The organism is Vibrio sp. VP6 (genome assembly GCF_028823755.1).
GTDB classification, from domain to species: Bacteria; Pseudomonadota; Gammaproteobacteria; order Enterobacterales; family Vibrionaceae; genus Vibrio; species Vibrio parahaemolyticus.
In genome coordinates this window covers 57,672-115,342 of record NZ_JAPEID010000004.1, presented here as the reverse complement: position 1 = coordinate 115,342, position 57,671 = coordinate 57,672, and the positions used below count along the sequence as shown (strand labels likewise).

General features: G+C 45.1%; 55 protein-coding genes (1 of these 55 only partly in view). 27 read left to right on the top strand and 28 right to left on the bottom strand.

The window, feature by feature from the left end:
- The first annotated feature begins 108 nt into the window (after nucleotides 1–108).
- Nucleotides 109–573, top strand: a complete 465-nt coding sequence (locus OU793_RS04245) for a hypothetical protein (RefSeq protein WP_005459035.1) — start codon at nucleotides 109–111, stop codon at nucleotides 571–573.
- A 135-nt stretch (nucleotides 574–708) separates the two neighbouring features.
- On the opposite strand, the gene OU793_RS04240 is transcribed toward OU793_RS04245, so the two are convergent.
- A complete protein-coding gene (locus tag OU793_RS04240; RefSeq protein ID WP_159404211.1) occupies nucleotides 709–3,030 on the bottom strand; it encodes a Tex family protein in 2,322 nt (773 codons plus the stop codon).
- Between the two features lie 212 nt (nucleotides 3,031–3,242).
- Between OU793_RS04240 and OU793_RS04235 the strand changes: the two genes are divergently transcribed.
- The 5 genes from OU793_RS04235 to envZ all read left to right on the top strand — a co-directional run bounded on the left by OU793_RS04235 (nucleotide 3,243) and on the right by envZ (nucleotide 8,610).
- Nucleotides 3,243–5,123 carry a RimK/LysX family protein gene (locus OU793_RS04235; protein WP_015296086.1) on the top strand — a complete coding sequence of 627 codons (1,881 nt, stop codon included), beginning with the start codon at nucleotides 3,243–3,245 and terminating at the stop codon, nucleotides 5,121–5,123.
- 154 nt (nucleotides 5,124–5,277) lie between these two features.
- The gene (greB, locus tag OU793_RS04230; RefSeq protein ID WP_005458979.1) at nucleotides 5,278–5,769 is read left to right on the top strand and encodes a transcription elongation factor GreB; all 492 of its coding nucleotides are present in this window, start codon (nucleotides 5,278–5,280) and stop codon (nucleotides 5,767–5,769) included.
- A gap of 112 nt (nucleotides 5,770–5,881) precedes the next feature.
- The gene (locus OU793_RS04225) at nucleotides 5,882–6,274 is read left to right on the top strand and encodes a DUF1090 domain-containing protein (protein ID WP_159404210.1); all 393 of its coding nucleotides are present in this window, start codon (nucleotides 5,882–5,884) and stop codon (nucleotides 6,272–6,274) included.
- Nucleotides 6,275–6,492: 218 nt separating this feature from the next.
- A complete protein-coding gene (gene ompR / locus OU793_RS04220) occupies nucleotides 6,493–7,212 on the top strand; it encodes a two-component system response regulator OmpR (RefSeq protein ID WP_005459027.1) in 720 nt (239 codons plus the stop codon).
- A 105-nt stretch (nucleotides 7,213–7,317) separates the two neighbouring features.
- Nucleotides 7,318–8,610: a two-component system sensor histidine kinase EnvZ gene (gene envZ, locus OU793_RS04215; protein ID WP_005459014.1), complete on the top strand. Its 1,293-nt coding sequence runs from the start codon at nucleotides 7,318–7,320 to the stop codon at nucleotides 8,608–8,610.
- 64 nt (nucleotides 8,611–8,674) lie between these two features.
- On the opposite strand, the gene OU793_RS04210 is transcribed toward envZ, so the two are convergent.
- From OU793_RS04210 to OU793_RS04150, 13 genes are all read right to left on the bottom strand, one after another.
- Nucleotides 8,675–10,066, bottom strand: a complete 1,392-nt coding sequence (locus tag OU793_RS04210; RefSeq protein WP_005459007.1) for a uracil-xanthine permease family protein — start codon at nucleotides 10,064–10,066, stop codon at nucleotides 8,675–8,677.
- A gap of 232 nt (nucleotides 10,067–10,298) precedes the next feature.
- Entirely contained in the window at nucleotides 10,299–12,380 is a 2,082-nt protein-coding gene (recG, locus tag OU793_RS04205; RefSeq protein ID WP_159404209.1) for an ATP-dependent DNA helicase RecG, read from the bottom strand.
- A gap of 118 nt (nucleotides 12,381–12,498) precedes the next feature.
- Nucleotides 12,499–13,182: a tRNA (guanosine(18)-2'-O)-methyltransferase TrmH gene (trmH, locus tag OU793_RS04200; protein WP_005478720.1), complete on the bottom strand. Its 684-nt coding sequence runs from the start codon at nucleotides 13,180–13,182 to the stop codon at nucleotides 12,499–12,501.
- A 57-nt stretch (nucleotides 13,183–13,239) separates the two neighbouring features.
- Nucleotides 13,240–15,360: a bifunctional GTP diphosphokinase/guanosine-3',5'-bis pyrophosphate 3'-pyrophosphohydrolase gene (gene spoT / locus OU793_RS04195; RefSeq protein ID WP_159404208.1), complete on the bottom strand. Its 2,121-nt coding sequence runs from the start codon at nucleotides 15,358–15,360 to the stop codon at nucleotides 13,240–13,242.
- 39 nt (nucleotides 15,361–15,399) lie between these two features.
- The gene (rpoZ, locus tag OU793_RS04190) at nucleotides 15,400–15,672 is read right to left on the bottom strand and encodes a DNA-directed RNA polymerase subunit omega (RefSeq protein WP_005379346.1); all 273 of its coding nucleotides are present in this window, start codon (nucleotides 15,670–15,672) and stop codon (nucleotides 15,400–15,402) included.
- Between the two features lie 181 nt (nucleotides 15,673–15,853).
- Complete coding sequence (gene gmk / locus OU793_RS04185; protein ID WP_005496750.1) at nucleotides 15,854–16,477, bottom strand: guanylate kinase; 624 nt, start codon at nucleotides 16,475–16,477, stop codon at nucleotides 15,854–15,856.
- A gap of 305 nt (nucleotides 16,478–16,782) precedes the next feature.
- A complete protein-coding gene (locus tag OU793_RS04180) occupies nucleotides 16,783–17,997 on the bottom strand; it encodes a lipopolysaccharide assembly protein LapB (protein WP_140103065.1) in 1,215 nt (404 codons plus the stop codon).
- Between the two features lie 12 nt (nucleotides 17,998–18,009).
- The gene (locus tag OU793_RS04175; protein ID WP_005458947.1) at nucleotides 18,010–18,642 is read right to left on the bottom strand and encodes an energy transducer TonB; all 633 of its coding nucleotides are present in this window, start codon (nucleotides 18,640–18,642) and stop codon (nucleotides 18,010–18,012) included.
- 4 nt (nucleotides 18,643–18,646) lie between these two features.
- Nucleotides 18,647–19,054 carry a biopolymer transporter ExbD gene (locus OU793_RS04170; RefSeq protein ID WP_005458951.1) on the bottom strand — a complete coding sequence of 136 codons (408 nt, stop codon included), beginning with the start codon at nucleotides 19,052–19,054 and terminating at the stop codon, nucleotides 18,647–18,649.
- 25 nt (nucleotides 19,055–19,079) lie between these two features.
- Nucleotides 19,080–19,607 carry a MotA/TolQ/ExbB proton channel family protein gene (locus tag OU793_RS04165; protein WP_005458945.1) on the bottom strand — a complete coding sequence of 176 codons (528 nt, stop codon included), beginning with the start codon at nucleotides 19,605–19,607 and terminating at the stop codon, nucleotides 19,080–19,082.
- A gap of 9 nt (nucleotides 19,608–19,616) precedes the next feature.
- Nucleotides 19,617–20,978: a MotA/TolQ/ExbB proton channel family protein gene (locus OU793_RS04160; protein WP_021449002.1), complete on the bottom strand. Its 1,362-nt coding sequence runs from the start codon at nucleotides 20,976–20,978 to the stop codon at nucleotides 19,617–19,619.
- A 3-nt stretch (nucleotides 20,979–20,981) separates the two neighbouring features.
- Complete coding sequence (locus tag OU793_RS04155) at nucleotides 20,982–21,701, bottom strand: DUF3450 domain-containing protein (RefSeq protein WP_274647728.1); 720 nt, start codon at nucleotides 21,699–21,701, stop codon at nucleotides 20,982–20,984.
- A gap of 72 nt (nucleotides 21,702–21,773) precedes the next feature.
- On the bottom strand, nucleotides 21,774–24,374 hold the full coding sequence (locus OU793_RS04150; RefSeq protein WP_159404207.1) for a TonB-dependent siderophore receptor: 2,601 nt from the start codon (nucleotides 24,372–24,374) through the stop codon (nucleotides 21,774–21,776).
- An 820-nt stretch (nucleotides 24,375–25,194) separates the two neighbouring features.
- On the opposite strand from OU793_RS04150, the gene OU793_RS04145 reads away from it, so the two are divergent.
- From OU793_RS04145 to OU793_RS04120, 6 genes are all read left to right on the top strand, one after another.
- A complete protein-coding gene (locus tag OU793_RS04145) occupies nucleotides 25,195–26,220 on the top strand; it encodes an ABC transporter permease subunit (RefSeq protein WP_005458995.1) in 1,026 nt (341 codons plus the stop codon).
- A 1-nt stretch (nucleotide 26,221) separates the two neighbouring features.
- Nucleotides 26,222–27,265 carry an ABC transporter permease gene (locus OU793_RS04140; protein ID WP_015296095.1) on the top strand — a complete coding sequence of 348 codons (1,044 nt, stop codon included), beginning with the start codon at nucleotides 26,222–26,224 and terminating at the stop codon, nucleotides 27,263–27,265.
- Nucleotides 27,266–27,303: 38 nt separating this feature from the next.
- On the top strand, nucleotides 27,304–29,130 hold the full coding sequence (locus tag OU793_RS04135; RefSeq protein ID WP_140103066.1) for an extracellular solute-binding protein: 1,827 nt from the start codon (nucleotides 27,304–27,306) through the stop codon (nucleotides 29,128–29,130).
- A gap of 9 nt (nucleotides 29,131–29,139) precedes the next feature.
- Nucleotides 29,140–29,997: an ABC transporter ATP-binding protein gene (locus tag OU793_RS04130; RefSeq protein WP_005496771.1), complete on the top strand. Its 858-nt coding sequence runs from the start codon at nucleotides 29,140–29,142 to the stop codon at nucleotides 29,995–29,997.
- Between the two features lie 36 nt (nucleotides 29,998–30,033).
- Complete coding sequence (locus tag OU793_RS04125) at nucleotides 30,034–30,873, top strand: ABC transporter ATP-binding protein (protein ID WP_005458953.1); 840 nt, start codon at nucleotides 30,034–30,036, stop codon at nucleotides 30,871–30,873.
- A gap of 129 nt (nucleotides 30,874–31,002) precedes the next feature.
- Nucleotides 31,003–31,428: a phosphate-starvation-inducible protein PsiE gene (locus OU793_RS04120; protein WP_031856022.1), complete on the top strand. Its 426-nt coding sequence runs from the start codon at nucleotides 31,003–31,005 to the stop codon at nucleotides 31,426–31,428.
- 459 nt (nucleotides 31,429–31,887) lie between these two features.
- Here the strand turns inward: OU793_RS04120 and OU793_RS04115 are convergent, their stop codons facing one another.
- Nucleotides 31,888–32,775, bottom strand: coding sequence for a hypothetical protein (locus tag OU793_RS04115; RefSeq protein ID WP_140184815.1), 888 nt, complete (start codon nucleotides 32,773–32,775; stop codon nucleotides 31,888–31,890).
- 411 nt (nucleotides 32,776–33,186) lie between these two features.
- Here OU793_RS04115 and OU793_RS04110 point away from each other — a divergent pair, with 411 nt between their 5' ends.
- The 7 genes from OU793_RS04110 (at nucleotide 33,187) to OU793_RS04080 (ending at nucleotide 38,995) form a co-directional block, all read left to right on the top strand.
- Entirely contained in the window at nucleotides 33,187–33,831 is a 645-nt protein-coding gene (locus tag OU793_RS04110) for an inovirus Gp2 family protein (protein WP_000042050.1), read from the top strand.
- Nucleotides 33,832–33,892: 61 nt separating this feature from the next.
- Nucleotides 33,893–34,645, top strand: coding sequence for an inovirus Gp2 family protein (locus tag OU793_RS04105; RefSeq protein WP_140151402.1), 753 nt, complete (start codon nucleotides 33,893–33,895; stop codon nucleotides 34,643–34,645).
- Nucleotides 34,635–35,234: an inovirus Gp2 family protein gene (locus OU793_RS04100; RefSeq protein WP_069537414.1), complete on the top strand. Its 600-nt coding sequence runs from the start codon at nucleotides 34,635–34,637 to the stop codon at nucleotides 35,232–35,234. The genes OU793_RS04105 and OU793_RS04100 overlap by 11 nt, the downstream gene beginning before the upstream one ends.
- Nucleotides 35,235–35,307: 73 nt before the next feature.
- Nucleotides 35,308–35,508, top strand: coding sequence for an AlpA family transcriptional regulator (locus tag OU793_RS04095; RefSeq protein WP_010440638.1), 201 nt, complete (start codon nucleotides 35,308–35,310; stop codon nucleotides 35,506–35,508).
- A gap of 82 nt (nucleotides 35,509–35,590) precedes the next feature.
- Nucleotides 35,591–36,031, top strand: a complete 441-nt coding sequence (locus OU793_RS04090; protein WP_005496785.1) for a ribonuclease HI — start codon at nucleotides 35,591–35,593, stop codon at nucleotides 36,029–36,031.
- A gap of 209 nt (nucleotides 36,032–36,240) precedes the next feature.
- Nucleotides 36,241–38,754, top strand: coding sequence for an S-type pyocin domain-containing protein (locus OU793_RS04085; RefSeq protein ID WP_140151401.1), 2,514 nt, complete (start codon nucleotides 36,241–36,243; stop codon nucleotides 38,752–38,754).
- Nucleotides 38,744–38,995 (top strand): bacteriocin immunity protein, encoded by a 252-nt coding sequence (locus OU793_RS04080; protein ID WP_024700454.1) that lies wholly within the window; start codon nucleotides 38,744–38,746, stop codon nucleotides 38,993–38,995. Before OU793_RS04085 ends, OU793_RS04080 begins: the two co-directional genes overlap by 11 nt.
- 107 nt (nucleotides 38,996–39,102) lie before the next feature.
- Here the strand turns inward: OU793_RS04080 and OU793_RS04075 are convergent, their stop codons facing one another.
- The 7 genes from OU793_RS04075 to radC form a co-directional block, all read right to left on the bottom strand.
- Entirely contained in the window at nucleotides 39,103–39,330 is a 228-nt protein-coding gene (locus tag OU793_RS04075; RefSeq protein ID WP_140151400.1) for a hypothetical protein, read from the bottom strand.
- Nucleotides 39,331–39,377: 47 nt separating this feature from the next.
- Nucleotides 39,378–39,746, bottom strand: a complete 369-nt coding sequence (locus OU793_RS04070; RefSeq protein WP_025792482.1) for a hypothetical protein — start codon at nucleotides 39,744–39,746, stop codon at nucleotides 39,378–39,380.
- 30 nt (nucleotides 39,747–39,776) lie between these two features.
- On the bottom strand, nucleotides 39,777–40,511 hold the full coding sequence (locus OU793_RS04065) for a WYL domain-containing protein (protein ID WP_025792483.1): 735 nt from the start codon (nucleotides 40,509–40,511) through the stop codon (nucleotides 39,777–39,779).
- Between the two features lie 138 nt (nucleotides 40,512–40,649).
- Entirely contained in the window at nucleotides 40,650–40,826 is a 177-nt protein-coding gene (locus OU793_RS04060) for a hypothetical protein (RefSeq protein ID WP_033904945.1), read from the bottom strand.
- Nucleotides 40,827–40,829: 3 nt separating this feature from the next.
- Nucleotides 40,830–41,273 carry a DUF2787 domain-containing protein gene (locus OU793_RS04055; RefSeq protein ID WP_025792484.1) on the bottom strand — a complete coding sequence of 148 codons (444 nt, stop codon included), beginning with the start codon at nucleotides 41,271–41,273 and terminating at the stop codon, nucleotides 40,830–40,832.
- A gap of 50 nt (nucleotides 41,274–41,323) precedes the next feature.
- Nucleotides 41,324–41,761 carry a DUF2787 domain-containing protein gene (locus OU793_RS04050; protein WP_168192488.1) on the bottom strand — a complete coding sequence of 146 codons (438 nt, stop codon included), beginning with the start codon at nucleotides 41,759–41,761 and terminating at the stop codon, nucleotides 41,324–41,326.
- Entirely contained in the window at nucleotides 41,758–42,231 is a 474-nt protein-coding gene (gene radC, locus OU793_RS04045) for a DNA repair protein RadC (RefSeq protein WP_108744590.1), read from the bottom strand. Before radC ends, OU793_RS04050 begins: the two co-directional genes overlap by 4 nt.
- Before the next feature lie 319 nt (nucleotides 42,232–42,550).
- Here radC and OU793_RS04040 point away from each other — a divergent pair, with 319 nt between their 5' ends.
- From OU793_RS04040 to OU793_RS04020, 5 genes are read left to right on the top strand one after another with little or no spacing between them, the layout of a single operon-like run.
- Nucleotides 42,551–42,925 (top strand): hypothetical protein, encoded by a 375-nt coding sequence (locus OU793_RS04040; protein ID WP_025792488.1) that lies wholly within the window; start codon nucleotides 42,551–42,553, stop codon nucleotides 42,923–42,925.
- A 3-nt stretch (nucleotides 42,926–42,928) separates the two neighbouring features.
- On the top strand, nucleotides 42,929–43,348 hold the full coding sequence (locus OU793_RS04035; RefSeq protein ID WP_025792490.1) for a hypothetical protein: 420 nt from the start codon (nucleotides 42,929–42,931) through the stop codon (nucleotides 43,346–43,348).
- Between the two features lie 10 nt (nucleotides 43,349–43,358).
- Nucleotides 43,359–45,833, top strand: coding sequence for an ATP-binding protein (locus tag OU793_RS04030; RefSeq protein ID WP_274647727.1), 2,475 nt, complete (start codon nucleotides 43,359–43,361; stop codon nucleotides 45,831–45,833).
- Nucleotide 45,834: 1 nt separating this feature from the next.
- A complete protein-coding gene (locus OU793_RS04025; RefSeq protein WP_025792494.1) occupies nucleotides 45,835–46,848 on the top strand; it encodes a response regulator transcription factor in 1,014 nt (337 codons plus the stop codon).
- A 7-nt stretch (nucleotides 46,849–46,855) separates the two neighbouring features.
- Entirely contained in the window at nucleotides 46,856–47,611 is a 756-nt protein-coding gene (locus OU793_RS04020; protein ID WP_025792496.1) for a hypothetical protein, read from the top strand.
- Between the two features lie 34 nt (nucleotides 47,612–47,645).
- Here OU793_RS04020 and OU793_RS04015 read toward each other — a convergent pair whose 3' ends face one another.
- The 3 genes from OU793_RS04015 to OU793_RS04005 all read right to left on the bottom strand — a co-directional run bounded on the left by OU793_RS04015 (nucleotide 47,646) and on the right by OU793_RS04005 (nucleotide 52,066).
- Nucleotides 47,646–49,337, bottom strand: coding sequence for an N-6 DNA methylase (locus tag OU793_RS04015; protein WP_025792498.1), 1,692 nt, complete (start codon nucleotides 49,335–49,337; stop codon nucleotides 47,646–47,648).
- 406 nt (nucleotides 49,338–49,743) lie between these two features.
- A complete protein-coding gene (locus OU793_RS04010; RefSeq protein ID WP_025792500.1) occupies nucleotides 49,744–50,964 on the bottom strand; it encodes a site-specific integrase in 1,221 nt (406 codons plus the stop codon).
- Nucleotides 50,965–51,199: 235 nt separating this feature from the next.
- On the bottom strand, nucleotides 51,200–52,066 hold the full coding sequence (locus tag OU793_RS04005) for a YicC/YloC family endoribonuclease (RefSeq protein ID WP_015296114.1): 867 nt from the start codon (nucleotides 52,064–52,066) through the stop codon (nucleotides 51,200–51,202).
- A gap of 214 nt (nucleotides 52,067–52,280) precedes the next feature.
- Between OU793_RS04005 and rph the strand changes: the two genes are divergently transcribed.
- Nucleotides 52,281–52,997 carry a ribonuclease PH gene (gene rph / locus OU793_RS04000; RefSeq protein WP_005459025.1) on the top strand — a complete coding sequence of 239 codons (717 nt, stop codon included), beginning with the start codon at nucleotides 52,281–52,283 and terminating at the stop codon, nucleotides 52,995–52,997.
- A 104-nt stretch (nucleotides 52,998–53,101) separates the two neighbouring features.
- Nucleotides 53,102–53,743, top strand: a complete 642-nt coding sequence (gene pyrE, locus OU793_RS03995; RefSeq protein WP_005458955.1) for an orotate phosphoribosyltransferase — start codon at nucleotides 53,102–53,104, stop codon at nucleotides 53,741–53,743.
- Between the two features lie 60 nt (nucleotides 53,744–53,803).
- Here pyrE and OU793_RS03990 read toward each other — a convergent pair whose 3' ends face one another.
- From OU793_RS03990 to coaBC, 3 genes are all read right to left on the bottom strand, one after another.
- On the bottom strand, nucleotides 53,804–54,754 hold the full coding sequence (locus OU793_RS03990) for a Kdo(2)-lipid IV(A) acyltransferase (RefSeq protein ID WP_005496814.1): 951 nt from the start codon (nucleotides 54,752–54,754) through the stop codon (nucleotides 53,804–53,806).
- A gap of 5 nt (nucleotides 54,755–54,759) precedes the next feature.
- A complete protein-coding gene (gene slmA / locus OU793_RS03985) occupies nucleotides 54,760–55,350 on the bottom strand; it encodes a nucleoid occlusion factor SlmA (RefSeq protein WP_005478760.1) in 591 nt (196 codons plus the stop codon).
- A 160-nt stretch (nucleotides 55,351–55,510) separates the two neighbouring features.
- Nucleotides 55,511–56,710, bottom strand: a complete 1,200-nt coding sequence (gene coaBC / locus OU793_RS03980) for a bifunctional phosphopantothenoylcysteine decarboxylase/phosphopantothenate--cysteine ligase CoaBC (protein ID WP_025609695.1) — start codon at nucleotides 56,708–56,710, stop codon at nucleotides 55,511–55,513.
- Nucleotides 56,711–56,894: 184 nt separating this feature from the next.
- Between coaBC and OU793_RS03975 the strand changes: the two genes are divergently transcribed.
- Nucleotides 56,895–57,671, top strand: partial view of a methyl-accepting chemotaxis protein gene (locus OU793_RS03975; RefSeq protein WP_029809586.1) — the beginning only. It continues 897 nt past the right edge of the window; only the first 777 of its 1,674 coding nucleotides appear in the window; the start codon lies at nucleotides 56,895–56,897; its stop codon lies off the right edge, out of view.

The following is a 57,671-nucleotide window of genomic DNA, read 5'->3' as shown; positions in this document are numbered from 1 at the left end:
AAGGCTAAAGTTGATTAAAATTTGGCCGATATAATTGTCGGTAAGGTTTTATTAGTAAATAAGGCCAAGCCATATTGACGAGTTGGGCGACTCTGAGGAGGGTTCGCAATGATTGTGTCACCGACCAACGTAAGTGTGCCACTGATCGCCCCATCCGTTAATGTGCAGACGGAACAAGCTGCTCGTGACAACAGAGTCCGAGAACCTGTGACGCCGACGGTCGCATTGGCAAAAACCAATGCCGAGCGCAAAGTAAAAAGTGATGAAAAGCGACGACGTCAGTCCTCTTGGGATCCCTCTGAGCATCCCGATTATGAAGTGGACCATGAAGTTGATGCGCGTTATCACGAGGAGCCGGAAGATACGCTTGAAAGGCTTTTCGATTTACTGGCACTGAAATCGTACAGTGAAGATCAGGGAAAGGGCTATGCGATACGCTTTCGTTTACCGAAGCGCATTTTGGATGCTGCGATCAACCAAGGATTGATGGAAAAGCGCAGGAAGGTGATCAAATTTCATTATGGTCATTCGGTCGTGCCCCATACCCCGTCAGAAGTGATAGCAGTATTATGACGAATCAATATCCTATCCAATAAAAACGCTCCAATCAGCATGACTGACTGGAGCGTTTTCTTTTTTCTTCTGGATGCTTGAAGCCGTCGCCCAGCTGCAACGTTAATATCTCAAGTGCAGCCGTTAAAACCTAGACTACTTCTTTGCTTTGGCGAAAGCAGCCGCAAATGCGCCACCCATCGCATTGTTCGATGAGGAATCATCACGGCGAGGTTGACGACGTTGTGATTGGTCATTACGACGCGGCGCTGCTGATGAGCGTTGGCTGCGGTTGTCTTGACCCGGCTCGTCGTTTAAACGCATCGATAGACCGATACGCTTGCGCTGTACATCCACTTCCATCACTTTCACTTTAACGATGTCACCTGCTTTCACCACTTCACGCGGATCAGAAACGAAACGATCCGTCAGGGCTGAGATGTGCACTAAACCATCTTGGTGAACACCAATATCGACGAAAGCACCAAAGTTGGCCACGTTCGATACGACGCCTTCGAGAATCATGCCCGGTTCTAGATCTGCAACCGAGTTAACGCCTTCAGCGAAGGTTGCGGTTTTGAACTCCGGACGAGGGTCTCGGCCTGGTTTGTCCAGCTCTTTGATGATATCGGTTACCGTTGGGACACCGAAGTGCTCATCGGTGTAATCCACCGCGTGCAGACCTTTAAGGAACGTTGAATCGCCAATCAGTGCTTTGATGTCTTTACGGTTCTTCTCGGCAATCGCTTTGACTACAGGGTAGGCTTCTGGGTGCACTGCAGAGGCATCCAGTGGGTTTTTACCATCCATAATACGAAGGAAACCCGCACACTGCTCGAACGCTTTAGGACCTAAACGAGGTACTTTCTTCAAGGTTGTACGTGCTTCGAAACGACCGTTTTCATCACGGAAGTCGACAATGTTCTGTGCGATGGTGCTCGACAAGCCCGCTACGCGCGTCAGTAGCGCTGCAGAGGCAGTGTTCACATCAACACCCACCGCGTTTACACAGTCTTCGACAATCGCATCAAGACGTTTTGCCAGCATAGATTGGCTAACATCGTGCTGATATTGGCCCACACCGATCGATTTAGGATCGATTTTAACGAGCTCCGCTAGCGGGTCTTGCAGACGACGAGCAATCGACACCGCACCACGCAGAGATACGTCCATATTTGGGAACTCTTTCGCTGCAAGCTCAGATGCTGAGTAAACCGATGCCCCCGCTTCACTTACGATGATCTTCTGAACTTTCAGGTTGCCGCGTTTGATCACGTCTGCGACAAAGCTGTCGGTTTCACGCGAAGCCGTGCCGTTACCTATCGCAATCAAATCCACGTTGTATTTGCGCACCAACTGATCAACGATTTGCGCTGATTTGTCGTATTGCTTTTGTGGTGGGTGAGGGTAGATGGTTTCTGTTGCAAGCACTTTACCAGTAGGGTCGACAATAGCGATTTTAGAGCCTGTACGCAGACCCGGATCGAGACCCAGCGTCGCACGAGGGCCTGCCGGTGCTGCCATCAACAAATCTTTTAGGTTGGTGGCAAACACTTCAATCGCTTCGATTTCAGCGCGTTCTTTCATTGCGCCCATCAGCTCGGTTTCCATGTGCATCGATACTTTGATGCGCCATGCCCAACTGATCACTTGTTTACGCCATGCGTCCGCCGGTGCGCTGCTTAGCGTCACGCCATAATGGTCGGCAATGATGGTTTCACAGTGCGATTGGCGTGCACCTTCTTCTTGTTCAGGGTCGGCGTTCATCGCCAACGTTAAAAAGCCTTCATTACGACCTCGTAACATCGCCAGTGCACGGTGTGATGGCACTTTGCTCAGTGGCTCGTTATGGTTGAAGTAATCTTTAAACTTCTCGCCTTCTTGCTCTTTACCTTCAACGACACGAGAAACCAGTTCCGCATTGCGGTTTAGATGAGCACGAATTTTTTCAAGCAGGTTCGCATCCTCAGCAATGCGCTCCATGATGATTGCGCGAGCGCCATCCAGTGCCGCTTTGGTATCTGTGATGCCTTTGTCCGCATCAAGATATTTCGTCGCTTCGCTTTCTGGTTCAGTTTGTGGCTGGTTCCAAAGTGTATCCGCGAGAGGTTCTAAGCCAGCTTCAATCGCGATTTGACCTTTGGTGCGGCGCTTTGGTTTGTATGGCAGGTAAAGGTCTTCCAGGCGAGTCTTGCTGTCGGCTTGCGTGATCTCTCGTTCTAGTTCTGGCGTCAGTTTGCCTTGTTCTTGGATCGACTTCAGAATGGTTTGACGGCGATCGTCGAGCTCGCGAAGGTATGACAGACGGCTGTCCAGAGTACGCAGTTGGGTATCATCAAGGCCACCTGTCACCTCTTTACGGTAACGTGCAATAAATGGGACCGTGTTACCATCATCAATCAGGGTGACAGCGGCGTTGACTTGCTCTGGGCGAACATTCAGTTCTTGAGCAATCATGCGACAGATAGCTTGGCTCATCCGTGTATTCTCTTTTAATTCGGTTTGGATATTGGTTGTGTATAGAACATTGGGGTCATTCATAGAATTTGCAATGTTTTAAATTAGCTTCGCAAAAATTTACCGGGCGCTGGTGGACATCGGTCAGATTTATGTCAAAACTGTAATTAAATTGAGAACTTATAAGTTCTGTTGGCGACTAATTTTATATACCTTGGCTCACACGGATAATCATGATGAAAAAAATGTCTTTGGCTCTGGCACTCTCTAGTGCTCTCCTGATAGCCCCGTTTGGTTGGGCGCAATCCATCTCTGCAACCACGCAAGATCCCATCTATCAACTTGATGATAAGTTAGTTTTAGGGCGGGTCGAAAGTGTGTATTACAGCGAAATTCCTGAGCTAAGTGACGTCCCTTTCATCGGTAAAATTGATACCGGCGCTGACACCACCTCCATGCATGCAGAAAATATTCACGTAAGCAGCAGCAATCCCAAATACAAAAATCTTAAAGATGACAAACTGTTGTGGGCAATTGTCGACGATTTAGGTGGCACGCAAGCCAAATGGGAAGCCAACAGTTTTGAACCTTATCAAGTTACCGTCAGTTTCACGATTCAGCATCCTTATACTGGCAAAGAGATCACGGTAACCGACGATCTTGAGCGCATCAGTGCTATCCGCAGTCGCACCAGCAAAAAACCGATTTTGCGTCCAACCGTAAAAATGCCGATGACGATTGCTGGGCATACGGTAGATACCGTGGTGAACCTTACCTCGCGTAAACAGTTCTCTGCGCCAATCCTGATTGGCAAAACTTACCTAGATGATAACGCGTGGGTGTTTGCTGGGTATGACTACCTGCAAGAACAACCCAACGCGAAAATGATTGGCAAGAAAGAGACGGTAGAAATCGAAGGCATTCCCTACAAAACCAGCGTTTCGACAAGCAGCCGGTACACCAACGTTCACGCGCTCGACATCAAAGTTGATAAAAAAGCCAAGCAAGTGTCGTTTACTTTAGAGGGTGAGAACGGTAAGCGCCATCCTATGACACTGCCATTGGTGCGCATGTTGAAAACCACCAAGAGCGAGCGACCTTTGGTGTATCTGCCTGTCAAGATTGATGAAAACGAAACTCAGCAATGGTTGGTGTACTTACGAGACCGCAGCAAGTTCAGTTCGCAAATCCGTCTGGGTCGAGACGTAGTGAGCCAACATTTCGTGATAGATACCGACAAAGAGAATTTGCTCGGTGGTGTGGAAAAAACCTTTAAGAGTGCACTGAAGTCCAAGCCATTGGTGATTTCACCGGAAGAGGAAGTGAACATTGATGGCTACGTGGTTCCCGCTTATCCAACCTTTACCGTGAAAACGCCATTATTACGCGTGAATGGATTTGAACTGAGTGAAAAGGGCAAAGACGAAGTCGCGACGTTCTATTTGAGCAATGAAAAAGGCAAAGAAGAAAAAATCACCAAACCCGTGCTGAAGAAACTCAAAGTCGGCGACATGGTGCGTCCTGTGGTGGAAGGTGACTTCTTGTTCGGTAACAAGGAAAAGTCGATGGAGTTTGCTATCGACGTGCTAGATAAAGATGAAGAGCAGCCGTTTTTCGTTTTCGGCCACAACATGGCTAAAGGTGGCGTGCTACTGAATACGCGCGCAGACCACTTGCTCGATGCAAAACCTTTGTTCCGAGCCGGCCACATCGAAGTGGCCGAAGTGGAAGGCATGTCTTTCCCGGTCAAACTGGACACCGGTGCGGATGTCAGTTCTATCAATGCTAAGGACATCAAACTGTTCCAAAAAGATGGCAAAGACATGGTGAGCTTTACCTACGAAAATGACCTCGGTATGCAAAAAGCCTTTACTCGCGAAGTGGTAGATGTAATGAAAATTACTGCGAAAAAAGGTGAGAAAGCAAACGTACGTCCGGTGGTGGAAATGCACGTCAAACTGGGTGACTTAGAGAAGAAAATTCGCGTGAATTTGCAAGATCGCGGACGCTTTCATTACAGCATGATTTTGGGTAAAAACTTCTTAAAGCACGGTGCGTTAGTGGCGAGTGAAACCAATTACATCGTGACGAAAAAACCAGATTACGAAAAATAGTCGAACCGTCGCCTAACCTAATTGCCAATACCCAAAGTCCGCTCTGAGAATCTTGTGGCTTTGGGTATAATTCTAGGTTTAGGATGAAGATCGCATAAGCGTCGATGCTGCTGAATGTGCGGCATTTTTTATGCCGAAATGAATAGGAGCCAAATTGAAAACTAAGCTGATTACCCGTGAAGGTTATAACAAACTCAAGCAAGAGCACGATTACCTCTGGAATGAAAAGCGTCCAGAAATCACCAAGATCGTGACGTGGGCGGCCAGCCTTGGCGATCGTTCGGAAAATGCTGACTACACCTTCAATAAACGACTGCTGCGTCAAATCGATCGACGCGTTCGTTTTCTCAGAAAGTTTTTACCTGAAGTCACCATCGTAGATTACTCACCTCAACAAGAAGGCAAAGTCTTTTTTGGTGCTTGGGTCGAGATTGAAAACGAAGCTGGTGATGTGAAGAAGTTCCGCATTGTGGGGCCAGAAGAAATATATGGCGATGCCAAAGATTACATCTCCATTGATTCCCCTATGGCCAGAGCCATGTTGAAAAAGCAAGTGGATGAAGAATTTACCGTTCGAACGCCGGAAGGTGACAAAGAGTGGTTCATCAATTCGATTGAATACAACAAGCAAAGCGCAGAATCTTAACTTCCTCGACCCTGAAACATTCGGCGAGCGAAGTGCGTTTGCCAATGATGTTGACCTATTTTTATGCGCCCTCATTTGAGGGCGCGAGCTGTATTTACTGGAGAGGTTTAAAATGAAAGCCGTGATTTGTGGTGCTGCGTTAACGATGGCTATTTCGCTTCCTACTGTCGCTCAAGAAGAGCTAAAAGGGTGTGATGCCAAAGCGTTTGCTCTTGAGCAGCAAATTGAATACGCCACAGTACAAGGTAATCAAAAGCGCATTGATGGATTAAAACGAGCCCTTGCTGCGATTGAGGATGAATGCTCGGAAGAAGATTTACGCGAAAAACTGCAAGCAGAAATCGAACAAAAAGCGCAAAAAGTAAAAGCCCGCGAGCTAGAATTGGTAGAGGCACAAATGTCGGGTTCGAGCGACAAAATCGAGAAAAAGCGCCGAAAGTTAGATGAAGCGCAAAAAGAATTGTTAGACGCTAAACGTGAGTTGGAATGGAATTACGGCCAGTAGGCACACAAGCTTGAGCTGCGGTTAATACCACCTCTCATCGCGTTTTTGTGGCGTTGTTCACATCTCGAAACAAAGTCAATATCGCTAAATACTTAGGGCGGCGCGCAAATAATTTCCCAAAACCGCGTCTAAGATAAAAAGAGTAACAATTTGCACAAGCACGTTTGAAAAAACAGTGATACATTTTCGTCAATAGATGCTTCTGAAAGGATGTTTCAATGCAGGAAAATCATAAAATTTTAGTGGTTGATGACGATGCTCGTTTGCGTGCTCTGTTGGAGCGTTACCTTTCTGAGCAAGGTTTTCAAGTCCGTAGTGTAGCAAACGGCGAACAAATGGATCGCCTACTAACACGCGAAAACTTTCACTTAATGGTATTGGATTTGATGTTGCCAGGCGAAGATGGCTTGTCGATTTGTCGCCGTTTACGCCACGCCAATAACATGTTGCCAATTCTGATGCTGACAGCAAAAGGTGACGAGGTTGACCGTATTGTTGGTTTGGAAGTTGGTGCGGACGATTACCTACCTAAACCGTTCAACCCGCGCGAACTACTCGCTCGAATTAAAGCGGTTTTACGTCGCCAAACGGTTGAGCTACCGGGTGCGCCAAGTACAGAAGAAAAAGTGGTCGAGTTTGGTGAGTTTCGTTTGAATCTAGGCACGCGTGAAATGTTCCGTGGTGATGAGGCGATGCCATTAACATCGGGTGAATTTGCGGTGTTGAAATCACTGGTAACCAACGCGCGTGAGCCAATGTCGCGTGATAAGCTGATGAACATGGCGCGTGGTCGTGAATACTCGGCAATGGAGCGTTCTATCGACGTACAAATTTCTCGTCTACGCCGCATGTTGGAAGACGATCCGAGCAAACCTCGCTACATCCAGACCGTATGGGGTTTAGGTTACGTATTTGTCCCAGACGGTAAAGAGTCGTAACTCTTACTCGCTTAACCGGCAATCGGTTTTTAAAACTTCGGCCATCAAATTTCCTTCTTATTTGGTGGCCGAGGTTTTCGCAATTAGGATCATCAGGAAATTTCCATGCGAATCCGAAGTTCACTGACACAATCTATTCTACTGTTCATCTCCTTGCTTCTCGCTAGCCAAGTCTTTTCTTATTACGCCGTTTTTAACTACGCGTTGATGCCAAGCCTGCAACAGTTCAACAAAATTCTCGCTCACGAACTGAATCTGGTTCTCGATGAAGATGGCCCGCTCAAATCGGATGCACCATTGCGTCGCCAGTTATTAGAAAGGTTGGGTGTGACAGTTCACAGCATCAACAGCGAGAAGGCGGTTGAGTTTAACCATGCGATGTCGATTGATTTGATGTCGGAGGAAATGACTCAAGAGCTTGGCTCACCAACCGAAGTACGCCTGTTGCTGGGTAGTGAAAGCTACATTTTGTGGATGCACATCGAGAAGTTGCCCAATTCCATTATTCGCATCCCGCTGTCTGAGCTGCAAGAAGAGGACTTTGCGCCGCTATTTCGTAACAGCCTGATCATGGCGCTATTAATTATCGCAGGTGGTTGGTTGTTTATTCGCTTGCAAAACCGGCCATTATTGGCGTTGCAACGAGCGGCAGAAGGCGTTGGGAGAGGGGAAATTCCCCCACCGCTACCAGAAAAAGGCGCATCGGAAATTCGTTCGGTAACTCGTGCGTTTAACCAGATGTCGAAAGGGATTCAAGAGCTCGAAGAAGACCGCGCTCTGTTAATGGCAGGCATCAGTCATGATTTACGTACGCCGCTGACGCGAATTCGTCTCGCTACTGAAATGATGTCGCCAGAAGACAGCTATTTGGCGGAAGGGATCATCAGTGACACGGAAGAGTGCAATGAGATCATCAGTCAATTTATGGATTATCTAAAGCCTGTAAACAAAGAATCGTTTGAGTCGGTTGATGTCAGCACCATCGCTAGTGACGTGGCGAGCTCTGAAGGGGGGTATGAAGTTGAGATTGAAACGGACTTGAACATGCACCTTCCTCCAGCGAAAGGCAGCCCGATTGCTATTAAGCGAGCGGTGAGTAACTTAGTTGTCAACGCACTGCGTTACGGCAACGGTTGGGTGAAAATCAGCACAGGCGTGACGGCAGACAAACAGTTGGTTTGGATATGCGTAGAAGACAACGGGCCGGGGATTGAGCAGTCGCAAATCGCGAAGTTGTTCGAACCGTTTACCCGTGGTGATACGGCGCGTGGCAGCGAAGGTACTGGTCTGGGTTTAGCGATTGTAAAACGTATTGTTATCCAACATTCAGGTTCGGTGGTGATGCGTAATCGCAGTGAAGGCGGCTTGATCGCCCAAATCAGTTTCCCGACCAAATAATCCTCTAAAACCAAAAAGCCCAACCAAAAATGTGGTTGGGCTTTTTAATTTCTAAGTACAAGTATTAAGATTCTTTCACTTCTTGAGCGACAAGTTCATCTTCTTCTGTCAGTTTTTCTGGAAGCAGCAAGTTCAGCAGTATCGCGGTGATACCGCCAGCAGCCACACCGGTTGAGAAGATGCTTTTAATAAACTCAGGCATAAACTGCAGAATCTCAGGTTTCTGAGCGATACCTAACCCCATCGAGAATGACAACGCCATAATCAGAATCGCGCGGCGGTCGAGATCAACACGCGAGATAATGCGCACGCCTGCAGCGGCAATGGTGCCGAACATCACGATGGTAGCGCCACCAAGTACAGGCTCTGGGATCAGCTGAACAAAACTGGCCACGCCCGGGAATAGACCAAGAATCACTAACATGCCCGAGATAAAGTAACCCACGTACCGGCTTGCGACGCCCGTTAGCATGATAATGCCGTTGTTTTGACTGAAAGTAGAGTTTGGAAAGCTGTTGAATACCGCAGCGATGGCCGAGTTCAGACCATCCGCTAATACCCCACCTTTGATGCGCTTCATGTAAATAGGGCCTTTAACCGGCTCGCCAGATACTTCAGACGTTGCGGTAATGTCGCCGATCGCTTCCAACGCCGTGATAAAGAAAATCAGCACGAGAGGGATAAACAGTGACCAGTCAAATGACAAACCGTACTGCATCGGAATCGGTAGCGCAACGAGGTTGGTTTCCCCCAATTTTGAGGTGTCGACCATACCCATGAAGTATGCCATTACATAGCCAACCAGCATGGCAATCACGATCGAAGCCACGCGAATGTATGGGTTTTTAGAACGATTCAAAATCACAATTAACCCAAGTACGGTACCAGCGAGCGCCAGTTTGTCTAAGCTACCAAAAGTACCGTCGCCCATTGCAGCATAGCCACCACCCATAGAAACCAAGCCGACTTGGATCAGCGTCAGGCCAATCAGAGTTACGACAATGCCAGAGACGAGAGGCGTGATGATGCGACGTGCATGCTCAAGCACACGAGACAGTAAGATCTCGGCAAAGGAGGCAACTAAAATCGTCCCGAAAATCGCCGCCATCATGGTGCTGATGTCCGCGCCACCTGCTTTGAGTGATAAACCCGCACCGATGATTGGACCCAAAAAGTTAAAGCTGGTGCCTTGCACCGATAGCAAGCCGGAGCCGACAGGGCCAAAGGTACGGATTTGGATAAAGGAAGAAACACCAGATGCAAACAGCGACATGCTGATAATGGTGTTGGTTTGATCGGCCGGAACGCCCAAAGATTGGCAAATGATTAATGAAGGTGTAATCACCGCAACGAACATCGCCAATAAATGCTGAAGTGCAGCAAAAATCGTTTGTGGCAGTGGTGGACGATCATTTAATTGATAGACCAGTTCCGAAGATCGGTTTGAAGTTGTCATGATTTGTCTCGCTAGTCGCAATGTGTTCCCAGATCTCGCTGAATGGGAGGGCTGGGTGGAGTTGACGTCGTTACCTGTGATTGCTGTTAATCAGTGTCAACTCAGGTTGGTGAAGTGTGATGAGGCACACTCTAGAAATTTTGAGCGCGATTATAGAGAGATTTACCCAAAAAGCAATCGTTTGCTATTGGTGGCGGCACTAAAAAACGAGCCATTTGGCTCGCTTTAAGATTTACGCTTTGGAGTAGATATCACGCTCGCCTAGCCAGCGATCGATAATGGCGGCTGCATTGGTTGGGTAATTGTCGTGAATATGACGTGCAATACGTTGAACTTCGGGAATTAAGCGTTGATCTCGAACTAAATCGGCAATTTTGAAATCAGCCAAGCCTGTTTGTTTGGTGCCCAACAATTCGCCGGGCCCGCGGATCTCGAGGTCTTTCTGCGCAATAACAAAGCCATCGTTACTTTCACGCAGCACACCGAGTCGTTTTTGTGCGGTTTTCGACAGGGGGGCGTGGTACAGCAGGACACAGTGACTGGCAACCGAGCCTCGACCGACGCGGCCTCTTAACTGGTGTAATTGAGCCAAACCAAGGCGTTCAGGGTTTTCGATGATCATCAAGCTAGAGTTTGGCACGTCTACGCCAACTTCTATCACCGTCGTGGCTACGAGCAGGTGGAGCTTGTTGTCTTTAAACTCTTGCATGACAGCTTGCTTTTCGGCGGGCTTCATACGGCCATGAACTAGGCCAATTTTTACATCTGGCAGTTTGCGCTGCAACTCTTCGGTGGTGTCTGCTGCGGCTTGAGCTTCCAACACTTCCGATTCATCGATCAGCGTACACACCCAATACGCTTGCTTGCCTTCGTTAAGACAAGCGTTTCGTACCCGCTCGACAATGTCGTCACGTTTGGTATCTGGAATGGCGACGGTTTGAATCGGCGTTCGGCCTGGTGGTAATTCGTCTATCACCGACGTTTCCAAATCAGCATACGCTGTCATTGCTAGTGTGCGAGGAATCGGAGTTGCCGTCATGATGAGCTGATGCGGATACGCGCCTTGTTTTGCCCCTTTCTCACGTAACTCTAATCGCTGATGGACGCCAAAGCGGTGCTGCTCATCAATGATGACTAAAGCTAGGTGATGAAATTCCACATGTTCTTGGAAGAGAGCGTGAGTACCCACTATCATTTGCGCTTCACCGCTGGCAATGCGAGCCAGTTCCGTCTCTTTGGCTTTGCCCTTGAGCTTACCAGCAAGCCAGCCAACTTGAATGCCCATGGCTTCAAACCAGTTGGCGAAATTGATGGCGTGTTGTTCGGCGAGCAGCTCAGTTGGTGCCATTAAAGCCACTTGGTAACCGTGCTCGATAGCTCGAACCGCAGCCAGTGCCGCGACGAGGGTTTTCCCTGAGCCTACGTCACCTTGGACAAGACGCATCATTGGATGCGGCTTTTCGAGGTCGGATTCAATCTCTTTCACCACGCGAGCTTGAGCATTGGTCGGAGAAAACGGCAGTTGCGCCAACAGCTGTTTTTTCAGTTTGTCACATGGTGCGAGCGGTAAGGCGATATCTTGCTGGCCTTTGCTGCGAACCGCCAACATCGATAAGTTCTGAGCGAGCAACTCTTCCATGATCAAACGGATTTGAGCGGGGTGCTTACCTTCATCAAATTCATCTAAATTAATGGTTGGCGGCGGGCGATGAATGGTGTGCAACGCCTGCGACATAGTAATCTGATGGTTATACAAGCCAGAAGGTAGCAATTCTTGCACTGCCGCTTTATCGAGTAGCACCAATGCTTGCTCAGTAAGGTTACGTAAAGTGATTTGACGCAGGCCATCTGTGGTTGGATAAACCGGGGTTAAGCTTTGTTCCACATCTGGCTTTTGTTCACTGGCGTAAAATTTGTAGTCAGGGTGCACAATTTCCAGCCCCATACCACCACGCTTAATTTCTCCGTAAGCGTGTACTAACTTACCCTGTGAAAAATTGTTCTTCATCGCTGCAGTAAAGTTGAAAAAACGCAGCGTGATGGTGCCATTGCCGTCACTGATTTTGACTGTCAGCATTTTGCGTTTACCAAAAATGGTATCGACGGTCATGACTTTACCTTGTACTGCAGCCCAAAGGCCTGCGTGCAGTTTGGCAATAGGATAAATGCGGGTGCGATCTTCGTAGCGTAGAGGCAGGTGGAACAACAAATCTTGAACGCTATGCAAGCCGACTTTAGCGAGTTTTTCTGCGACTTTGGCGCCAACTCCTGATAGAGAAGTTAAAGGAACAGCAGATAGCATTTGGGCAGACATAGAAAGCTCAAGAAAATGGTTAACATAGCAGTATGTTAACCATTGAGCTGTGTTTTTGTACAGGAAAAACTATAAGAAGTGGCGTAGAAAGCGAGGGCTTTCGACGTTATGTTTCAGCTTAAGCTTTTTGCATCTCTTGCCACCACGCCTCATCTGCGATGATTTGACCTTCATCGTCGAGTGGCGGGTATTCCAGTTTCTTGCGTTTCGCTACTTTGGCAAGCACTGGGTGACCACGTTCAAATAAGATGCGATGAATGGTTTCTTTTGGTAGTGCGCTTTCTTCACGATCATACATGCCTGCCGCTTCACGTTGGCGTTGCGCTTCATACAGAATGACTGCGCTGGCGACCGAAACATTCAAAGATTGCACCATTCCAATCATCGGAATAATGATGTCTTGATCGGCGAGTTTTTTCGCTTGTTCAGACGCGCCAATTTTTTCACTCCCCAGGATGATTGCAGTCGGTTTGGTGTAGTCGATTTCACGAAAATCGACCGCGGTGTCCGATAAGTTGGTCACCAATACTTGCATGCCTTGGGCTTTGAGCTCGGTAATGGCAGTTTCAATCGAGTTGTGAGTTTCTACTTCAACCCAGTTACGAGCACCAGCAGAAGTGTGGGTTAACGTGCGCATTTTATCAGGCCAGATAGCATGAACTTTGTGTAAGCCCGTGGCGTCAGCCGTACGAATAACGGCAGAGACGTTATTAGGTTTATGAACCTCTTCTAGGCACAATGTAAGGTCGGTTTGGCGTGCTTTAAGCACCTGATGGATACGGTGGTAACGTTCTAAATTCATAGTAAATAAATAGGGTATAAAAAAATCGCCACCCAGTGTGAGTGGGTGGCGATGAGTTTAGTTCTTTCTTCGTCTGACTCGGGTCGCCTGCGGCATCGCTTTGATTTTTCGCATGATACCTGCAAGGTGGACACGATCTTTGGTGGTCAGCAGAACGGTGACAGTATACAGTCGGCCATCACGTTCTTCGGTCGACAGGCCATGGATATTGGAGCCTGTTTTCGAAATCACGTTGGTCAATTCTGCCAGAGCACCTTGGTGGTTGAGCATGTCGACTTTCAGTTCTGCGATAAACTCTTTGTCGTAATCGTCAGACCACGCAACGGCCATGTATTTGTCCGGCTCTTTTTGGTAACCGCGCACATTTGGACACGTTTCACGGTGAACAACCAAGCCACGGCCAGGAGACACATGCGCAATGATGTGGTCATCTGGAATTGGGTGACAGCAGTTAGCAAACGTCAGCAGCAAACCTTCCGCCCCACGAATTGGAAGTTTCTTCTTCGAGTCGGTTGGAATGGAACTGGTTGTCGTTAGTTCTTCAGTATCGCCCAGCAAACGACGAGCAATCACAATGCTCATGAGTTCGCCTAAGCCAATTGCTGCGAGTAAATCGTCTGTGCTTTCTAAGCGCAGATCGGTCAGTACTTCTTGAATATTCTCTGGGTAGATGGAGTCAATCGAGTGACGACCCAAAGCGTGATTCAATAGGCGGCGGCCGAGCGTGATGGATTCTTCACGGCGCATGGTTTTCAGTACTTGACGAATCTTAGTGCGAGCGCGAGAAGTCACGACATAGTTCAACCAAGCGGCATTTGGACGCGCACCTGGCGCACTGATGATTTCTACTGTCTGGCCGTTCTTCAGCGCCTTACTTAGTGGGTAAGGGTTACGGTCAACACGAGCACCAACACAGGAATTACCTACATCGGTATGTACCGCGTAAGCAAAATCTACAGCTGTCGCGCCAAGTGGCAGTTCAACAATACGACCTTTTGGTGTGAAGACGTAAATCTCATCTGGGAATAGATCCGATTTTACGTTTTCAATGAATTCGAATGAGTTACCGGCACTTTGTTGTAGCTCAAGCAAGCTTTGCATCCAACGCTGCGCTTTCACTTGTGCGGTCGTGCCCGACTTATCGCCCTTGTCTTTATAAGACCAGTGCGCTGCGACACCTTTGTCCGCCATTTGATCCATATCTTCAGTACGGATCTGCACTTCAACAGGCACACCGTGTGGGCCAACCATGGAAGTGTGAAGCGATTGATAGCCGTTCGCTTTTGGTACCGCGATATAGTCTTTCATGCGACCTGGGCGCGGCTTATACAAGCTGTGTACTTGGCCTAGAACGCGATAACAAGTATCGGCAGTATCAACAACCACTCGGAAAGCGTAGATATCCATGATGGTGTGAAAACGCTGTTCTTTGGTTTTCATCTTGTTGTAGATGGAGAACAGGTTCTTTTCACGACCTACGACGCGTGCATTCAAACCAACATCTTGCAGTCGGCCTTCGATTTCACTGTGAATACGCTGAATTATCTCTTTGCGATTCCCGCGAGCCGCTCTCACGACTTCTTTGAGTACGCGATAACGGTTTGGGTACAGCGCTTCGAAACCCAGCTCTTCTAACTCAGTTTTGATATTGTGAATACCAAGACGATGAGCTAATGGGGCATAGATTTCTAATGTTTCACGAGCGATGCGACGTTTTTTGTCTGGTCGAAGTGCACCTAACGTGCGCATGTTGTGCGTACGGTCAGCCAGTTTGATCAGGATAACGCGGATATCTTGCACCATCGCCAGAACCATCTTGCGAAAGTTCTCAGCTTGAGCCTCTTTCCTGTCACGGAATTTGAGTTTGTCCAGTTTAGATACACCATCAACCAACTCAGCGACGGTGTTGCCGAATTTCTCTTCGAGATCTTCTTTTGTAACGTCACAGTCTTCAATGACGTCATGCAGCAAAGCAGCTTGGAGGGTTTCAATATCGAGGCGCATTTCGGCCAAGATACGAGCCACAGCGACAGGGTGGATGATGTATGGTTCACCGCTAGAGCGGGTTTGCCCTTCATGGGCATCTCTCGCTACCACATAAGATTGACGCAGAGCCTCAATTTGAGGCTCTGTTAGGTATTCTTGGGCAACGTCTTTGAGGCTATCGAATAGATACAAATTATAGGCCCGGGAGGTTGTTGAATTCTAAAGACAGAATTAACGGTTGTGAGCGATGCTGCTTACTGCCGCTAGCTCTGCCGCTTCTTGCTCTTGCTGTTCTTGACGTTCACGAGCGTCTAGAACTTCTTTAGTAATTAAACCTTCTTCGATTTCGCGTAGAGCGATAACCGTTGGCTTATCGTTCTCTTCTGGCACTAGTGCATCTTTACCGCCAGTTTGCATTTGACGAGCGCGGCGAGCCGCAATCAGTACTAGGTCGAAACGGTTGCCAACTTTTTCAACAGCGTCTTGAACAGTTACGCGTGCCATGAGGACTCCAAATAGTTAACTAAATTTTAGAATGACGAGAAAGTATACAACCTAACTACTTTATTTACTAGCAATTAGACAAGCCACAATGTGTGGGCTTTCTCTCTTGTTTATTATGGCTACTTTGCACAATACAAAGTAGCGGAAATTCTGGTTAAACAGACTGACTCTTTGGTGAGAGCTATTCTGCTAATAACGCGTCAAGCATACCTTTATATTTAGCAGCTTGTTTTTCTTCCTTCAATCTTTCTGCACGAAGGATAGCTTTAAAGTCCATTAATGCTGTGTCGAAATCATCATTCACGATGACGTAGTCATATTCGCTGTAATGTGAGATTTCCGATTTTGCTTCAGCCATGCGCTTGGCGATGACTTCTGCGCTGTCTTGACCACGAGTATTTAAACGACGTTCAAGCTCACCGTTTGAAGGTGGCAGAATGAAGATGCTTTTTGCTTCTGGCATTTGCTCTCGAATTTGGCGAGCACCTTGCCAGTCGATATCTAGGAATACATCGATGCCTTTCTCTAGCGTTTCTTCAATCCATACGCGAGACGTACCGTAATAGTTACCAAACACTTCGGCGTATTCTAGGAAGTCGCCTTTAGCAATCAGAGTTTCAAACTCTTCTTTTGCGACGAAGTGGTAGTGGACACCGTCTTCTTCACCAGGACGCATGTTGCGAGTAGTGTGAGACACAGACACTTTCATTGCGTATGTTGGATTACGTTCCAACATTGCTGAGATCAAGCTAGATTTACCTGCGCCGCTAGGTGCAGATACGATATAGAGAGTACCTTTGCCCATTGTACTGTTCCACTTTTGATTGGATTGATTGAGTGCCGAAGGAAAGTTTCGACAATCTTATAACGATAGCACTGGCGGCAAGGAATCAGCCATTATGGAAATGGTGATTGGTGATAATCCCGCCAGAAAAATGGAGGCGAAGAGTATCATGATCTCTATGTGGTTACCAGTTGATCTTTTGGTTTGCATACCCTTCAATGACAACGGATTGAGAACTGAAAAACGACGAAAAAAGGGGAAGCTTTCACTTCCCCAGGCGTGCGACTGACTCACACTTAATTTTCGCGCCATGCTAAATGTATGACTTACCCTTGTGACTCTAGGAAATTAATCCAAGGGCTCGCCATTGCTCTCATATCCGGAGATTGAGCCGCACTTTTCATTGCTTTTAGAGCATTACTCGGTTGGTTTAACTCAAAATATGCCATGCCACGAATGTAAGAGAGCTCTCCTTTTTGTTCGTGCTTAGCATCTGGGGCGGCGTTTTGCGTAAATTTCGTCGCCTCCGTATATTGCTTGTCTAAAATCATTAGACGAGCAATTTTTATTTGAGTTTTTGCTTGTGGAGCAAGATTGTAAGCTTGCTGATAGACGTCGATAGCCTGTTCAAGTTCTTGTGCTTGCTGCCAAAACGAACCAAGTGTTTCCAAATTTTTTGCGTTGCGTTCTACATGACCATTATCAAAGGCTGCTTGAAGTGTTTTCGCTGCGCGGAAAGGCACCCCTTGATAAGCTTGGAAGTTTACTAAACGCAGGTATTCTTTCTCACCTTCTAATAGGCCCATTTTATGAGCCATTTCTAGTGTTGAAAGGGCATTGCGCTCTTGATTTAACTCCATGTAAATACCAGACAATTGAGTCCAGTAACGCTTATTTTTTGGATATTTAGTGGTTAATGTTTTCAATACACCCGCAACGCTCTTGAACTGCTTAAGTTCATAATGCGCAGACATCAGTAGCTGATACCAAGATTCACTAGGTTCTTTACTCATAGCGATTGCTTGCTTAGCTGGTGGAATCGCGTTTTTGTAATCTTCTAGCTGAACATAAGCACTCGCTAGAGTGATGTATGCATGCGCTTGTGGCTTTTCTTCGGTGGTTTCTGCAATTTTGAACCACTCATTCATGGTTGCTACTGACTTTTTAAATTGCCCTTCGGCTAAGTAAAGCTGCGCCAAGCTATAACGAACTTGCTGGGCTACAGGCACTGGAAGTGCGTTTAAACTTAACGCATCAGCAAAATACTTTGCTGCTTTCGGGTAGTCATCTTGCAGAGAGTACAAAAAGCCCATCTGTTGCAGTAAGACTGCACGGTCATATTGTTTTTTGCTTGTACTACTTAATGCTGAGTTCAATTTAGAAAGGGCATCAGCGTACTTTTCTGTAGCAATGAGTTCCTGAACTTTGTTTACCGTTCGAAACGTTTTGTCTGACAACTCCGGAGTGTTGGCAAAACCAGGCGTGCCATACGCGCCTGACAATAACACTAGAGAAGCCAACAGTTTGGTATATGCTTTCATACGTATGACTCCTTAGTTTGTAGAGAACTCAATTTCTTGAGAAAGGCGAGAGCTAACCGCTTTACCATCAACCATTTTGGGTTTGAAGGTCCACTTAGATACGGTTTTCTTCGCGGCTTGTCCCAAGCCCAACTTACGTGGTGTCTCTTTTAAAACTTTGACGTCCTCGACGCTACCACGTTCGTTAACAGTAAACTCTACAAGTACGATACCTTTCTCAAGTCCAGAACGGGCAGCCTTACGAGGCATCTGAGGTTGGAATGTTGCTAAAGGCACAGGGCCTCCGCTACCTGCCAGTCTCGCTCCGCCACCTTGGCTGTAATGACCGAGCACTGAGCCACCAGTGACGTTAACTGGTAGATCGAGTTTTGGCATATCCATTGGAACTTGGTCCATCACCGGTTTTACTGTCGACGTCACCTTCATTTCTGGTGGCGGCGGCGGACGCTTAGGTGGTGGCGGTTTCGGGAGTTCGCGTTTTTTCTCCTGTACTTTTTCGTCCGGTTTAATGCGAATGAAATCGACCATACGCTGATCATCATTCGACACTAGCTCGTGGCGCTCTTTGTTTACCAGCTTGTCCATCCCCCAGAACAATCCGAGGGAGACAATGAGCGCCAGTGCAATTGAGGCCAGATACCGCATAAGCTTAATCCTTATTCGTTGCGGCAATGGAGATGCTTTCGACACCTGCCATTTTAATCTGGTCCATAACCTTCACGACTACCCCTGCATTGGCCTCGGTATCCGCTTGGATAACAACAGCGCCATCAGGGCTTTCTGCGCGAAGACGTTCGATGTTGGCGCGAACAGCGTCGACTTCAATGCGTCGTTTATCAACCCATACGTCTCCAGCAGCACCGATGGCAACCATAATGTTCCCTTTCTTCACGGTTTGTGCTGAGCTTGCTGTTGGGCGGTTTACTTCCAAACCTGCTTCTTTAACGAACGATGTTGTTACGATAAAGAAGATCAACATGATGAATACGATGTCGAGCATCGGTGTCATATCGATAGCTGTTTCGTCACTGCTATCACTGCTATAGCGTCTTTTCATGACCTATACCTCTAATTCCATTTACTCAGGCAATATGCTTTAGCTTATCTTCCAGCTTTTGCGTTGTGACTTTGGCTAAATGATCAAGACGTGAACTAAAGAACAGTCCTGACAGAGAAGCCACCATCCCGGCTAAAGTTGGGATTGTTGCCTTTGAGATCCCCGAGGCCATTGCTCGAGGGCTTCCTGTTCCGGTTACCGCCAAGATGTCGAATACTTGGATCATGCCGACTACGGTGCCGAGCAGGCCAAGTAGGGGACAAAGCGCAATCAGTACTTTGACGATTGGTAGCCCCTTTTTATTCTCAATATCCTGACGAGATACAATTTCTTGTCGGATCATCTTTGCGTTCCAGCTTTGATGTTCTGAACGCTCACTCCAAAGAGTCACGGCTTTTTTCGCGGCTCTTGGAGCGACGGCGGCAAAGTAGAACCAGCGTTCTAGCAGTACTGCCCACAACATGAAGCTGAGGATGAAGATGGCGACGAGTACATCGCCACCCATTCCCAAGAAGCGCCTAATTGATTCAAGTTCTCCAACTAACCACCACATAACGCCTCCTTAGCTTTCGGCTTTATGTAGTTTTTCCTGATAGCGAGCGATGAAACCTGCACTCTGTTCTTCAAGAGTTTGAACCAAACGACGACCTTTACTGTGTACGATGGTGTAAAGGAACAGTAGAGGAATTGCGACAACCAGACCTAACATGGTGGTTACCAATGCTTCAGAAATACCGCCAGCCATTAGTTTCGGATCGCCGGTACCAAATAGCGTGATTGCCTGGAAGGTACCGATCATACCCATTACTGTACCTAGTAGACCCAGTAGTGGAGCTACAGAAGCAAACAGTTTGATTGAGCTGATAAAGCGTTCAATGCTTGGTGCATTGCGTAGGATGATTTCGTCCAACTTCGCTTCCAGATCTTCAAGGTTGTCGCCTTTGTGATCTTGGTAAGCTTGGATAACTTCACCTAGAGGGTTGCCAGGGATAACTGTGTCTGATTTCGCCTGTTTACGCATTTTGCCACCGATGATCTGAAGGCGTAGGAAGCACAATAGCGCGATGATGACACCAACAGCGCCCATTGCTAGGATGACGTAACCAACGATACCGCCTTGGTCAATACGCTCCTGAACGGTAGGGCTCTGTACTAGTAGCGATAGAATTACGCCACGAGATGGATCAAGGAATAGCGGCTCATACGTGCCTTTTGCTGATTCAAAACCAGCCACTTGGCTTGTGATGTTCTTGCTTGGCTGACGTGATAGTTCTTCGAACTTGCCAGTTTGAGGTACATAAATGACGTATTTGCCATCTGCAATTGCGTTAAATTCACCTACTAGCGTTACGTCGCGAACGGCTTCTTTACCTTCACCGTAAACAACCGTTGCTTGTGTTGTTGATGTATCACCAGATACGACAACTTGTTGAAGAATAGTGTGCCAGAATGCTTCCAGCTCTTGAGTTGATGGTAGTTCTTTACTTTCTGCCAGTTTCGTCAGCAGTGCATCACGCTCTGGGAACTGAACTGCATTTTGCGAAGCGGCAAATAGGCCTTTAAATTCACCTGCGTACTGACGAACTACACCAAACATCTCACCTAGAGTACCTGAACGAACACGCAGTGTTTCAGTCAGCTCAGTTAGTTGCTTGTCATTTTCGTCGAAAGTAGCTTTCAGTTGATCGCCAAGCGCTTGCTGTGCAGCTAGCTCTTCACGAGCCTGTTGTAATAATGCAGCTTGTTGGTCGCGATCGCGCTTGAACACAGCTTCGCGTTCTTTGTTTTCTTTTGATTCAACAATGCTTTCTGATTTTACGTTTTTTAGTAGTTCAGAAAGTGTTTGTGGGGTTTCAGCTTGAACGCCAGAAACCATAAATAAGCTGGCTAGTAGACCAGCGGCTAGAGTTTTGAATCCTTTCATCTCTTATTCCTCCCCAGCAAATACAGGCAATTTGATTAGCGCTGGTGGCGCCTTTTCAGGTAGTGTCTCCCATTGACGTGTTTGTTGGTTCCACATACCTGTTTCACCGCCGTCTGGAGATTGGAATAGAAGTGCTGTGCGACCAATACGTAAGAAATCGTACGTTACGATTTCGCCGTTACGATCTAAGCTCGCTTTGTAAGACTCAATTGAGCGAGAGAAGCCTTCTTCAATTTGGTACGCTTCCATCACTTTACGGAATTTCTCAGAAGTCGTCACGTCTGCGCGATCCATCAGGCGGCGTAACTCTTGAACGCGTTTGTTGCGTTCTTCTTTTTGGAAAGGCAAATCGAGTGTAACGAACTCATCTAGCGCATCGATCATTTTTAGTGTTAGAGGAACAACTTCTGTTGCCGTTTGATCGATTTGAGCAATTTGGTTATTCAATGAGTCCAGTTCGCCCTGTTGCGATTGAACCATTCGATTAATTTGCTCGTTGTAGACTTTCATACTATCGATTTGACGAAGTAAGCCCTTATATTCTGCCAACATACCTTCTGTGCTTTCAGCGTAAGTATCGATTTTTTGCTGAGAAGCTTGAGAAGACTTCGTTGTTTGTGCTTGATTGGCGACTACGGTTCCAGAGTCTGCAGCAATCGCTGCACCACTTACCGAGAGAATCGCGGCAGTAACTGCACTTACGCCAAATTCCTTTAACGTCATAGTAGCATCCTTGTTAGTGTAAATAGTCAGTCGAATAGGGCGCAGGAAATACTCCTGCGCCAAAGGTTTTAATTAAAAGTTTTGAGAGTATTTCAAGAAGTAAACACGGCCTTGAATGCTGTATAGGTCTTTATCGTAAGTTACACCATCAGATTCAAATGCAGGATCTTCATCAGTTAAGTTACGAACACCAGCAGTAAACTTCGCATCCCATGGCGCTAAGTAGTTGTACGCGATGTTCCACGTTGTTTGTGATGATATATGGCCAGTTTTATTGTAGTTGTCGTCAACATCTTGAGCTTGATCGGCGATGTGGTCAGCAGATAGGTAGATGTCATGTTCTTCCAAGAAGTTTACGCCAACACCTGTGTTGAAACGGTATTCTGGTAGACCATTTCGACCCACTTGGTTGTTTACCGGACCACCAACGTATTCTGGTGAGCTGTAATCAAGCACGTAGCTACCTGTAAAGTCATAACGGATTGTTGCAACATTAAAGTCATAACGATAACCAATTTTAAGGTCTAGACCTGATGTATCAAGTGTTCCTAGGTTTTGAAGTCCAGCAGTAGCTTCTTTTATTCGTCCATTTTCTCGAACGATATTTGGATTCGACACACCAGAACTACGTTCTTGATCAATCATGCTCTGGAGCGTATTCAGAGTGATTACGTCATCAATACTAATGTTGTAGTAGTCTAAAGTTAGGTCTAGGTCGTCAATTGGTGAGTAACTGATCCCGAAGTTAAAAGATACAGACTTTTCTGCATCCAGATCTTCATTGGATGTGCGAGTAACGTCATATTGAGTTTCCGGACATTCTGAAGCTGATATGCCATTCTGGCTACAGAATACGTAGTCTTTCGCATAGTCAGATGAGAAGCTATCAGCTCCGTATAGATCTGATAGGGTTGGAGCTCGGAAACCAAGACCTGCACCAGTACGGAACATCAAGTTGTCTAACGGCTGGTAACGGAAAGATACTTTTGGTGAGATTTCATCTCCAAAGTCACTGTAATGGTCGTAACGAGCTGCAATGTTCATCTCTAGTTCATCAGTAAACGCAATGAGAGATTCAGCATAAATTGCGTATGTTTCGCGGTCACCACCAGCGGAGTTCCCCGAACTACCAATAATATTACCCGCTTCACTTTGTGGATCGTATTGGTCAAAGTAGTCGTAAGTTGTGTACTCTGCCCCTACATATAGTGGGATAACAATGTTTCCCACTTCTGCTAGATCAAATTGAAGTCCACCATAAACTTGGTGCATTTCCATTTGAGTTTCGCGCCCTGTTCCTGCTGACAGTTGGCTAGTCGCATCGGCACTGAACTCGCCATTTACAAACTGACCTGAGTTTGCCAGTTGTTCAGCTGGAGAGCGGAACACATAGCCAGTACCAGTTTCGTTACTATTCGAGAAGTTTAGGTGGTAACCAGTTTCCCAAATGACTTCACCAAATGAATCTGTGTAAAGTGTGCCATCTAAGCCGGCTTTTAAGTCTGCTTGGAAATCGGTAACACTATTGTCACGTGTACCAACATTGTTGAATCGGTAATAAACAGCAGCAGGACCTTTAGTTGCATCTAAGCCATTTTCGGCAAAGAATGCTGCGCCACCAGTAGTTGTTGGATCGACTTCGAAATAACCAGCCGCTGGCGCGAAGCGTCCAAAGCTTTCATTTCGGTTTAAAAGAACCTGAGCGTTAAACGTGGTGTCATCAGATAAGAAAATGTTACCGTTCATAAAAACGGTGTTGCGTTCTAGAGATGCTGTTTGAGCAGCTTCCGATGTGTAGTCGTAGCCGCAGATATCACCTAAGCCAGGGTAGTTCGTTAACCCTACAAAACCTTTTGAAGGATCACACGAAGCGTCTGTGTCGTAGCCTTTAAGTGCTTTCAACTGACCATCATGATAAACGTTACGCCCGTAAATACTAACGCCTGACATATCGAAGTAGTTTGCAGAGCCAGTGTTGGTTGAGCTTAGGTAATCACGATCGCGTTGGTAAATTTCGTCTTTGCTGTCATGTTCAAATGAGAACATGATGTTACCTTTCTCACCGCTTGTACCTAGCACAATTGAAACGTTTTCTTCGTCAGCTCCTTCGCGACTTGGAATACCAGACCCCAGGGTTACGTTGATGCCATCAAATTCTTCTTTAAGAATGATGTTTACTACGCCTGCTACAGCATCAGAGCCATACACCGCAGAACCACCGTCGGCCATGACTTCCACGCGCTCTACGATCGCTGACGGAATTACGTTGATGTTTGCTGCACCACCACCCATTGATGCGGAACCAGGGAGACGTTTACCATTGATCAAAACGAGAGTGCGCTCAGAACCTAGGCCACGTAGAGAGAGCGTTGCTTGACTTTGCGCAGAGCTACCTGAACGCTCGTTGTGTGAACCAAATGAGTTAAAAGATGATTTACGCAATACATCGGCAATCGATACGTCACCAGCGCGTTCAATTTCAGCTCGACCAATTACTGCTACTGGAGTGCTTCCTTCCATAGATGCGCGCGTTAGGCGCGAACCAGTAACTTTCATCTTTTGAAGTTTTTCAACTTGTTGCTCTTCTGCCTGTGCTGTTAGAGGGGCCACTGCTGCCGCTGTCCCCAAAGCAAGACTGATCGCAACAGATAAAGCGGTTGTGTTTTTATACATCCTTGTTGCTCCGATTATTATTATTTCCTATGTCTGGTCGCATAGCGACCAAATGTGACGTTAATATTTCGTTAACGGTCGGCCAATGTATAACCGAGAAGAAAAAAGGAAGTCAAACCAGTGGTAAACGGAGATGTGGAAATGTAAAAAAGATGTAAACAACTAAAAGTGATTTAAATCACGGAATAATTTACTGTGTAGGTTCTATAAATCGAGATCAAATTTTAATAAAACACCGTATTTTGTGTTTCTTGTAAACTTTAATGACATATATTGCCTATAGTTTTTAAGCGGGTAATTGAATCTGAAAATACTCATTTATCCAGTGAATTATTCTAAAGGTGGAATTTTATCGAATGCTAACCATGTTGACTTGGTTGCACTGGGTGGTATCAAAATATGATACCCATTGCTGTAAAAGGGCTCACTCGTATTTTTCAGTCAAATGTAACCACAGCTTATGTGTCTATTTATTCTTGCTATGTGCATTTTTATATAGGGTTTTGGCTCTAAAGTGCCTAGATTGATATTCTGCAGGAATTCTTTTTGTGGTTTTTTATAATTTTTTACAAAAACATTTCTGTTTTTCGACATCGGAGGAAGTTTGTCATGTTTTGGTTTCAAACACTTGAAGCTGATGTGGATTCAAGATAAATATGACGCTGAAATTATTGCCGTAGAAGAAAAAACTAGTTATTGAATCGCAGGGAGTGTGTTTCAACAGCTTTAGTTACTACGCGGATAGATATGCACCATTTTGGGCCGGAAACTTCCCACCAAACCCGCCTAATTTGGACAGTAGACAAGGAGCAAGTTGTATATGCTGTCGTACTTTTTACGCCGTTTAGCGTTAGTCATTCCGACGTTTCTCGGTATCACCATTCTTATCTTTGCCATCACTCGATTTGTACCGGGTGGGCCAGTTGAACGCATGCTGTCACAAATGCAGTCTCAGGGAGACGGCGCAGCATCGATGACGTCAGCGGGTGGCAATACTGCACTGTCTGATGAGCAAATCGCTGAGCTAAACGCATTCTACGGGTTGGATAAACCTGTGATGGAAGCTTACGTTGATTGGTTGAGTCGACTAGTGACGTTGGACTTGGGTGAATCAACGCGTTATTACGAACCAGTATCGGATATGATTGCAGAGCGTCTGCCTGTTTCGCTGTTCTATGGTGGCATGACTTTCTTTATCAGCTACTTCATCTCGATACCGCTTGGCTATTACAAAGCCCTCAAGCACGGTTCTGTGTTTGATTCTACCTCCTCCATTTTGATATTCGTCGGTTATGCCTTGCCTGGCTATGTGGTTGGCGTGTTATTGATTACTTTGTTTAGTTATCACTTGGAATGGTTCCCAATGGGGGGCTTTGTCGGTGATGATTTCGATGACTATGAAACCTTCTTTGAACGCGCAAAAGACGTGATGTGGCATGCTGTGCTTCCGCTGATCTGTTACTTGATTGGTGATTTCGCAACGCTCACCATGACGATGAAAAATAACCTGATGGAAAACTTATCATCGGATTACATCCGTACCGCGATCGCAAAAGGCTTGCCGTTTAAGAAAGCGGTACGCAAACACGCGCTACGCAATAGCTTAATTCCAATTGCTTCTCACTTTGGCAACTCACTGTTGTTCTTCATGACTGGGGCATTTTTGATCGAAGTTATCTTCAACATCGACGGCATTGGTTTATTAGGTTACGAATCCATTATGGAGCGTGATTACCCAGTAGTGATGGGCATCGTTGCTATCAACGCGGTATTGCTGCTGATCGGCAATATTATTTCGGATATTTGTGTTGCTTTAGTCGACCCACGTGTGAAGTTTGGAGCGTAATATGATTAAAGTAAGTCCATTAACTCAAAAGAAAATCCGTCACTTTAAAGAAATTAAACGTGGTTATTGGTCGTTTGTGATCTTATCTATCATGTTGATTCTTTCACTATTTGCCGAGCTGTTAATCAACAGTAAAGCGTTGATGGTGAAGTACGATGGTAGTTACTACTTTCCGGTTGTCAGTGACGTTCGTTTAGGTAGCGAGTTTGGTCAAGATTCTTCAAGTGAAGCTGATTACCGAGTTCTCCAACAAGTCTTTGAGGAAGAGGGGGGGGACAACTTTGTGATTCTACCTATCGTTCCTTGGAACCCATACGAACAAGACTTCAGTGGCGATTTCCCTCCGACCGCGCCAAGCGCTGAGAATAAACACTATCTAGGTACTGACGTTATTGGTCGCGATATTTTAGCGCGCTTGGTGTATGGCTTCCGTACTGCGATGGGGTTTGCGTTGTTAACGATGGCGGTGTCCTACGCTATTGGTACCGCTGTAGGCTGTGCCATGGGCTTCTGGGGCGGCAAGTTCGACCTATTTGTCCAACGTTTGATTGAGGTTTGGTCAATGGTGCCATTCCTGTACGTCATTATGATTTTGGTGTCCATCGTTCAACCGACTTTCACGCTCTTTGTCGCCATCAACGTGTTGTTTGGATGGATGGGGATGACATGGTACATGCGTACCATGACTTACAAAGAATCTGCACGCGAATACGTAATGGCAGCTCGTGCGTTGGGTGCCTCGACAGGCCGAATCCTGTTTAACCATATTCTGCCAAATACCATGGTCATGATTGTTACCTTGGCGCCATTTACCATTGCTGCCAACATCACCGCACTGACAGCGCTTGATTATCTTGGTTTAGGCTTGATGCCCCCAACACCAAGCTGGGGTGAGTTACTGCAGCAAGGTAAGTCAAACTTGGACTCTCCATGGATTGTGGCGTCTGTTGTGACTTCCATTGTACTGGTACTGGTGATGGTCACCTTTATCGGTGAAGCGATTCGAGCGGCATTCGACCCGAAAAAATTCACACGCTATGTTTAAGCATGCATTGTGAGCAAAACATAAAAAAGGGAAGTTTTATGAAAAAAATAATTTTAGCGTCCACGCTAAGCGCCCTAAGTTTTGGTGCGATGTCAGCGACGCTTCCGACAGACTTAAACTGGCAAACGAACTGGGATGAGCCACAATATGGCTCTCCTCAAGCAAAGCGTGGCGGGACTTACCGCACTTTCATGTCGAGCTTTCCTCAGACTCTACGCAGTGTTGGTCCTGATGCAAACTCTGGTTTACGTTCTTTCATCTTGGATGAAACGCCAGGGTTGGTGGTTCGCCACCCAGATACGCTTGAATTCATCCCTGAGCTCGCCAATGAGTGGGCATTAGCGGGTGACAATAAAACGGTTTATTTCAAACTGAACCCACAAGCTAAATGGTCGGATGGCAAGCCAGTCACGGCAGACGATTTTGTTTTTATGCTTAAGTTTTACCGCTCGAAAGACATTTTAGAGCCTTGGTACAACGACTATTACAACAAAACGGTTGCTGATGTTATCAAATTTGACGATCACACCTTCGCCGTGAAGGCCGCGAAAGAGCTCAATCCAGAAGAGTTGTTGTTGAGAATGGGGGCGCTACGTCCTCGTCCTGCTCATTTCTATGCGAATCCGAAGAAAGACGCGAACGGTGACGGCATTCATGATGATTTTGTGCGCTACTACAACTTTAAAAGTGAACCAACCACCAGCGCTTATTACTTAGCAGACGTCAAAAAAGGTAAAAGCGTTACCTTTAAGCACGTAGGTGAGGACTGGTGGGGTTACACCAATAAGTACTACGAGAATCGCTATAACGTCGACAAAATTCGTATCACGGTTATCCGCGATAGTGATATTGCGATGAAGCACTTTGAAAAAGGTAAGTTGGACGCATTTGGATTAGTTTTGCCAAGTCTATGGCATGACAAATCCAATACTGCCCCTTATCAAAAGGGTTACATTGAGAAGTTCTGGGGTTACAACCAATATCCAGTTGGTGCTGGTGGCGTGTGGATAAACACGGCTATGCCTCTACTTGATGACTTAAACATTCGCAAAGGGATCACTTACGCGACAGATTTCGACGGCATGATCGAGAATGTTATGCGTGGAGACTACAGTCGTAAACCCAACCCAACGGGCTTTGGGCATGGTAAGTACACGTTACCAGATGTGACAGCGCCAAAGTTTGAACCAGAAAAAGCGGCGGCAGCGTTTGAAGCTGCGGGCTTCGATAAGATTGGTTCCGATGGTATTCGCGTGAATGATAAAGGTCAGCGTTTGAGCTTTGAATTGACGTACTCATCTCCAGTTCATACACCGCGTATTGCTTTCTTGCGTGAACAGGCAAAATTGGCAGGGTTGGACATTGAGCTGAAGCTGATTGATGGTTCATCGATGTTTAAGTATGTGCGTGAGAAAAAACACGAACTTGCTTTCTTCGATATGGGGACTTCGGAAATCCCAACTTATTGGGAATACTTCCATTCCGTGAACGCGAACAAACCACAAACGAACTCATTCACTAACTACAGCACGCCAGAGCTAGATGAAAAGATCATTGCGTATCGCTTTAACATGGACATGGATAAGAAGATCCAACTAGGTCATGAGATTCAGCGAGACATTATTGATGCTCACGTGATTGTCACTGGCTACATGGTGCCTTACGTTCGTTATGGACACTGGCGTTGGTTGAAATTGCCAGAGAAACCAATGAATCGAATGACAGAAGCATTGTTCAGTGGCGGAATTATCGGTGATGGCACGTATTGGATCGACAAAGACGTGAAGAAAGAAACCCAGAAAGCGATGAAGTCGGGTAAAACCTTTGAACCGGTTGTTGTCGTTGATGACACGTATAAGCTGTAAGGATGTGTTATGGAAAACGATGTAATTTTGAGTGTAAAAGACCTCGAAGTGGAATTCATCACGGATGATGGCCCGGTAAAAGTACTCCATGGCGTGAACTTTGATGTTCGTGCAGGACGAACGCTCGGTCTCGTTGGTGAGTCTGGCAGTGGTAAGAGCGTGACCTCAATGTCCATCATGGGACTGTTGCCAAAGCCTTACGGCAATATTGTCAATGGTGAGGTTAACTATCGAGGTACCAATCTGGTGTCGCTACCAGCGGAAGAAATGTACGCCATGCGCGGCGACCGCATTTCGATCATTTTCCAAGACCCAATGACGGCGTTGAATCCAGTGCATACCATTGGCCGCCAACTGTGCGAAGTGTTGGAATTACACCGTCCTGAGCTAGGTAAAAAAGAGCGCGAATCCTACGCGGTAGAAATGCTGGCTAAAGTGAAAATTCCAATGCCAGAAAAGCGCCTCAACGAATACCCACACAACCTATCTGGTGGTATGCGCCAGCGCGTGATGATCGCAATGGCACTCGCATGTAAACCAGATATCTTGATTTGTGATGAGCCAACGACAGCACTGGATGTAACGGTACAGGCGTCTATCCTTGAACTAATGAATGAACTTCAAGAAGAAACGGGCATGGCAATGATCTTCATTACTCATGATTTAGGCGTAGTCGCTGAAGTGTGTGATGACGTTGCGGTAATGTATGGTGGTCGTATTGTCGAAAAAGCGGAGATTTTTGAGCTGTTTGACAATCCGCAGCACCCTTACACGGAACGTTTGATGGGCTTAATGCCAAGCTTGGACAACGAACCTAAGCAGATGATTGATATCAAACCAATCGATGCCAGCATGTTTGCTAGCTAACTGGTGCAAAGTGAACAAGTCATAAAAGAGGATGTTATGGCCAAAGAAGTATTAAGAATTGAAAATCTTAAGCAGCACTTTGTATCTGGTAAAGGACTGTTTAAGAAGGGCTACACGATCAAAGCTGTAGACGGCGTTTCCTTGTCGGTTTCAGAAGGAGAAACATTGGGACTCGTTGGTGAATCTGGCTGTGGTAAAAGTACCTTAGGACGTACGATTCTAAAATTGTACGAGCCAACGGAAGGTAAGATTTTCTTTGAAGGCAAAGACATCACAAAGTTCTCTGTCAAAGAGATGCGCTCGTTGCGTAAAGACATGCAGATTGTCTTTCAGGACCCAATGGAGTCACTTAACCAGCGTCACACCATTGGTATGATTTTGGAAGAGCCGTATATCATCCATAAAATAGGCACTCCTGCAGAGCGTAAACAATGGGTGAAAGAGCTGTTGGTGAAAGTTGGCTTGCCTGAAACGGCTGTGAACCGTTATCCGCACGAATTCTCTGGTGGCCAGCGTCAGCGTATTGGTATTGCTCGTGCGATAGCTCTGAAGCCAAAGCTGTTGATTTGTGATGAATCAGTATCTGCACTGGATGTATCGGTTCAGGCGCAAATTCTCAACTTGTTGCTGCAACTTCAACAAGAAATGAACCTTGCCATCATCTTCATCTCTCACGATTTGTCGGTGGTTAAGCATGTCTCCGATAAAGTCGCGGTGATGTACTTTGGTAAAGTGGTGGAAGCGGGGAATGCGAAAGAAATTTACGCGAACCCACAAAACGATTACACCAAGAAACTGCTCTCCGCGATTCCGATTACCCACCCTAAATATCGCAAGAAAAAGCGTGTGGCAGAAAAAAAGCAGCAAGTGGCGTAAGCCGTGCCACCATCGCATTCAAGAAAACACGCTCCGTTAAATAAACGGGGCGTTTTTCTTATGTATCCTTTTTTATCTTGCATGCTAAACTCAAAGCTTATCTCTTTGGTTTTGCTTGGATAATTGGCTATGCCATCAAATTTACCTAAATCGTTCAGTCACCCATTTTTGAAGATGTTCCACATCTTAGAAGCGGTTCTGTTGGTCGCTATTACCTTGGCAACTATTTATGCCATGGCTCAAGAGTTCATTCATGTTTTTGTTGAGAAGCGAGTGCTGTTGACGGACATCTTATTGATGTTCATCTATCTTGAAGTTTTAGCGATGGTGCAGCAGTTTGTGATGAACGGTAAGATCCCCGTTCGCTATCCTATCTATATCGCGATGATGGCCATTGCTCGCTACATCACCTTAGGTATGAAAGAGTTGGATGCCACTTTGGTGGTTTGGCTTTCTATAGCGGCGTTTATCTTGGCGGCAGCGACCTTGGTGATTCGCGTTGGACACCACTATTGGCCGTATGTTGACAACCGAACCTTGGAAAAAGACGAATAAAATAAAGCCCCGCATTAAGCGGGGCTTTCAATATGTAATCTAAATGTTTTTAGATTATTCGATGTTTTGGATCTGTTCGTCGAGCAATAAGTTTTATTATTTAAAAATCATAAACTTAGCGGCTTTGTATTGTCTGATTTAGAATTTTACTACCCAATATACTACCCAGTTGGTTTAAGTTGCTATGTTTCTTACGTTGACAATAGTTCTGTTTTTGATGAAATAATCTTCACTCAGTCACTCTAAGTTGTGACAGTATCCTGTAGTTCAACTATCGATTACTATGTCGCCAGAATATTAATGATAATGATGTTCATTTGCATGTGTTCTGTTTGACTAATCGAAGCACCAAGCTGTAAGAGTGAGTTATATTTGTATACTGAGGTTCTACACATAGTGTCATGTAATTCTGCCGTAAACAACTGTGCCTTTGTTTTAGGTGTAGCTACACCCGAGCATCTAGAGCAGAGCTCGATAGGCGTGAACTTTAACCACCTCCTCTACCTTTGGCTTTCTTACTAAGTTCAAGAGTCTCACTTTAAGAGTGTATATTTTATTTTGATACCAGAAGAAGCCTTCCTTACCATGTAGATAATAATCTGGCTTTTTGGCAGTTAAGTTTTCCTCTGTGTCATCATAGATGCTTTCTTGATCGGTAATGCTTTTTATGAAGTTGTCATAATCTTGTTCAGGGGCAGTCTGAATCTTAGGTGTACCTGCTTCTGGCTCTTCTTTTGGTATTGTTTTCCCTTTTCTAAATAGAGACGTAAATTTCAGTACAAATGTGCTGGTAGGTTCAATAAAACAAGGAAGAGTCACCTTGTCGATATCTGCCCGTCTTTGGTGAAAAACGATTAATCCCATTTCTTCGAGTGATTTGATACTGACGGTTATCTTACGGCTGTTAGTTCCAAGTCTAGTGGCCAGCATTTTTATCCCCATTGGGATCCCGCCTAGTTTCTCATCATAATTTTTTGCTAGCAACATACACAAACAAATGAGAGTAGCTTTTGGCTGTTGCCTGATGCTCTTTTCTTCGAAATAACGATAGATGTTTTGATACTCAACGAATTCATCAGCTATGGGTTTATTTCGAAATCTTGATTCGCTTAACGGACTGAATGGCATCAGGTAAGCGTCATCAAAAGGGGTGAACCCCGGCCATATTGACTTTAGTTGTTCCCAGTTTTTTATTCCCAAATAACGTGTGGGAGAGTGACGATTTTTATCAATAACTAGCGTCTTTGAATACCCTCCTGAAAGCAAAATATAACTGTCTTGCCTATCAAACGGGTTGATGAAATTGTGGAGCTGGTAGGTTGTATCTGTTATCTGATTTGGGGTCATAGTGATCTACTTATTGGTAGCTGTTTTTAGCTGATTATTTATGTTCATAAAGTGTAGTCCGATTGATCTATCTAAATAAATTATTTTTTGGATTGTCACTTTTTATGTGAGTGAACTCCAGAAGTAAAAATGCATGAGCCGTGATTTTTGATAAAAAATGAAGGTTAGCTGGTTGGATTTAGCCGATGTGAAGGCTCAGTAATCACCTAAAAACAGAGTGGGAGTGAATCGAGGGGGATCGGTAATTAATAATATATATACCTCTCCATCTACTCATCTAATCCCACACCTCAACCAACGACCTCATCACTCGATATCTTGGTAGGGGATGGGTTCCCCTACCCAAAGAGAGACTTAGAAAATAACGTCACTATCAGTACCTATGTCATTAACAAAACATAGGTCTCTATCATGTCTAAAAATCTAACCATCACACACGAATCCACTTTCAACGGAAACAAGATATACATCGACAAGGAGGGGTTGGTCATTGAATACCTAGAAGGGATAGAGTCAGTCCTTGAGAAAGCTCTAGAGCAATATGCGAGAGTTTTTATCGTTCGAGTGGACCTTAACTTACCAACAGACTTTAGAGGGGATGATTCAGCAGTGATGACTCGTTTCTTCCGCTCTTTAAAATCTCAGGTAGCGGCATATCGAAGACGTAGTGCTCGCCTAAATCGCAAACTCTATCGAGAGACCACTATTCGTTATGTGTGGGCTAAAGAATGTGATACCTCAACGAGCAGTCATTACCACGTTGCACTTATCTTTGACCGGAACATATTTCGCTCTCTGGGGGATTTTGGAGAGTATCAGCAAAGTTTGGCTAACCGTATTCGTAATGCATGGAAGCGTTCAGTGGAAGCCATGTACTCAGGTAAAGAGAAACCAGCTATCCATTTCTCCAAACAAGGCCAGTATCACTTGCTACGTAACTCTGAGGAGTTTGAGGAGGTGTTTCAATCTGTCTTTTATCGACTGAGCTATCTAGCGAAACGAAGAACGAAGCATTTTGGAAAGCGTATGAATAATTTCGGTCATAGTCATAAGTAGCTTAAAAAGTAACGGTAGTACCAGTTCCTGTGGGAATCACAACAAACCACAGGAACCAATCATGACTCATCAACTTAACGTTTCTCATAGTCGTTCAGATGCTCTTAACCACCACACCATCACTTATGACCGAACCTTTAATGGAAAGCCACTCTACTACCACAAGGATGGTCTCGTTCTCGAATACCTAGAGGAGATAGACCGAGTGCTGACTGAAGCACTAAACCAATACCCAAGAATCTTTGCTGTTCACATCAACCTAAACCTACCGAGTGACTTCGGGGAAGATTACCTAGCGGTGTTTGCCCATTTCTTTCGTATTTTAGAATCGGAGACTAATGAGCTCTGTAGAGACAAATACACCGACAGAACTTATCAATACCAGCAAACGGTCATTCGCTATATCTGGGCGAAGGCCAGTGAATCCACCAGCCAGCATCATCATCTTATCTTGCTCTTTGATAGGGATCTCTTTCAAAACTTCGGCACTGGACGAGAGGGTTGGGGGCGTTTTCTCTACAAAAAAGTGAGGAAGACATGGGATAGGGTGGTTGAAGCTTATTACAGCCAACCATGCTCTGGATTAGCCTACTCTCCTACGAATGAAGGTTTTGAGCTGTTGTCTGACGCTGAAGTGTTCCCGTTACAGTTAAACGAGTTCTTCTATCGAATCAGTTGTCTCGCGAAGCCCATTGCCAACCGGAACGATCACTTCAACAAGAGCTTTGGTTGCAGTCACGACTCACCTAAAAAATACAGCGCGAGTAATGCCTATGTCATTCACACACAAAAAGGCATTACTCATGGCGAATAGAACCTACCTCCCAAGCATTACCCTTGATAGAACTTTTGAAGATTACCCGCTGTATTACAGCGACAAGGGGTTATACGAATCAGCACTGACCTCGATGGTCGATGTCTTTGAACAGGCACTCAGTCAGTTTGACATCGCTCTTGCTACACGTTTGGACTTGTTTTTGCCAGAAGACCATCAAGATACCGACCTGAGTATCCTCAACGATTACTTTAAGCTGCTTAAAGAAAAGCTTAATACGGATTCTCTGTTCTATGTATGGCGTAAGCGGGAAGACAAGGTGCCATCCCACAACTATCGCGTGATGCTGTTTAGTGACTATAGCCAGCACTTTGGTCCCGCTATTTGTTGGGACAAGCGCAATGAATTGGTCGGGCACCTTAAAACGGCTTGGCAAGAAGCGATAGAAAAGCACTATAGCGGCGAAGCGCGTTCATTGGTGTTTCTCAATGACCGAGGCAATTATGGGGTGGGGACTCGTTGTCGTAGCAAAGACGTCAACATAAAGAACACTGTCTTCCACCGCATGAGCAGTCTTGCTGAAGCGTGGGAAGAAAAGCGTTACTGCTTTGGCTCTAGCTTGGAATAGACCGACTGCATTTTTTTACAATGGCGGCTTATCACATGGGTATATACAAAGCAGGAGACGATTCCCAGTGAAAATGAAATTTCTACGACTTAAAGACGTGATGTCACTAACAGGGCTAGGCCGCTCCACTATCTACAAGTTCATGGCTGATGAAACCGATTTTCCGAAGAGTGTCCCACTCGGTGGACGTGCCGTGGCTTGGGTCGAAAGTGAAATAGAGGAATGGATGGAGCAACGTCTAGCACTGCGAGACAACCAAGAATCCTTTCAGTAACACAAACATCAAATCACATCATCAACGGGGCGCTGGCTAAGCAAAGTCATGCGCCCTTTTTACAATTAGAGAGAGATAAAAAATGAGCTATTCAATTTACGTAGACGGCGCTGCACCAAACAACCAACACGGATGTACACGAGGTGGTATCGGGCTGGTGGTCATGGATGAAGACAATGAGATTGTTCATGAAGAGAGTTTTACCATCAATCGAAAAACCGACAATGCTGAGCTGGAACTACTGGCCTTAATTGAAGCATTGGAATACGCAGAAGATGGGGATGTTATCTATTCGGACAGCGATTACTGTGTGAAAGGTTTCAACATCTGGATGGACGATTGGAAAGACCGAGGTTGGCGTCGAGCGGATAAGAAACCGGTTAAAAACCGCCAGCTTTGGCAACAAGTGGACGAGTTGAGTTCTAGGAAGTATGTCGAGGTATTTAAGGTCAAAGCACATTCGGGTATTGAAGGGAATGAAAGAGCAGACCTGTTAGCGGTTGAAGCGGCGGAAGCTGACTAATACAAGAATTCATAGTTTGGGAGGGTAACACCTCTCAAGCTATGCCCTATTTTTTGTTTGGGCTAAGTTGGTTAATGATGAAGTCATTATCAATAGGTTAGGTTCCAGTGGGTGAAAATCACAATGTCTGCAATTGGTAGACCGAACTTATGGTTATAAATCCTGCAATTCCCGCTGGTTAGGTAGAATACGCCCATTGAAAGTAGCGGATGGATTTGATTGTGGGTTATCGAGTGGTACGGTTAACCGAACTGACGGCATATGAGTTTGGTCAGGTTGAAGGTGACATTGGTAGGCTGGACGAAAGAGCGTTAGGCTCAGCACTCCCTCAGGGGATGAGCTATTCCAGTTTTATGGATAAGCTGAAAAGTGGTGAGTTAGCACTATTGACGGATTCCCCTTCAAAGCCTGTGATGCTCCGAGATGGCATGAGCAAATCGTGGAGCTTGTCGGCTGAAGGGCAAGAGGTGTTATCGCCAGAAGCGAAGAATGCCTACCTTTCCAGAACGAGAATGTCAGGCGGTGCGGCTGGCAGTGCGACTCCCACTCAAAGCTCCGCGGGCTATGAGCCAAACATTGAAGAGACTTATGTCCCTGAGCCCGTGAAACCCGATACCTCAGATGCACCACCAAAACTGCAATACGAATATTGCTTTGAAGTGGCGTGCTCAGATGAGACGTTTAGAAAAAACGTGGGGTATGCGTTTGAACTGGCGAAAACCAAACAAGAAGCCCTGATTGGCCGCTGGCAGACGGAGGCAACCGAGCACGGTACAAAATATACCGCTCATGCCGCCTTTGATGAACCGAAAAAATTGGTCGCCAAAGTGGCTTCCAATGCTTTGGGTATTAGCGTTCCCGGCAATGTGCAGGTGAAGCCAATAGGCTCTGGTGTAGTGCGGGAGGCATTTATCCCAGTTGTCCCTTCAGTGCAGCTTGGTGAGCGTTTAGGGCTACCAACAGAAGGTTACTACTACCACTTCTACAATGGCCGCTTAGTTCAAGAGTACAAGCTGCTTGGAAATGGCAAGTGGGCCTTCTACGCGACACGTTCCACTCACGAGCAGCTCAATGATGAGCAAGGCTACAACATCTATCAAAGTGCCATTCTGGTTTACTGGAAGCTCGCAGGGAAAGACGTTGAAAACCAACATCTGATTTATCTTGAACAGCAAATTACCCGAGAAGAGTTAGACAACCTCAATGATGACTGGTTGGCTCAACATGGTATCAAGCTTGATATCAACGAATTGCTTGCTGCGCCGAAGCAACCTGTCGCGGAAAGACAAACTACTCAACCCGCGGAAACAGAGAAAGCAGAGAGTAAACCAGAAACGCATACTGTTGGGACGGACACTAAAACCAACCAACGAGAATCATGGGGAGCCATTGCAGAGCAATATGGTTTGTCGGCGAAACAATTACTGGATTTGAATCCGCAGTACAATGCCGATCCGATGTCATTGAAAGTCGGGGATACGCTGACCGTTAAGGCCGTCGAACAAAACCAGAGCACTCCAGAAAAAGCGACCGATTTACCTCCGCTTTCCCCTTGCACCTATAGCTGCTTGGCGAACACGCATTATGATTACTCTGATTCGCTTATCTCAGGAACCCAGTTTAAGGCGATAAACAGCGATAGTCTGTTCGAGAAAGAATTGCCCGTCACGAACTTAACCACCATCACCACGGCTTCTAAAGCCACCGACTATGGAAAAACGGCACTCCTTGCGATCCCCGCAAATGGCGCGGCAACGAACCTTGGTATTCTCAGTAGCAATACGACCAATACGATTGGTACGTGGTCGATTTCAGGAGAAGCGTTAGCAGGCTTTGCGCGAATGGGGGGCTTTCTAGTGGCCGCCTTATGGCCGTCTCAGCTTGGGGATGGCACCTTAGACGGAAATCCAGATTTTGCGACTGGTGACACTACGACGATGCGTGTGCGTTTCAATATGTACACAGACGAAAATGGTAAACAGCAAGTGGTTGGCATCAAAACGGGAGAGGGTAGTGCCTATGGTACGCGAGTTGCGAAGCGTGAAGCGGTGCAACAAGGACAGCACTTTGTTGCTGAGCTAGAGAATGGGATTACTATTACATGGACACCGGATGGTTCAACGGATGTACTGACACCTGATACTGTATTACCCGAAAATGATCAGCTCGATGTTCACAATATCTGGGTTCGTCCTATAGAAGAGCACGAACAAGAGATAGGCACGGCTCTCTATCCCGAACAAGATCTTGCTGAGTATATTGTGACTTTCCCTGCTGATGCAGGACTCCCTCCTCTATACCTAGTTTTCCGGAAAACTGCACGTGATGAGTCTGGGGTGGTAACGGGGAATGGTGAAGATATTACGGGAATTTGGTTAGAGAAAGCAGGCGAAGGATTGGGAGTTCCTATTCCATCTCAGATTGCTGACAAACTCAGAGGTCAAGAGTTCAGTAGTTTTGATGCATTCAGGAAAGCATTTTGGACTGAAATAAGCCACTCTGAGCAATTGAAAGAGCAATTTGTTGGGACCAACCTTAACACTATGAAAAATGGTAGAGCACCATTTTGTAGAAAAGGGGAACGAGTAGGTGGAAGGGTGAAGTATGAACTACATCATGTAGATGAAATACAAAATGGTGGTGAAGTGTACAATGTAGACAATTTAAGAGTCGTTACTCCTAGAAAACATATAGATATTCATAGGGTGAAGAATGAAAAATAACATCTCGGAATACACGCAATCAGAGTTTTTACAATTGGTTAATAGAATTTGTGTTGACGATTACGCTACTGAACAAGAACATATCGATGCAGTTTTACATTTCGAAGAAATGACAGGGCATCCAGACGGCTCTGATCTGATTTATTACCCAGAGAATCCCGAAGATGGAACGCCAGAAAATATCGTTAAAATCGTCAAAGAATGGCGCTTGTCGCAGGGGTTATCTTGCTTTAAGGATTAAGTCGCTTTTTAACAGATAACATATACCTTCAAACTGGTGTATTGAGACAAAAAAAGAATGGGGAGCGTGATTGCTCCCCATTGTCATTTTTATCGTTGCTGGTGGTATTACTTTTCTTCGACTGATTCACATCCTTTAGGCACAGTGATGGTCGATACATCCTTGCCTTCCTGTTGCGCCGCTTTCACCTCCATTTTGTATTGAGTGCATTTGCCTACACTGACGTTAACTGCACCCGAATCTGCTGATGGGTTACCGCCCAGTGTTCCACCAGCAAAGGCGGAAGAGGTAGAGAAAACTAACGCTGTAGTGATAAGTAGAGTTAACTTGTTCATGGTTGATCCTTACGAGTTGGTTGAGTGTGTTATTTGGGAATTGAAAGTTAGAAGGTGTAGACAAAGGTGCCAGCGCTGGAGGTGACTTCGATTTCTTTCACGCTGTCCACGGTGCAGTTGTTACTGTATCCGGTGTAGGTCTGGCCGAACTTCAATGAAACGTTTCTTGATAGCTCTGAGGCTGTGCCTGCGGGTAATCGGCAGTTGCCTCGGTTAATCACCACATTGCTGATTACGGTGTTGTCGGTGATGGCTTGTAGGTCAAAAACCAATGTTCCCCAATGCGAGTTAGTCGATATCGACACTTCAATATCTGCTGTTGCTGTTTGAGTCTCTTCTTGGTCGCCACAAGCGGTGAGTCCGATAAACAGGATGGTCATAGCGGCGTATCGGAGTAGGGTGTTGGCTAATGTCATAACGGTGCTCTCCTTATCGGTGAGTGAAATTCAGGATGCACTGACTCCATCGTGTTCACGCATGAACCGCTCAAGATTGAAATCAGTCGGATAGGTAAAAGTAAACGTCGATACACTGGCCTCATCAATTAAAGGCAAGGCTAGGGTGCGTATCTTGTTTTGACCGGATAATCGAAAGAGCAGCAAGAGCGCGTCACACTGAACCGAGAGTCCCAATGGCTCAATGAGCGCCTTCTCTTGCTGCAATACTTGGCTCGATATTTTGAGCATACGGTTGTGCAGTAATGCCGTGTGTACCGCATTCAACACGTTCCGTTGCTCATCACTCCACTCGCGAATAGTGGGCAAAGCCACATGTACTTTGGCTAACCATGCTTGCTCTTTTGAATGTGCTGAACCTATATAGGACAAGGGTTTGTCTCTCTCCGAGGATGACCCTTGCCCATAATTCAGTGCATCAGGAATCAGCGGCAGTAAGTACTTGTTGGTCAGTTGCCAATAGAGCATTTCTTGCTTGTTGAGCTTCAGTAATTGCTCTGAGGTTTTGCGATAAACATGGGGCATGCTCATCGAATCACACTCCACGTTAAACACTTCCACAATGATGTCATCGAGGTAGCGTTTAATGCTGCGCGTGGTGCGGTGGATATCGAGTAGGGCTAACTGCTGCTGCAACTCCCTAACGGTGATCCATCGATGTTGAGGAATAAGCATCAGCGTGTGCAGCAAAGCGGATAACCCTTCAATGCTGGTTTTATTGCTCATGACTACGCTCTCAATACATCAAAGCTCCACACCGGAGTCGGACATTTAATGTCGGGAGAATAGAGGTGGGTCAGACACATAATGTCCAACGGTGAAAACAGCATCAATCGGCATCACCAAAGCGTGAGCCGATTAACATTAACGAGGCTTATGCTTATCTCTGAGCTCTGCAACTGTTGCCAATAACCCAATCAACAGCACCACCAGAAACCCTAAAGTAGATAGGGCTCCAATAGCACCGAAGAACGGGGAAAGTGAAAACAGCGTGATGAGGGCGGTGACAAGTTTGATGGTTTGTAGAAGAAGGGAAGTCATGAGTTATTGCGGAGTGATGGCTATCTCGTTGTAGGAGTCCATATCGACATAGGCAAGAAAGTTATTCTCCCATAGGCGATACAGCTCTTTGGCATCACGGCTACCTTGCATTGGTAGCCAACCACGATAAGCAACAAAGAACTGTCCAACCCGAAAATCAAAATCCAAGTTGCGCTCTAGCTCTGGATAGTAGTTTCCCATATAAGCAAAGTCGGTGATGTATTCAATGCTCCATTCTCCTGTTGAGGTTTGGCAAATCGCCATCTCAACCGGATGGAAGCCGCCTTCTTCCGCGCTGTAACTTTTATCACGAAAGTTAAACACCAGATAACGGCTGGTGGTCAGTGCTTCATTACTCAGCAAATGAGCGGTGAATCGCTCGCTTAGCAGCTTATGCAGTTTCTTCGATACAGGTAGTGTGGATGTTGTGAAGGTTAATTTGGACATAGTGAGTCCTCCTTGTTTCAGGATTCAAATAATAAATGAGACAGATAGAATTATTGGAATGTGCCGACCATTGTCAGTTGCACATCATCAAAGAGGTTTCTGGAAAGGTGACGAGCAAAGGCTTTCATCCATACCGAGAGTAGCTCTTGTACTTCTGGATGTGATAAATCAGTGCTCCCCACATCGGGTTGATAGCACCAGCGATTCGCAAGGTGAAAGTACAACTCAGGCTCAACAGTTGTGCTGCTGTCATCGGTATAAGAGAAGCTAGCAAAGAACACCACCAGCCAAGGGCTTGAGACTGACTCACGTTTAAGCTGTACTTCAATCGGATGCAAACCTTGTCGATGTCGGTAGTAACTCATTTGGCGGCAGTTCAGCACGAGTCGTTCAGCGTTCTCTGGGAGAGTGTATCGATTCAAAAGTGCTTCCAGTGACACATGTAATGCATCATCAATAGAAAGCTCATCATAATGTTGCTCAATCATAGCCATCCCCTTTCAGCAAATGAGGTGCAGGTATCGCCTGTCACGATATGGTCGAGAACGCGAACATCCACCAGCGCTAAAGCGTCCTTGAGTCTTTCGGTTATGCGTCTATCGGCTTGAGACGGTGTTGAGTCTCCAGATGGATGGTTATGGGCAAATATCACCGCTGCGGCATTCACTTCTAACACCGTTTTCACCACTTCACGTGGATAGACGCTGGCCGCATCTACGGTGCCATGAAACAGCTCTTTAAATTCAATCAGTCGGTTTTGGTTATCCAGTAGCAATAAGGCAAAGACTTCACGCTCATGGCTACCTAGCTTACAGCGCACATACTCTTTGGTGGCATCAGGATTGGTGAGAGCATCACCACGCACGTATCGTGTTGCCAGTATCTCTGCGGCATGCTCTAGGATTTCATTTTCCTGATAGTGTTGCTGCTTTTGGTAATCGGACGTTTTGGGATTCATTTCGGGCTCCTGTCGGAATCAATGGTGGGTATTCACATTGATGACATATGCCTGAATATTTTTGGATTTAGGGTGATGATGTGATACTCAAATTTGCCAACGATTTTTCGGATTGGAGTATCGTGCTCATTTTTATTCAAGGGATTAAGGATAGAATTGATGACATCATGTTTCCAATTGTGGAACTGAAACGATAGAGTATAAACATTAGACTTATATGTGGGTTCGGTCTATTAAGGTGTGATATTGTTAATATAAGCTGCTAACACATTATTAATATTTTTCAACTGGTTATGAGTTGGCAATGAAAAGGTAACTAATGGATACATTACGACTCGCGCTAGATTTAGCGCTTTTAGGTGAGGCTACTAACGCTAAATATACAGTTGTTAACTTTGGTCTGTCGGCGGCTATTTTTGGGCTTTTGATTGTGATATTGGATTTTTGCACTTCGAAAGCTACGAACAAGAACAGTCTACTCAAGTTATCTTACAGTGGATATGCTGGCATATGGGTCATTCTATTATGGGGACTGGGGGCTGGTATCGCCGGAACTGTTGGGGCTGCGGCTGATATCTTTGAAATTAGCCGGACGGCTAGTGTTTTTGTTGGTGCAGGCTGGCCAGTTGTGTTACCAAGACTCTTGGCATCTTCCAGCCAAGACCTTTCTCGTGAACGAGTTCCTACGGAGTAATTTATGCTGAATTTTTTACTAGGTCGCTCCAGCTTTAAGAAAAAGGCGCAAGTGATCGAATGTATTCGTAGTTTTGAAAGATTCAATGAGATTGAGAACATTGACGAAGCGGATGCTCTTTTAGTGTTTAAAAGCGAGACGCAGCAATGCTGGCTAGTATTTACTAATTTGAGAATGTACTTTGTTATCGATGATTCAGAGCAATCACTTCTCAAAACTCTATGGGCAAGGGATAAAGAGAACATAGTTGTTAACGGAAGAGTGAATCTACACCTAAAAGAGGAGCGTCAGTCAAAGGAAACTGGCAGGCTCTACTTTGGCAAAATGAACAACAGCATACTGTATACCTATTCTTTGTTCAGTAATTCCAGTCCATCTGGAGTTATTTTGGCATTAGCAAACAAACATTTCATAGATCAATAAGGTTGAGCTTGTGGCTGAGATATTTAATGAAAAACATGACACATTCACATTTGATGTGGATGCTCAGTTAATCACAGAGCTAGGCGAAAGACTCGTTAGTCGAAATCATATAGGCATTTCTGAGTTGATCAAAAACGCTTACGATGCTGATAGTCCAAGCGTTGATGTGTCGCTGACTAACGCATCTGAGTACGAGAACTTAGACAATTCTGAGCTGATTATCACAGATAAAGGCTTGGGGATGACTTTTGACACAGTGTCAAAACATTGGATGACCATAGGCACCAGCAATAAACGTAATAACCCAGTTAGTCGACTATATGGTCGTCCTGTAACGGGTAATAAAGGTATTGGCCGATTTGCCTGTCAAAGACTAGCTGAACACTTAGAGCTAATAACATGCGCCGGAGTAGCAGATGGCTTTGAACATACTATTGTTGAGTTTGATTGGGACGATTTCATACCGGGTCGGCGTTTGTCCACAGTAAAATGTCAGTACAAAACTTATATCTCTACTACAGGACCAGTTGGGACAACTCTTAAACTGAAAGGTTTGAGAGATCGAGTGACGAGTCGTGACTTTAAAATGATTCTGAAAAGCATCACATTAATTTCGATTGCGATCCCAACTAAACGTAAAGGATTTAAAGAAGATCCCGGTTTTACTGCTCAAATAGAGGCACCTGAATTTGAAGAGTTGACAGGTAGTGCGATCTTCAAAGCTGATGAAAAAATGTTAAGTGCAGGCTGGGGAACTTTAACTGGTTGTGTGAAAGACAATGGAACGCTTGCTTTTCAGCTTGAGAGCAAAGACTCAGACACTCAGTCTTATACTTACAAAAATGATAAGTTTATACCTTTAGCTGGTATATCATTTAAAATTCACATCGTACCGTTAAAAACGCGCGATGGCATAGAAAACCTAAGAGATCCTACATTTTTAACTCGCTCTGTTTTAAAAGATATTACGGAAATACATTCGGGAATTAAATTATACCTTAATGGATTTAGAGTGTATCCGTATGGTGACATAAACGAGGGTGATGACTGGCTGGATATTGCTCATGATATATCTCGTCGCCGTGGACCAAGTGATTATAAAGAGCTTCAAGACCTAGCTGTACACATGGGTATTCCTTCGCCGAATAGAGCGATGTTAAACCATCCGGGTACTCGTTCATTGATCGGTAATGTCATCATAGAAGGGAAAGCCGTTGATGCATTTCAGGTAAAAATGGACCGAGAAGGTTTGCTTGCTGATAAAAATTATTTGAGTCTAAAAGATGCGATTAGAATGTCTTTAGACTGGGCAACGATTAACTATGAAGCTTGGTTGTTACGTTGTCGTAGAGAGCGACATGCCAAAGTTATTAAAGATTTCGAAGAGTCTGTTGGAAACAAGTTCGAAAGTACTGAAAGCAGAATTACGAAGGCCATCAATACACTTTGGTCTCAAGAAGAGATTGATGATGAATTACCTGCTGCTGATGATGATAAGTTACTAGACCCAAAAGAGACGGAGTCTCCACAAACTGACACTCGAACCCCCAAAGATAACCTTCAGGCTAAAGTAGAACGACCTATAATCCAACCCTCTCTAACGGAGGAGGGGATCGTTACATCTGTAGATAAAGCTCTGAAAACCCTGTCTAAGGAAGCTCAAGCTCAGAAAAGCTCTGCTCAGGCATATCTTCTTTCAGAATATAAAGAACTTGAAGCCGAGTCAGAGTTGTTGCGAGCTGTATCTGCAACAGCGCCACTGTTATTTGTATTTGCACATGAAGTAAAAGGAATCGCGCAGACTCTTATTAGCCAATCCGCTCAGCTCAAGTTGATCGCTGACAAGATTAATGATGAAGATGTCAAACAGGAATTACTATCTATAGCGAACAGTGCGGAAATGCATAAGCGGTCTTTTGATGACTTATTCGAATTGTTTGAGGTTTTTTCAGATTCGACGAGTAAGTCAGCGAAAAAAGTTACTTATAGAAGCTTATTCAATCGTATCCAAACTGGGTTCCGCTTCTTCTTAAAGCAGTATGGGATTACACTACAGTTTGAAGACGTAAGCCCTATTTTAGGGGTGCCGAAACTAAACTCAGCGGAAGCATACTCTGTTCTTATTAATCTCATTTCAAACAGCATTAAGTCACTTATTGCCAGCGATTCAGAGCAGAGACTTATTCAAGTTGGAGTTGTAAAAGAAAATGATACTCACTACATAACGGTTAGAGATAATGGTATTGGACTCAAGAAAGAGCACTGGAAAAAAGTATTTGAACCGAGAACGTTTGATCCAGAAGGGAAATTATACAGTTCAGTCTCCTCTAAACTTGGTGATGAAAAATTAAGCAATTTAGGGAAAGGCTCTGGCTTGGGATTAAATATAGTCCAGAATATTCTTAAGAAACATAAAGGTGGTGTTGAGTTTATAGAACCGTCTTCTAACTGGAATGCTGTAGTACAAGTAACTATCGGAAATTAAAATGAAAATCCTAGTCATTGATGATAAAACGACTGAAGAATCTTATCCAAGAAAGGGGCTACTTGATGTTCTTGAGCAGAGAGAACATATTACATGTGATCTTGTTGAGCCTGATCCGGAAGCTCTTAAACAAAAACTTGTAGACAGCCAATCTGGTGAGTATGACTTAATTATAGTTGACTACATGCTAGATAAAGCTCGATCTATTTTTAAGACAGGGACCGCTTTGTACTCACTCATTCATTCTTATGCACACAGAACCCCAATTTATTTAATTTCGGTAAAAACTGCTCCAACTAATCAAATTGGTGATTTTGACCTGTTCATTAATGATGATGCAATAAATAACTCTCATGCTTTTAAAGCGGAGATTCAAAGTCATATTGAATTAAGAAGTTGTACTTCATCTAACGATTTTTTGAGACTGATTCAATGTCCTGAGACACTTAACGATGAAATTGGAACTATTATAAAACCTATACTAGCAAGGTCAGATACCACCACTCATTGCGATGATAGCCAAATACCTAAGAATGAAATAGTAGACAGTTTGAACCTAAGATTATTTAGATGGCTAGCTCGCTCTTTACTGAGAAAAGAAGGACCGCTAGTAAGTCGCGCAGGAGCGGCTGGGCTATTAGGCATTAGTGTTGAGTTCTTTGATAGTATTGCAGAACAATTCGACAGCGCCCTTTATAAGGGGGTGTTTAGTCAGTCGTTTGAGAAGAGGTGGTGGGGAGTTTTACTTGAAGATACGATTTTTGAAAAAGATGACCCCAACCACTATTTAAGTACTTTACCATTCAAAGAAGCGTCTTCAAAACTCCTTGGAGCAACAGAGAAAAAGGATTTCTCAGTATGTGTTGAGTGTGGTGCACTTTACCCAGATGGGTTGGGGATTGTCACAGATCAAGAACATGAACTATTACCTGTTCATATAGCTTGCTCTGAATTTAATGACGCACTTCCACAAGAACCATTCTTCCGAAATCCACGCATTATTGAGGTAGCGTAGTGTGTATATGATCGATCGTAAATTTACTCGTGAATATTTAATTGCACTGAAGGATTTTTCCAAGCTCATTCTTGCAAAACATTTAGCCTTACCTCGGTCTGACAACGATCAGTTGTACTCATTTTTCAGCGAGTTACACAATAAACTTGGGCTAACATTAAGACAACGAAATGCTTTTATCGAAGATATATCGATTAATCCTAATATCGTTTTTCCCTATGTGAACCCCAAGGTAGGAAACAGGAAGTTTTATATATCGCTTGGGGGGTCTATTAATTTCGACCAAGGAATTATCTGTAGGCAGAGCTTATGCTTGAATCTTATGCTGGAACACAATTCAGAAGACAATACAGAAATACCAGAAGAGTGGAATAGTTACCCCATTGTTGATGGTTATCACATTCTAAGACGTTTTCATTTTGACCTTGATGTAAAAAATGACGACATCAGTAAACCTAAGTTTCATCTACAATATGGTGGAAACTTTGAACCCAGTTATCTAAAAATGAACAATGTAGTGCATTACAAGCTGTTTTCGCCGCTGGATCATCCAAGGCTTCCGCAACAGCCTTACGATATAGTGATGCTGTTAGATTTTGTCTTAAAGGAATTTGAATTGGGGGGGGAGGAAGTCATAAATGATAGAAGTTGGAACAGACATGTTATCGGTTGTGAAAAAATTTGGCTGATTCCATACTACGACGCAATTTGTAGTCGCTTACAAAACGCATCCAGAACAACACCAATACATAGGCTTGGATAAAGAGAATAGGCTAATAACGGATTAGCCTATTCTTTTATTCACTGTAGCTTCTCACACCTTTATATCGTTCGCATCGTAAATCATGGACAGCTAGCGCGAGATAGCGGCATTGTTCTACTGTGATCAATCCATGTTTTATTAGTACACTATCAACTAACTGAGTGACACGATAGACGTTATCTTGTTCTAAAGCAGTTTCGACCTCTGCTTTTAATGCGTCTAAATCATCGATACATTTTTCAGAAAAAAGTACTTTTATTTGACGCCCGGCGGAAGGTTCAATCTTTAATACTCCAGAGCTATATGACCGTCCTTCAAGCTCAGCAGAAAACTGGGTAAACGTAGACAACATTGTTATTGCCATTGCACGCTTGTACTTAGCACTTACTTTCTCACGAAAGATAACTTTATGAATTGAGTTTGTGCAATTGAACTGCCTACCAGTATTGACTACCATTCTAGGCCCGCGATGAATCATGTAGGACATGAAACAATCGGCTTTAATGCCATCAACGCCCCACCCCGGAGCGAACCAATGAGGACGTTTCTTGAACGTACGATTGTTTTCTTTTTCATCATAGGAAATGCCAGACAGGTACCTGGCAACCGGAGATAAGCAGTCAGCCATTTGTTCTTCGGTTGGTAGTACCAATAAAACACGTTGGTCGGCTTTTGCACATTTTCGATGTCTAGTTTTGTTGTGCACTATGCCTTGAAGGTGATTGAATCGGCTAACCACTGGCTTTAAAACATCCTCAGGCAAACGATGCTTTTCTGCCGTAGAACGGTTGATGATAAAGTAGTTATTTGCTCCTGTAACCATACCAATTTTTATATCGACGTAATGTCCGAGTGCTTTCGTTGACTCTTGTTGGAGCAACGCTTGATAGGAGAACTTTGCAGCGGATGAAATGATGTTCAATTTGTAGTCACGAATATTCATAGCTGATGCTTCGTCATTATTCGCTATCGCTTGCTTGAGTTCTGTAATATTTTCAACAACATCCACGGAAAGATTGCATGGGGAAGTATTCTCTTTGTGAAAGCCTTGAGCTAACAAAATAATCGAAGTTTCTTGAGCGCCTTCTTCTTTAAAGAAGCGTTCTGCAAGCTTAAGTACTTTGATTTTTTCAAAATGCCGCTGATGGATCTGAACCAATTTTTCAGCATAGTCAGCATGCAATAAACTACTAGGCAACACCCAAGCAACTCGGCCGCCTTCTTTCAAAAATTCTAAGCTATGTAATAGGAAAAAAGCCCATAGGCTGGCATTCCGCCCCATTGTATGCTTAGAAAAAGGAGAATTACGTAACACGTTGTCGCAAGATAGCCGTTGTTCATCTGTCATGTTATGCATTGAAACATATGGAGGATTGCCAAGGATTACATCAAACTTGTGGACAGAGAACTCAATAGGTTTGACTTGGATGAAGTCTTTTAAAATGAATCGCTGATTAACATCGACGCTCTTGCTAAACTTTTTATTCAAAATCTCGAATGCATGTTCGTCAATATCTACACCATAAAGTTGTTTTTCAGGAGTGGAGCAGCCGAGTTCGTGCAGCCTTGCGATACTACTCTCAAAAAAACCACAACCGCCAAAACTTGGCTCTAAGATATCTTGGTCAGCTTGCAGAATTGCCCAGTCGGCAAGAACTTGGCTCAATGCAGCTGGTGTATAGTATGCACCCAGTTCTTTCTTTTTGGGTAGTGAGTGCGGGTTCATTTGTGTTCCTATTGAATATTAAACAGTCTAACTCGTAAAGCCGCCACTTCATTGCTAATTATACTCGAGTTAGAGAACTCTTTTTAAATATCATCGAGAGATGGTATTAAATAAGTTTAATTAATACAAAAAGTTATGCCGTGTATGAGATTGTGATAATTTTAACACAGAAAAACGATTCTCGATAGAGTAGATAAATCAGTAGTAAAAATTACATGTTGGATATCAAAACATTTAGTTGGTCTGTAATGCGACGAAAAAATTTCATTGGATAAGTTTAAAGCAAAAGATAGGATGTACATATCGGTTCACTTTCCTCATTTTCCTTGCGAGTATTCTTTCTAACCTAGGAATCTTGAGCAAATGGGGGCGATTCCCTTAAACTTAAAGATAAATTTTTTGATAGCTAAGAAGTCACTATACTATTTCTGATCAGATTAGTGACTTTCTCCAATGCTTCTTTGCGCTCTTCCAAGTAGTCATATCGATCATAGATACCTTCAACACCTTTCAGCTTGTGATTTAAACAGCGCTCTGCGATATGGCTAGGAACTTTTACCGAAGCGAGTAGGCTACGGCAGGTGCGGCGTAGATCGTGAACCGCAAAATGTTTGATATCGCCCATTTTATTTGGTGGTTGTACCTTACGACCGGGCTCTCGACCAAATAGCTTTGAAATAGCTCTGTTCAGTGTGTCTTTGCCCATGTGAGGTACTTTGCTTTCCCTTCTGTTTGGGAAGACGTACTCCGAACGACAAGCTCGCATATGCAGTTCTTTAAACCACTCTACGCACAGCTCCGGAAGCGGAATAGTGAAACCTGTCCCTGATTTGCTTCGTTCCGCTGGTAGGTGCCATAAAGCATTATCTAGATCGAACTCAGTCCACTTTGCTTCTGTTAGCTCTGATTTACGAACGCCAAGACAAAGAAGCAGAGCACAAGCTAGGTAGTTGTCTCGATTGAAGCTATAAATGTTTTGGTTGAAGACGGAAAAAACATGTTTAATCTCTTCCAGTTCTAAGACCCGATCTCGGCTCTCTTCAATGCCACCAGCATCATAGTTGGAAAATGCTAGTGCAGGGTTAGACTCAATAACACCAATCTTCATACCGTGCTTAAAAAGCTGCTTACAATACATTAATGTGTCATTGGCTGTGGTTGGACGGCCACTGTCAGCGACTATTTGGATGATGTTACGGATGTCTAAAGGGGTGACACGTTTCAACGTGTATTGACCAATTTGCGGAGAGATCTCTTTCTGATAGATACGCTTAGGTATATTGGGGTGCTTGAGCCTTTTGGACAAATCCTTGTACCAGTCTTCGAAGAGATCATCGATTATTTGTATATCGGCTTGCTTACTCCGTTTTCTTTCTGCAATTGGGTTAATCCCTTCGCTTATTTGCTTTCGAAACTCAGCTGCTTTCAACCTTGCATCTGCAAGAGAAAGCTCATCGACCTTGCCAATAGTTACCTCCTTTCTTTTCTTAAAAAGGGTATACCTTAGCATCCAGTATGGTCGACCTACTCTAGGAATCATTAGATAGAAACCATCACCATCGGCATGACGACCTGTTTTTTGATCTTTTACTATCGCCTTAACTTGGTTGACGGTGAGATTCCCCATCTCTATCTCCTTGAATTTATAGCTCTAATCGAAGTTATCATTACATCACCCTCCAGAAGTGGGGAGTATGTTGTGATATTTATACTACGGTGGGGAGTAAATAGCAAAGTGCTACCCACGATACTCCCCGTTTGTTCATGGCTGTTGATGAATTTGATGGATGTATAGGGATGGAAAAAATAACAAAGCCCTTATCAATAAGGGCTTTGTGGAAGTGTGTGGAGGAGAGGGGAATCTATTCGATATTTTGGATCTGTTCGCGCATTTGCTCGATCAGAACTTTCAGTTCAACGCCCGACGCAGTGATGTCGGTGCTGATCGATTTAGAAGCGAGCGTGTTTGACTCACGGTTGAATTCTTGCATCATGAAATCCAGACGACGACCGACTGCGCCACCTTTTTTCAGGATGTTGGTCGTTTCTTTCACGTGAGAATCCAGACGATCTAGCTCTTCTGCAACGTCTGACTTTTGCGCTAGCAAGATAAGCTCTTGTTCTACACGAGAAGCATCCAGTTCAATTTTCGCATCTTCAAATTTTGAGAATAGACGTTCACGTTGCCATTCTAGGATTTCAGGCATGCGAGCACGAACTTTCACCACTTCTGCGGTAATCGCGTCTAGGCGTTGTTCGATCAGCGCTTTCATGTTGTCGCCTTCACGGCCACGCGCTTCAATAAATTCACTAATTGCTTCATCAAATGCAGCAAGCAGCTCTTTGTTGACCTCATCCATGTTTTGCTCAGGAGTTTCCATCACACCAGGCCATTGCATGACTTGAAATGGATTGATGCGGCTAAGCTCACCAGTCATGTGCATAACTTGTTCAGCAGCTTTAATCACTTGGGTTGCCAACGCTTCATTGATGCTAAGCTCGGCTTTTGCTGCAGGGTTCGCTTCGAAACGAAGGCTACATTCCACTTTTCCTCGCGCTAGACGTTTACGAAAACGCTCGCGTAGAACTGGTTCTAAAGCTCGGAATTGTTCTGGCATGCGGAAATAGGTTTCTAGGTAACGCTGGTTTACACTGCGGATTTCCCATACCGCTGAGCCCCAGTCGCCTTTTACTTCTTTGCGCGCATACGCAGTCATACTGTAAATCATCGAATTTTCCTGTCTTCATTTTTTGAAAATTACCTAGAGAGTGTATCACGGAGCGGCAAGAGGTGCGCGGGCTGTCTTACATCAGTGTCTCGCAAATATGCTCCCAGGAAATGTTTAGAGGGAGTGAAGTTGTGACCTAGGAATCCGAAATCGATTCCGCTATAATCTTCGCCCAACCAAATCGTCTTCTCCTCATTATTTAAGGTAGATGCCCATGCGTCCAAACGATCGCAAGGCGGACCAAGTTCGCCCAATCAAAATTACTCGTAACTACACGGCTTACGCTGAAGGTTCAGTGTTAGTTGAGTTCGGTAACACCAAAGTGTTGTGTAATGCGACCGTCGAAGAATCAGTGCCACGTTGGTTAAAAGGCCAAGGTAAAGGCTGGGTGACCGCTGAATACGGCATGCTACCTCGTGCGACTCACTCGCGTACTCGCCGTGAAGCGGCAAACGGTAAGCAGGGTGGCCGTACAATGGAAATCCAACGCCTTATCGCGCGTAGCCTACGTGCAGTTGTCGATTTGCAAGCTATGGGCGAATTCATGATCACGGTTGACTGTGATGTAATTCAAGCTGACGGCGGCACACGTACTGCATCAATCAGTGGTGCAAGCGTTGCAATGGCAGATGCATTCCAACACCTTGTCGATAGCGGCAAGCTAAAAGCAAACCCAATGAAAGGCCACGTAGCGGCAGTATCAGTTGGTTTGCTTGGTGATGAAGTGCTGTGTGACCTTGAGTACGTTGAAGATTCAGCAGCAGACACCGACATGAACGTTGTAATGACAGAAGAAGGTAAGATGATTGAAATACAGGGCACAGCAGAAGGTGAACCGTTCAGTCATGAACAGCTAATGGCATTACTCGAATCGGCGAAAGTCGGCATTACGGAAATCGTCGCGGCGCAGAAGGCGGCGTTAGCCAATTGATTTAGATAGCTCCCATTATGGGGGCTATTTTTTTATCTCGGGAATAGAGAATTGAATGATTGCCGAGAAGAGACAAAAGAAACCAAGGAAATAGAGAGAAAATAATGAAAGCATACCAGCGTGAATTTATTGAGTTTGCACTTGAGAAAGAAGTTCTTAAGTTTGGTGAGTTTACTTTGAAATCTGGCCGTAAAAGCCCGTACTTCTTTAACGCTGGTCTTTTCAATACAGGCCGTGACCTAGCGCGTCTTGGTCGTTTCTACGCGGCAGCACTTGCGGATTCTGGTATCGAATTCGATGTTCTATTCGGCCCTGCGTACAAAGGGATTCCAATCGCGACAACTACGGCGGTTGCACTTGCGGATCACCACGATATCGACACGCCTTACTGCTTCAACCGTAAAGAAGCAAAAAATCACGGCGAAGGCGGTAACCTTGTAGGTTCAGCGCTTGAAGGTCGTATCATGCTAGTAGATGACGTAATTACAGCGGGTACCGCGATTCGTGAATCGATGGAAATCATCAAGGCGAATGGTGCAGATCTGGCTGGCGTATTAGTGGCTATCGACCGCCAAGAGAAAGGCAAAGGCGAACTTTCTGCGATTCAGGAAGTTGAGCGCGACTTCGGTTGTGCGGTGATTTCTATCGTGAGTTTGGGTGACCTAATCACTTACCTTGAAGAAAAAGGTAACGCGACCGAGCATCTTGAAGCGGTGAAAGCATACCGCGCGGAATACGGCATCTAATTTCCCACTTTTCGAATTCAATAAAAAAGGTATCCAATTGGATACCTTTTCTTTTGCGATTTATTTGTAGCGAATGCCTTTGGGCTCGTTTTCATCTTGCATGGTTTTGTAGCGTTTGTGCAGCCACATCCATTGCTCAGGTGCTCGCAAAATCACTTCTTCCACGTACTTGTTCATGTAAGCCGCCGCAGCCACTTCATCTTTTTGTGGGTAATCGGCTTCAATGCACTTATCAGCGATGATTTCGTATTTGCCTTCGTCATTGCGGAAACCAGAACCTGGAATGATCGCGCATTTTGAGGTGTAGGCTAAAATGCTGGTGCCGGTTGTTGTACAAGCGTCATCAATGGCAAAAAACGGCACGAAGACCGATTTATTGCGGCCGTAATCGTGGTCAGGTAAGTAGAACAAACGCTCGCCGCTGCGCAGTACACGAATCATCTTTTTCACATCTTTGCGATCAATCAGTTTGTTGCCGTTGTGCGTGCGCCCCCAATATTGGATGAAGTTGTACGCTGGGTTGTTGTGAGGACGAAATGCGCCGTAACCCGCAACACCTAAAACAGCAAAAGCTCGCGCGGTAATTTCTAAGTTAAGAGCATGCACACAACACAACAATACGCCTTTCCCTTCCGCGCCTTTTTCTTTTAGAGCGTGGATGTCTTTCTCGACAATGAGCGTTTTGAAGCGCCATGTAGGCCAAAACCATGTAATACCGGTTTCGATCAGTGCCATCCCGGTATTCTTGAAGTTTTCTTCCACGATATGTTGCACTTCTTCTGGCGTTTTCGCGGGGAATGCCAGCTCAAGGTTGCGCTTCGCGATATGCACGCGCTTTTTGCCATAGCGCATGCCTAGCTTGCCAAGTGAACGCCCCAAAGACAGTAATAGGCGATAAGGAAGAATATTGACGATGATAGCCAGTAGACCAAACCCAAGCCAAACTCCCCAGTTACGAGGATGGAGAAGGGAAAGAGAAAACTCGGGCTGCGTGTATTTGTCTTTACTCATAATCTCTACTTAATTTGTGCACTGAGTAGTGCCCAATACTCGTCAAAGTTTGCAGTAGGTTGGTACTTGAAATCGCTGCGCACAAAACGGTTCAGGCTGCCTTCAACTTGCCCAAGAATTTGCGCAGCAAGAATGCGCTCTTCTACAGGGAAAGATTTACCTTCACGAATTTTACGCTCACGCAGAATCTGACGTAGTTGGGTTTCGATACGTTCAAACAGCTGGTTGATGCGTTCACGTAGACGTTCGTTTTCAAACATTAAAGCATGGCCAGACAGAATGCGTGTCAAGCCAGGGTTACGTTCTGAAAATGCAAGAATCAGGTGCATTACCATACGAATACGCTCTAGTGTATCTTTCTCGTCATCTAAAATGCGGTTGATGCGAGTCATCAAGGCTTCTTCGATGAACTCAATCAAACCTTCAAACATGCGAGCTTTACTTGGGAAATGACGGTACAACGCGGCTTCGGAGACGCCGACTTGTTTTGCCAATTTTGCCGTAGTAATGCGTGAAGCGCCTTCTGCAGATTCAAGCATTTGTGCTAATGCTTGCAAGATCTCTTCACGACGATTGGATTTTTTACTGCCGGCCATTAGTTACTTCCTTTCAAAATACAAAGTTGAGCGGAGGGGATTATAAGATGCTAAGTCGCATCACACTAGACTGCTGAGGGCGGAATGGGAGATTTAACACCCTCAGTTGTCATGTTTAGACTAAATTTGTGCCAGTTCTTAATTAGAAAATAAGTGCGAATTACATCAATTCACGCATTTTCTCGAGGATTTTGAAGCTCAGGGCTTCTTTTGACTCTAGAGCTAATGCAAGCTCACCATCAGGCCAAAATAGGGTGATGGCGTTGTCATTACTATTGAAGCCTTGGCCTTCGACTGACACATCGTTAGCGCAGATCATATTGAGGTTTTTCTTCGCTAACTTTCCTCGGGCATAAGTTTCGACATCGTTGGTTTCTGCTGCAAAACCTACCGTAAATGGGCGCTTATCAGTCAGTGCTGCGACGGACGCTACAATATCAGGGTTTTTCACCATTTTGATGGTCATCTGATCGTTGTCTGCCGTCTTTTTCAACTTTTGAGACGCAATGGCCTCAGGTCGATAATCCGCTACTGCTGCGCAGCTGATGAACGCATCGTGACTGATGGCTTGAGCCATCACGGCCTCATACATTTCTTGTGCGCTAGATACCTTAATGCGCTCCACTCCCATCGGTGTGCTCAGGTTGACAGGGCCGCTCACTAGCGTGACTTTTGCGCCTAACTGCGCGGCAGCGTTTGCTAGCGCATACCCCATTTTTCCAGAGCTGTGGTTCGTAATGTAACGCACTGGGTCGATGGCTTCTCGCGTTGGGCCTGCTGAGATCAGAATGGATTTGCCTTCCAAGACTTTAGGTTGGAAAAACTGTTCACACAGATGCACCAATTGCATTGGTTCAAGCATTCGACCCGGACCAACATCACCACAAGCTTGTTCACCTGCTGCTGGACCCCAAATGTACATACCGCGGCGAGCTAGAGTCGCAATGTTCTCTTGCGTCGCGATGTTGCGATACATCTGCTGATTCATTGCTGGAGATACCGCAACAGGCGAATCCGTTGCCAACACTAACGTCGTCAATAAATCATTGCCCATGCCAGCTGACATACGAGCAATGAGGTCTGCCGTAGCAGGAGCAAGCAGCACTAAATCCGCCCATTTAGCTAACTCGATGTGACCCATTGACGCTTCAGCCGCCGGATCGAGCAAGCTATCGGATACTGGTCGTCCTGAGACGGCCTGCATGGTTAACGGAGTAATAAACTCTTTTGCAGCTTTCGTCATGACGACTTGAACTTGTGCCCCTCTCTCTATTAGGCGACGGGTTAGCTCCGCACATTTATACGCGGCAATACCGCCACTGATGCCGAGTAGAATTTTCTTTCCTGCTAGTGTTTGCATGTGAGATCTCCAATTTTTCTGGCAGCGAGTTTAGCATAACGGACTGTTTCAGCACCCAAGCAAATCAAATCCACATCAAACTCCGCGGCATTAGTTACGCAAGTGGAGAAAAAACTCCCGCCTATCTCACAGACAATTTGAGCTGATTTTGCAAGATTGAAAAGAAAAAAGAGGTGGTACAAACATGGTGTTGAAAAGTCGAAACAAATTGCTGCTGATAACCTTAATTCCTCTGTTGTTGATCACGACATTGATCTCTGTGGTGTATTACATCAACAGCAGTAAGAGTTTGGAGGCGGAGCTCGTCCGAGACAGACAGGAGCTGATTGATGCGCGTAAGAAAGAGCTAAAAGCCTACATGATGATGGGTGTAACGGCGATTAAGCCGCTGTATGACTCTGACGTTAATGGCAGTAATAAACAAGCGGCGAAAGAAATCTTAAAAGCGATGCGTTTTGAAAGTGATGGGTACTTTTTCGCGTATGATTCTCAAGGTATCAATACCTTACATGCCATCAAACCGTCGCTGGAAGGTAAAAATCTGTATGACCTTAAAGATGAAAATGGCGTAGCGGTGATTGCTGGCTTGATTGATGCGTCGCAAAAAGGTGATGGCTTTTTGTATTTCTCTTGGCACAAACCAACCATCAACGCTCAGGCACCGAAATTGGGTTACGCTGAGTATCTACAAAAATGGGACTGGGTGCTTGGTACTGGGATCTACATTGATGACATCGACCAACAAGTTGTCATGCAGCGTGAATTGCGCACGCAAGAGTTAAATCAACACACTTTATCTGCGGTGACAATCTCGGTGATTGGCCTGATTATTACCAGCATCTTAACCAGCATTGCTGTTTCGAAAGGCATTAAACCACTTCAGCACGTCGCCGATTCTCTCAAAGATGTTGCTGCGGGTGGCGGTGACTTAACTGCGCGTCTAAAAGTGGAAAGTAAAGAC

What these genes read in the sequence shown, in the direction of transcription:
- OU793_RS04245 (WP_005459035.1), top strand. Translation starts at nt 109, where the DNA reads ATGATTGTGTCACCGACCAACGTAAGTGTGCCACTGATCGCCCCATCC.
- OU793_RS04240 (WP_159404211.1), bottom strand. Translation starts at nt 3,030, where the DNA reads ATGAGCCAAGCTATCTGTCGCATGATTGCTCAAGAACTGAATGTTCGC.
- OU793_RS04235 (WP_015296086.1), top strand. Translation starts at nt 3,243, where the DNA reads ATGATGAAAAAAATGTCTTTGGCTCTGGCACTCTCTAGTGCTCTCCTG.
- OU793_RS04225 (WP_159404210.1), top strand. Translation starts at nt 5,882, where the DNA reads ATGAAAGCCGTGATTTGTGGTGCTGCGTTAACGATGGCTATTTCGCTT.
- ompR (WP_005459027.1), top strand. Translation starts at nt 6,493, where the DNA reads ATGCAGGAAAATCATAAAATTTTAGTGGTTGATGACGATGCTCGTTTG.
- envZ (WP_005459014.1), top strand. Translation starts at nt 7,318, where the DNA reads ATGCGAATCCGAAGTTCACTGACACAATCTATTCTACTGTTCATCTCC.
- OU793_RS04210 (WP_005459007.1), bottom strand. Translation starts at nt 10,066, where the DNA reads ATGACAACTTCAAACCGATCTTCGGAACTGGTCTATCAATTAAATGAT.
- recG (WP_159404209.1), bottom strand. Translation starts at nt 12,380, where the DNA reads ATGTCTGCCCAAATGCTATCTGCTGTTCCTTTAACTTCTCTATCAGGA.
- trmH (WP_005478720.1), bottom strand. Translation starts at nt 13,182, where the DNA reads ATGAATTTAGAACGTTACCACCGTATCCATCAGGTGCTTAAAGCACGC.
- rpoZ (WP_005379346.1), bottom strand. Translation starts at nt 15,672, where the DNA reads ATGGCACGCGTAACTGTTCAAGACGCTGTTGAAAAAGTTGGCAACCGT.
- gmk (WP_005496750.1), bottom strand. Translation starts at nt 16,477, where the DNA reads ATGGGCAAAGGTACTCTCTATATCGTATCTGCACCTAGCGGCGCAGGT.
- OU793_RS04180 (WP_140103065.1), bottom strand. Translation starts at nt 17,997, where the DNA reads ATGAAAGCATATACCAAACTGTTGGCTTCTCTAGTGTTATTGTCAGGC.
- OU793_RS04175 (WP_005458947.1), bottom strand. Translation starts at nt 18,642, where the DNA reads ATGCGGTATCTGGCCTCAATTGCACTGGCGCTCATTGTCTCCCTCGGA.
- OU793_RS04170 (WP_005458951.1), bottom strand. Translation starts at nt 19,054, where the DNA reads ATGAAAAGACGCTATAGCAGTGATAGCAGTGACGAAACAGCTATCGAT.
- OU793_RS04165 (WP_005458945.1), bottom strand. Translation starts at nt 19,607, where the DNA reads ATGTGGTGGTTAGTTGGAGAACTTGAATCAATTAGGCGCTTCTTGGGA.
- OU793_RS04160 (WP_021449002.1), bottom strand. Translation starts at nt 20,978, where the DNA reads ATGAAAGGATTCAAAACTCTAGCCGCTGGTCTACTAGCCAGCTTATTT.
- OU793_RS04155 (WP_274647728.1), bottom strand. Translation starts at nt 21,701, where the DNA reads ATGACGTTAAAGGAATTTGGCGTAAGTGCAGTTACTGCCGCGATTCTC.
- OU793_RS04150 (WP_159404207.1), bottom strand. Translation starts at nt 24,374, where the DNA reads ATGTATAAAAACACAACCGCTTTATCTGTTGCGATCAGTCTTGCTTTG.
- OU793_RS04145 (WP_005458995.1), top strand. Translation starts at nt 25,195, where the DNA reads ATGCTGTCGTACTTTTTACGCCGTTTAGCGTTAGTCATTCCGACGTTT.
- OU793_RS04140 (WP_015296095.1), top strand. Translation starts at nt 26,222, where the DNA reads ATGATTAAAGTAAGTCCATTAACTCAAAAGAAAATCCGTCACTTTAAA.
- OU793_RS04135 (WP_140103066.1), top strand. Translation starts at nt 27,304, where the DNA reads ATGAAAAAAATAATTTTAGCGTCCACGCTAAGCGCCCTAAGTTTTGGT.
- OU793_RS04130 (WP_005496771.1), top strand. Translation starts at nt 29,140, where the DNA reads ATGGAAAACGATGTAATTTTGAGTGTAAAAGACCTCGAAGTGGAATTC.
- OU793_RS04125 (WP_005458953.1), top strand. Translation starts at nt 30,034, where the DNA reads ATGGCCAAAGAAGTATTAAGAATTGAAAATCTTAAGCAGCACTTTGTA.
- OU793_RS04120 (WP_031856022.1), top strand. Translation starts at nt 31,003, where the DNA reads ATGCCATCAAATTTACCTAAATCGTTCAGTCACCCATTTTTGAAGATG.
- OU793_RS04115 (WP_140184815.1), bottom strand. Translation starts at nt 32,775, where the DNA reads ATGACCCCAAATCAGATAACAGATACAACCTACCAGCTCCACAATTTC.
- OU793_RS04110 (WP_000042050.1), top strand. Translation starts at nt 33,187, where the DNA reads ATGTCTAAAAATCTAACCATCACACACGAATCCACTTTCAACGGAAAC.
- OU793_RS04105 (WP_140151402.1), top strand. Translation starts at nt 33,893, where the DNA reads ATGACTCATCAACTTAACGTTTCTCATAGTCGTTCAGATGCTCTTAAC.
- OU793_RS04100 (WP_069537414.1), top strand. Translation starts at nt 34,635, where the DNA reads ATGGCGAATAGAACCTACCTCCCAAGCATTACCCTTGATAGAACTTTT.
- OU793_RS04095 (WP_010440638.1), top strand. Translation starts at nt 35,308, where the DNA reads ATGAAATTTCTACGACTTAAAGACGTGATGTCACTAACAGGGCTAGGC.
- OU793_RS04090 (WP_005496785.1), top strand. Translation starts at nt 35,591, where the DNA reads ATGAGCTATTCAATTTACGTAGACGGCGCTGCACCAAACAACCAACAC.
- OU793_RS04085 (WP_140151401.1), top strand. Translation starts at nt 36,241, where the DNA reads ATGGATTTGATTGTGGGTTATCGAGTGGTACGGTTAACCGAACTGACG.
- OU793_RS04080 (WP_024700454.1), top strand. Translation starts at nt 38,744, where the DNA reads ATGAAAAATAACATCTCGGAATACACGCAATCAGAGTTTTTACAATTG.
- OU793_RS04075 (WP_140151400.1), bottom strand. Translation starts at nt 39,330, where the DNA reads ATGAACAAGTTAACTCTACTTATCACTACAGCGTTAGTTTTCTCTACC.
- OU793_RS04070 (WP_025792482.1), bottom strand. Translation starts at nt 39,746, where the DNA reads ATGACATTAGCCAACACCCTACTCCGATACGCCGCTATGACCATCCTG.
- OU793_RS04065 (WP_025792483.1), bottom strand. Translation starts at nt 40,511, where the DNA reads ATGAGCAATAAAACCAGCATTGAAGGGTTATCCGCTTTGCTGCACACG.
- OU793_RS04060 (WP_033904945.1), bottom strand. Translation starts at nt 40,826, where the DNA reads ATGACTTCCCTTCTTCTACAAACCATCAAACTTGTCACCGCCCTCATC.
- OU793_RS04055 (WP_025792484.1), bottom strand. Translation starts at nt 41,273, where the DNA reads ATGTCCAAATTAACCTTCACAACATCCACACTACCTGTATCGAAGAAA.
- OU793_RS04050 (WP_168192488.1), bottom strand. Translation starts at nt 41,761, where the DNA reads ATGATTGAGCAACATTATGATGAGCTTTCTATTGATGATGCATTACAT.
- radC (WP_108744590.1), bottom strand. Translation starts at nt 42,231, where the DNA reads ATGAATCCCAAAACGTCCGATTACCAAAAGCAGCAACACTATCAGGAA.
- OU793_RS04040 (WP_025792488.1), top strand. Translation starts at nt 42,551, where the DNA reads ATGGATACATTACGACTCGCGCTAGATTTAGCGCTTTTAGGTGAGGCT.
- OU793_RS04035 (WP_025792490.1), top strand. Translation starts at nt 42,929, where the DNA reads ATGCTGAATTTTTTACTAGGTCGCTCCAGCTTTAAGAAAAAGGCGCAA.
- OU793_RS04025 (WP_025792494.1), top strand. Translation starts at nt 45,835, where the DNA reads ATGAAAATCCTAGTCATTGATGATAAAACGACTGAAGAATCTTATCCA.
- OU793_RS04020 (WP_025792496.1), top strand. Translation starts at nt 46,856, where the DNA reads ATGATCGATCGTAAATTTACTCGTGAATATTTAATTGCACTGAAGGAT.
- OU793_RS04015 (WP_025792498.1), bottom strand. Translation starts at nt 49,337, where the DNA reads ATGAACCCGCACTCACTACCCAAAAAGAAAGAACTGGGTGCATACTAT.
- OU793_RS04010 (WP_025792500.1), bottom strand. Translation starts at nt 50,964, where the DNA reads ATGGGGAATCTCACCGTCAACCAAGTTAAGGCGATAGTAAAAGATCAA.
- OU793_RS04005 (WP_015296114.1), bottom strand. Translation starts at nt 52,066, where the DNA reads ATGATTTACAGTATGACTGCGTATGCGCGCAAAGAAGTAAAAGGCGAC.
- rph (WP_005459025.1), top strand. Translation starts at nt 52,281, where the DNA reads ATGCGTCCAAACGATCGCAAGGCGGACCAAGTTCGCCCAATCAAAATT.
- pyrE (WP_005458955.1), top strand. Translation starts at nt 53,102, where the DNA reads ATGAAAGCATACCAGCGTGAATTTATTGAGTTTGCACTTGAGAAAGAA.
- OU793_RS03990 (WP_005496814.1), bottom strand. Translation starts at nt 54,754, where the DNA reads ATGAGTAAAGACAAATACACGCAGCCCGAGTTTTCTCTTTCCCTTCTC.
- slmA (WP_005478760.1), bottom strand. Translation starts at nt 55,350, where the DNA reads ATGGCCGGCAGTAAAAAATCCAATCGTCGTGAAGAGATCTTGCAAGCA.
- coaBC (WP_025609695.1), bottom strand. Translation starts at nt 56,710, where the DNA reads ATGCAAACACTAGCAGGAAAGAAAATTCTACTCGGCATCAGTGGCGGT.